The sequence below is a fragment of the Planktothrix pseudagardhii genome (assembly GCF_904830925.1).
GTDB classification, from domain to species: domain Bacteria; phylum Cyanobacteriota; class Cyanobacteriia; order Cyanobacteriales; family Microcoleaceae; genus Planktothrix; species Planktothrix tepida.
In genome coordinates this window covers 3,575,628-3,633,298 of the sequence record NZ_LR882967.1, presented here as the reverse complement: position 1 = coordinate 3,633,298, position 57,671 = coordinate 3,575,628, and the positions used below count along the sequence as shown (strand labels likewise).

Genomic DNA, 57,671 nt, shown 5'->3' with positions numbered 1-57,671 from the left:
TACAAATCTTTTTTTATCCGAGTACCTCAATCCTCCCATCACATTAACTCTTCCTTTCCTCCTGTCTCCTCTAATCTGTTTCCTCTTCCCTTTTTTACACCAATTCTTTCTTTTTATCACTCTTAAATTAAATCCACTTTCATCCCAAAACCATACCTGTAATTGTTCTGGACTTTCTTTTGCTATTTTCAAATATTCTTCTATTTTATCTTTAAATAATTTTCTTTTTTCTGGATCTCTTTTCTCTTCTAAGCTATACTTTGCCCACAAATAAACATACTTTTTTTCCTTTAATATCTTTCTCACTTGTGAACTACTTAATTTGATTCCTGTGATTTGTTCTAAATAAGTTGCCAATCTTTCTCCTGTCCATCTCCCAAATTCATATCCTAATTCTTCCGGTTCTTTTTCTACTGTTTCTAATAATATCTCTATATATTTGTCTGTGGCTTTTCTATAATTTCCTTTCATTCTTTCATCTTTTAGGCTTTCTAATTTGTCAGGGTCTCCATGTACACACCAATAACATACTTTGTTTAATGAGCAGCCCAAAAACTTGGCAATTTCACTTTGCTTTTTACCATCATTTAGCAATAATAAAATCAAGATTCTTTCTCGGATTTGTCCATTTTCTTCCTCTTTCAATCTTTTCTGTAGTTTCTCTACTTGCTTTTCATTTAAATGATTTTTAGCAGGCATCTTTTGATTGATTTTTCTAAACTTGGTTTTTCATTATACCCTATTTAGATGCTTAACAGCTTAATAAATTGTTGGTTGCTGTTCTCAACGCTATTTTATTAGCGAAGAAATGTAATGATAAGCTGGAAAGCGTTTATATTTCGATTTTTAAAGATATCATTATTGATATCAAATTAGGGCTGCCTCCTGCTATTTCCGTTCGGTTTCAATAGGGCTAATCCGTTAACTCTCCCTGAGATAACACTCACCATCTAGGTTTTAGGGAGAGTTAGTAATCCTGATCTTGTTTGTTGTCGCCAACAGTAAGATTGATACTCCAAAGGGAAGAGATACCCGATTAATTAAATGACGCTCAAACCCAAATAATAACGTTAATATTTTATTAATCAATAGGGGAGGTAAAGCTTGTTCATTCCCGCCTTTATTCAATAAATTTTGCAGCCGTCCGACTCCAGCAATTAAAGGAAATAAGATAAAATTAAAATAATTAACAGTATTAATTTTATATCCGGCAGAACTGACAATGAAACGTAAATTTTCTAACGTGTATCTGCGTTTATGATGAAGCAATTCATCTCGTTTAGTCCACAGCCAAGGAAAGGCTGGAACTGTAATTAATAAATAGCCAGAGGGTTTAAGTTTTGTCGATAAGGCTTGTAAAGAAGCTTGATCTTCTTGCAAATGTTCCAAAACATCTAACAACACGATGAGATCAAACTTTTGATCAGGAAAGGGAAGATGATTCGGTAAACAACCGGGTTCAATTTTTCCGATTTGAAGGGTACTGGCAAAAGTTCGGGCATCCTCATCTAATTCCATCCCATAAACTTGTCCATAACGACTGAGTAACGCTAAATTGCCGCCCGTCCCACACCCCGCTTCAAAAATTTCGGCATCTTTCGGTAAATTTAATCTTTTCAGCACTTGTTCAATAATAGAGCGACGGGCTACAAACCACCAATGTTTGTCTTCGACCTCCATCATTTCTTGATACATTTGAGATTCCATTTCTACATCCCCCATTGAGGTTAAAACTTGTACTTATTGTACTAATACTTGTTGCTCAACTTTGCTATTAGAATCTTCGGGTGTTTCTGGCAGAAAACCATTAGATTGTAAAGCATAGAGGACGCGATAATGGCTATTAGAATTAGCTAATAAAGTTTCTTGGCTTCCTTCCTCAATAATCTTACCCTGAGAAAAAACTAAAATACGGTCAACGGCTTGGATCGTAGAAAGTCTATGGGCAATAATAATTGTTGTGCGCCCCGCCATCAGATTATTAAGTGCTTTTTGAATCAGAATTTCGGAAACAGAATCTAAACTACTGGTGGCTTCATCCAGAATCAGAATAGGGGAATTGATCAAAATGGCGCGAGCGATCGCAATTCGTTGGCGCTCACCCCCGGAAAGTTTAGTTCCCCGCTCACCCACTTGGGTTTCATAACCCTCCGGTAGGCCCATAATAAAGTCATGAGCATAAGCTTGGCGGGCGGCTTGTTCAATTTCATCTTGTGTCGCATCCGGTTTACCATAACCAATATTTTCCGCAATCGAGCGATGGAATAGAATGGGCTCTTGGGGCACAACGGCGATCGCAGACCGTAAACTTTGCTTGGTTATATTTTGAATATTCTGACCATCAATGGTGATCTGACCATTTTCGATATCGTAGAGGCGCTGAAGTAATTTCATAAAGGTACTTTTGCCACTTCCTGAATGTCCCACCAAAGCCACTTTTTCACCCCCAGCAATGGTGACAGACAAATTTTCATAGATGGGTGTGGTTTGATTTTTATACCGAAATGTCACCTGATCAAACGCAATTGATCCGTCCTTAATTTCTAACGCAACGGCTTCTGGACTGTCTACAATTTGGGCATCGACTTCATCCAAATTGATCAATCCTTGAAGATCAATCATGGATTTTTGTAGCAAGCGAAGATCATTTCCAACGGTGGTCATTTGACCTTGCGCCATCTGAAAACTGGTGAGAATAGTAATCACATCCCCAGGGGTGCGAATGCCTTTAAACCATAACCAAATGGAAAGACCAATAATGACCACTTCCATCACCCAAAGTAAAAGATTTTGGGCTGAAAAAGCCGTTTCAATTCGCCACCACACTCGTTGACTTTTATCTCGCCAGGTTTCTGCTATTTCTTCAAATTTTTGGCTTTCATAATCTTCGGTAGCAAAAAACTTAACCACACTGTTACAGATAACAACATCCGATAAACTACCATTGAGATCCGTATCTATTTGATTAAATTCTTCAAAACCTTGAGCTAAATAATGAGTTGATAAATTATAAGTGACCAACAAGAATAATCCGAAACCTACAAATCCAGTTACTCCAATCCAAAAACCATTAATAAAAAAAATAACAATTAAAGAAACCATCATCAAGAGGCTGGGATAAACTGACATCGATAAGGTATTACTTAACTGGTCAAATCCCCAAATTCCTCGGTTAATATTTCTAATCACACTCCCAGAAAAATTATCAATATGCCATTCTGTACTGAAATGTTGGACTTTATCAAAAGATTCAGTGATAATTTTCTTCATCACTTGTGTCGCCGTATTACTTAGCACCGCAGCCGCACCAATTCGGCAAAGATAAGAAGTAAGTTTAGCTGCACCTAGATACGCACAAATAAAGACGGGTACTGTCCATGTCTCTATGGAATAACTAAAACTATTAACTAACTTCCCCGTCAAAACCGGAACTAACGCTTGTAAAATTGTCTGAACTGTCATCAAAAACAGCAACAATAAAATAGCATAGCGATATTCAGAACAGTAACGCCAAATAAACTTTAAAGTTAAGACAAAACTAGATTTTAAAGGTTGATTTTCCATTGGCTTTTCAAGATTGCTTACTGTTTTACAGTAACCTTAATATATCATATTATAGATGATAGCATCAAGATTAAACCAGACAAAATTCTCTCAGGATCAGTCAATATGGGAATATTAAGGTTGTATTTAGCGTTATGCGTTGTAGCTGCTCATGTATCATTGGATATTAATCCTAATGGTTTAGAAAATCAATCCCATCTTGTATTTCCGTGGGTTATGCTTGATGGTGCTGAAGCCGTAGAAATATTTTTTATGATTTCGGGTTTTTATATGGCAATGATTTTACCTAAATATTCTAATGTAGTCGAATTTTATTGGAGCAGATTTTTGCGGATTTTTATTCCCTATTGGTTAATTGGTAGCCTGATTATAACCGTTAGTTTAATATTCGGTATTGTGTGGGGAGAATGGTTAGAATTAGAGCCATTTGTCAATTTTTCCTTTTCAGACAATAGTATAGTTAATGTATTATTAATAAGTTTTGCAACTTTTTCTAATTTAATCATTTTATTTCAGAACTGGTTTATTGTTTTAAACTATGATTTACCTTCATCATTCGGTATTAGTCCTAATATTTTCGAGACTCAGTATCCTCTGGTTGAATATTTACTTGACCCTGTTGCCTGGTCAATGGCTATTGAATTAATATTTTATTTTTTAGCTCCACGCATCGTAAAATTCAGTAACAAAAAACTATTTCTATATTTGTTATTCTCTTTAACAATCCGTATTCTTTTCTATCAATACATGGGATTTAACAATTGGCTTCATCATTTTTTTCTGTTTGCATTTTCATTGTTTGCCCTAGGAATTTTTAGCTTTAGGTTGTATTCAAGCTGGTTAATTAAATTAAAAAATTTTCTACCTGAAAACTTACAAATTAGCAATCAATATTACATTCTATATTTTGGGTTCGTTTGGTTTATTCTTTGGCTGATAAACTTAGGGATCTTGCAAATCGGAAAACTGACTAATATGAATTATGCTTATTTGATTTCTCATTTAGGTTGGATGATAATCATTCCTCTATTATTTCATTTAACTCTTAACAATTCAATAGACAGATATATTGGAAATCTCTCCTATCCTATTTATTTGACCCATACAATATCAATTTATATTGGGCTAATAATAGTATCTCATTTTAAAATATCGATTCTTTGGTTAGGAACAATTAGTATATTACTGAGTCTTTTAGCTTCAGTTATTATCATTCATGTTTTAATTAATCCCTTAGAAAAGCACAGGTATACATTAGCGAATATCCTATCTCAGAAAAAGCAAAGCGTGAGCCTTTATTTATTGAGTCTTTTTACGGTTAAGTATTGAGTGGATATAGCAATCTTATTTAAGTTGTATCCAAAATTAGGATAAAATTTAGCAAAGTAGTTACAAATCCCACGGTTTTACCAATGTTCTTCCCGTTGAAGTTCCTTCCAAAAATAGATCGGTTTGATTTGATGTAAAATTGGTAAGGCTGTCCTTAAAGCTGCTAGTTTTTCACCGTGATCGTATAGACAGAAGGCAAAATAAAATAAAGCATAATTCCTAGCAATGCTTCGTTGTACAACAGCATCCTGTTGTAAATTCAGGTAGGGAGGAATATTATTTTTAGAAGAGATTGACGACTTAATTTGTGAGAGTTGAGCCGTTTTTTGATAGAGATCAAAATAAATTTTAGCTAAGTCTTTATAAGTATCTTTCCAAGTCCAATATTGGCGGATTTCTTGAAGTAAAGCTTGGGCTCTCTCTTGGGCAATATGAGGATTTTCCATATTATCCATGATCGCTTCTGCTATTTCTTGACTCTCGAATCCAGACAACAGTTTACCACAGCCCGGTTTGGTTAAAAGTTCTGGAGCAATACCGACGGGAGTAGAGATAACAGGAATTCCGCAAGCCCCCGCTTCCAGAAGGGTTAACGGCCCTCCTTCGATGCGTGAGGTGATCAAATAAAGATCGAGTTGATGATAGTATTTCGGCACATCTTCTCGCGGTACACTAACTTTATAGGTGACGGGACAACCCAGATCTCTTAACACGGGGACTAAATTTTTCCATCCATAACCCATAATTAAAAAACTGGGTTTGTATCCCGACTCAACCATAATTTTTGCCGCTTCTAACAAGAGTCTACTGCCTTTGCGATCGCTTCGACTATTCGGGCGTTGAGTTCCGAAAAAACCAATTACAAAATGATCACGCGGCTTTTGATTGAGAATCGGAAAAAATACGTTTGTATCTACTCCATTCAATAAAAGACTGGTGGTTGTTTTTCCTGATGTGATCTGTTGTACCTCTGATTCTAAAAATCTAGCGACATAAAATAAGTGGCTAACTAACTCTAAATGTTGGGGTATTTCTTTAAAGTTCCAATGGTGATAGCTACTAATAATGGGGCGAATATTAGCAGCTTTTTTAATCTGTTCATAGGAGAAGGATTGAACATCCAGAACAAAATGAACCAAGTCCACACATTCTAACATTTCAGGACAGGTATCCATCATTTCGATATATTGATTCATATAAACCCATAAAACTTCAATGCCTTGAGGTTCTACAACCTTAATGGCTTCTACTGCTAATATTTCCAAACTACTATAAGGCAAGTTAATCACGAAAAGGATTCTCATAAATCTGTCTTTATTCAATAAATTTAGGCAAAATTTATCTTAGCGGTTTTTTATCAAAAGTCAAGGTATGGGTCATTTTATAGAGAATCGAATTATATCCCAAAAGATGAAATACCTGCTCATTTTCTGGGATCCCTCTCAAATGATCAATAAGAGTTACAATACTTTGGTATAATTGACTGACCAATAACAGCAAGAAAAGCGTATTGAGAAACGGAGTGACGACAGTTTACGCCCGTTGATTTAGATTCTTGCATCCAGAGAAAAAGGATTTATGGGAATGGAATCAAAGTTGATTGTGGCTTCGGGAATGATGAGATCAGGAAGCACTTGGTTATATAACGCGACTCGCCTTGTGCTTTCTAGTTCGCCTACCATTAAAAATAATTTAACTTGTGGATGGTCAGGAGATTGGAAGTATAAAAAAATCCCAGAGAAAGAATATACACTGATCAAAATCCATGATTTTGTTCAATCCATTGCCGATCAAGCTACATTAATCGTATATTCCTATCGAGATATTCGAGATGCAATGGCGAGTAATTGGAGAGCATTTGGAGATTCCCCGACGGTTGAATTTGCGGATTATCTGATCCAAATGCACGAACAATGGATTAATGTGGCAGATTTAGTTGTCCCTTACCACAGAATTTTGACTGGCAAGAATAGTATTATTGAAGAATTAGCTCAACTTTGCGCGGTGGGTTCTGTGAATGCGTCGGCTATTGTTGATGAAATTGATAATTTATCTTACGAAAGTGAAGGAGATAGAGATGAGGTTCACCACAAAACTAACCTCTTTCATAGTAATCATATTACCGATGGCAGGAATGGTTATTGGGTGAATTATTTAGATCCAGATTTAGTTCAACAAATCGAGATGAAATATCGAGATTGGTTTGAAAAATACGGTTATGCTGCTTCAGAATAAAATTATCAATTACCTAGTCAAGATTCCTGTTGAGAATTTTGGTTAGGCAACCATCCCAATAAAGGCAGGGGAAGCAAAGTAGAAAGATTAGCAATAACGACCAAAATCCAGAGGTTTTCAAAATTTAGATTGCTAATTCCTAACCAGTGGGTGAGGAGTGCTCCCAACTCATAGGCAATCATTCCCGATAAGCCGAAGGCGGACAACAAAAAAGCAAACAGAGTAGCCTCAATTCCCGGCGGACAGAGACGAGCAGACATCACAAACACAGGCATAAAGGCAATCTGACCCATCACCGTTAGCACAGCACTATCGCCCAAACTAAACCAGTGATCATTAATGCCTATTGCTCGGTTAGCATGGGTGACCAGGATCAAAGTCGTCATCCCCAGTAGGGAGGAAAGCACAATACTCCAACCCAAGATTTTACGAAAGGAAACGGCTTTGAGATAGCGTTGATAAATGCCAATCCCAAGCAAGGTTGCAAGGCTGGTTACCAATCGCACACGCCCCAGAAATTCTGGGCTAAAGCCTAACTCATTGGTGGTGAAATAGAAAAAGGCAGATTCCGTGTTGGGCGTTGCTTGCCAGATACAAATAAACAGGGTAGGAAGCAAGATGTATTTTTGGCGCAGGGTATTCCAAAGCAAGGTTACTTTTTGGTGGATGTTGCTAGGGTCAGTTCGATGGGGTTTGAGGTCTGATACGGATTTTTCCGCAATCAAACCCGCAACCCCCGACACGATTAAGGGAAAGAAAGCCGTAATCCCAAAAACCGTCTGGCTGGTAAAATTCTCCAGCAACCAACCACTTAAATAGGGCTTGCTGAAAAAGTAACAGAAAAGCAAAAGAATGATTAACTAGCAAATGGAGTCAGAAGGATAAATAAGTTTTTTTTGAGATAAGGAGTTAACAGATAAATTCTGGTAATCAATAACTCGAAAAAAGTAATTGAACAAAAAAATTGACCTAAAAATCCGTCTAAGAATCACAGAGAGATTCATGACTAAAAAAGTAATAGCAATTGCTGTTTCGGAAGTATGAGCTAGTTTATTCATAATCCGATTCAGGCTAAATCTTCTTTTCCCTTGGCCAAATTTCCCCTCAATGGAATTCCGAATTTTTTCATCCTCTAACGCCTGTTTCTTAGTAGCTTTACTAAGATTTGCTGACGGTCTCCCTAATGGGAGGCCACTGATTCTAATTCCTCTGTCTTTACACCAAGCTCGGTTGTCTCTAGTCCGGTAAATTTTATCTACATGGACTGATTCAGGATAATGCCCCGTGTATTCTTTAAAAGCCTCTATTTGTGTTTTTAAATCACAGGATTCGTTAAAATTATCCCAACTAATCCGGTCAAGAAATACATATTCATCCAGACAACTCGCAGACAATTTAGCACCAAATTCTACTGACGTTCCGGCTTTACCTCGCACAATCGGACGAATATGAGGTTGGCTCAAACTGACGATTCTATCGGAAATGCTCTGTTTGTTATTCTCATACATCCATTGCTGTTGACGGTAAACTTCTGATATTACTAATAAACTCTTATATTGCTTGTTATTTAAGCAATCTAGCGTTGCTCCATTGTCGATGAGTTGGTCTATATGTCCTAAGTTTCGTTTAATATATTGCAGTTGTTTTTTAACTGCTTTTCGTCTTTTTTGTCGGGAAGGTCGGCGTTGTTTGGCTACTTCTAGGTAGTCTTTTCTGGCTGTTTTTCGATAAGTTCTTGGTTTCTTTTCTGATTTATCCTGACGACTTTTATGCAAACTATCAATGATTTTTTCTGTCTGTTCTCTGGCTTTATTTAAAATTTTTAAGTCTGTTGGATATGTGATATCCGCAGGTGCACAAGTCGCATCAGCTATTAATTTTCCTCGGTTTTTCCTCTCACTTCCCTCTTCAGCTTCTGATTGATTTTCTGAGGCTGGCTCGGAACTCGCCTCTCGCATTCTTTTGACCATTAACCGATTAACTTTATTCACTAAATTTACATTGATTCTCGTCCGAAAGTGCACTAACATTGAGGCATCAAATGGAGCTTCGTTCCTGTATTCTGACAACCCGATAAAATACTGCAAGTAGGGATTTTCTTTGATTTGTTCTACTGTTTCTCGGTCGCTTATCCCTAATTTTTCTTTAATGATTAAGGCTCCTAATGCCATTCTAAATGTTTTGGCGGGTGCTCCCATCACAGATGAGAATAATTCTGCATATTCCACTTCAAATTCTTCCCACGGTATCCATTGAGCCATGATTACCCAGCGATTCTCTTCTGAGAGTTTTCCCTCAAATGGCAGTTTGAACTCTTCGGGTGGTGTTTTCTGTTGTTCGTCTTTACGGTACATTTTCCCCAACTCCTGCCAGGTTTTTGCGCTATTTTACACCCATCCCTTGCACCTGATTCATTTTTTCTTGTCTTCTCCTCCCGCCTGTTCTGGCTTTTCGCCTTTTTTCAGCAAGCCCTAAATAGGCCGTCAATAATCCTCCGATTCCTGAAACCGTCCACATCAACGATTGCATAGAGCCCGACTGGATTAAGGATTCTTTGCGGGCACGTTCTACGACAATGGAATCGATAATCACATCACTCATGGCGACCGACACAGAGGTTAAGAGGATGGCTAGGGTGGCTGTCCAGGTATCATGAACAACGGTGGCTAAGGCAATCCAGGCGAAGGTTCCTAATAATCCTGATACGATCAAATAAGGACGACGATGATACCCGGCAATGGGAAGACCATCGGAGAGAAATCCAAACAATGGTTTAACAATCCAGGGGACAGCAGCAATTCCCATCAAAGCTGCCATTTGAGATGGACTCAGCCCCAAATTGTCTTTTAGAAAAAAGTTGACAGCTAACTGTGCTAATCCTAATATCCCCTGGATAAAATAGACGGTGAGAATGGCAAATAATTCTGGTGTCGGTTCATGGTTAAAGAGGAGATATTTCTTCAGCTTCGGTTTCTGGGAATTTAACCAAGACGCGGTTAGGGTCATGAATTAAGTTGTCTATAAATATCAACCTTGTTTATTTTTAAGTCAGGTGATTATTGCTTTTGATTGGCTGCTGCTGTTATCTGATTAATAATCTCTGAAAGGGGCCAATATCCCCAAGATTCTGTGATCTTTTGATTTTCAATTTTAAAAATTTCTAACGCTTCAAATTCGACTTTTGCACCACCCGGAGGCAGATTGGCAAACTCACCCAAGTGTGTCCCGCTAAAGCGACCTCGAAACACAACTTGATTATTTTCTTCTATCAAATCATTAATGATGACTTGAAGATCGGGAAAGCTTTTATGAGTCAGTTTTAAGATGCCGATCACCTGCTCTAAACTCTTGACTTGGGGTAATCCATGATCAACATAGTGGGGAGAAAAGTACCGATATACCGCTTCATAATCTTTATTATTATAGATTTCAAAAAAGCCAGCAATAATTTCCTTATTGGTCAGCGTATCCATAGAATTTTAGTTTAACCTGAATCAATCCTACACAAAGGTTAATACAGGATCAAGTTGTCGTCAAGCATTGATAAAAATCAAATTTTAGAGTATTTTATCTACTTAACTTTTAAGGTTAATTTAAGATTCCAGTGCAATATTCCTGATCACAGTTGACGTGTATCTAGCAGTCCGTGTAGGATTTATGAGCAACATGAGTGTTAACCACTGATGGATTATGGACTCAAGCTTAAAACAAACAAAATTCTTTCAAGATCGATTAATTATCTCTACGATTATCCTATCAGGATTATTTTGTCTTGTCCTTTTAGTCTATCATTTTCTGCTCGATAACTTTGCTGCACCCGGTCAATACCCATCATCAATTCCTGAGTGGAATGCAGATCGTTTAATGATGGCATTTTTTTGGAAATATAAATTCAATTTGTATTATCCAAAAGATCCTGTAGGGCCACTGATTAGTGATATGTATGGGCCATTACTGGCTTTAGCGTATTTACCCGCAAGCCTAGTTAATTCTCCTACAGTTGCTCTGGTTTTAGGTAAATTAATGTCTTTAGTTTATTTTTTTACCCCCGTAATTTGGGTATATGGCGGTGAAACTTGGAAAAACAAAAAAGGATTTTATTTATCGATACTGGCTTTAATTGCTTTTATCTTTTTTACAACTCAAATTAGAACCTTATCCTATGATGCGTTTAGAATTTGTGCTGATTGTCCCGCTTTAGGGTTTTCAGCCTTAGCTTGCGTCATCCTTTACAAAGAAAAAAACAAGCCTGAAATCCCCTTAAAAAAATTATTAATTAGTTCAATTCTAGCCGTTTTAGCGGTATTGACAAAACAAATTGCCGCCCCTATTTTGATTTCTTTACCTGTCTATCTATTTTTAGCCTATGATTTCAAGGTTTTCAAGCGGTATTTAGCTTGTTTAGCCCTGAGTGGAGTCGTTATTTCGGCTGTCTTGTTAATAGCATTTAATCCCCAAGCTTTATTGTTTAATCTGATTACAATTCCAGGGAATCAACCTTGGTTTGATGGAAATAATCAAACGATTACGCTGTTTTGGGATAAATTATTAATGCTGTTATCCGCAGCCCAGCAATTAGCCGGATATTGTCTTTTACAAGGGATGATAGTCGGGTTTTGGATTTTAGGGACTCTCCCCAATGACATTCAGAAAATAAAAACTTGGATTCAAGAAAATCCTTGGCTTTTATTTGTCATTGTTAGCTTATTTTTTATTCCTACATCCTTATTAGGAAGAGTCAAAGCTGGAGGAGATGCCAATGGAATGTATACCGTTTACTTTTTAACCTTGGTTGCTCATTTAGTGTTGTTAGAACAAGCCACAAATTTATCCCCCAAATCCGGTCAAGAACTTTTACAAAAAATCAGCCAAACCGGGTTATTATCTTTAGTAATAATCCTAACAATCTATAATATTAATCTGCCCATTCCTTATATTTATAAAACCTTCCCTAGTTTTTTCAATAATGTGCATCAAGTGGTCTATGAATATTCTAAAAAAAATCCGGGTCAAGTTTATTTTCCTTGGCATCCCTTTTCAGTTCTGATGGCAGAGCATCAATTATATCATATTGATTCTGGCCCTTTTGATCGCTATTTAGCTGGAGTTCCCATTAGTAAAGAGGAGTTTATGGCTTACCTCCCAGAGAATTTTACCCAAATTGCTATCCCCGCTTGGGCAGATTTAAGAGGGGAATTTGGCAAATTTTATCTTCATTATTTACCCGATTTTACTCGAAGAATTGAAGTACCAGAGTTATCCGGTTTTGTGGTTTATACGACAGAACAAAATTCTTAAACTATACGAGGAAAAAACGCCGATTAGTTCAATGCTCAGATTAACATTAAAATTTTGGAATCCTAATGGCAAAAAAATTTTTTAAATTTATAATTGGGGGAGGTTTAACAACCTGTTTTAATATCCTCTTAATTTTTCTGCTAATTGATAGGTGGGGCTGGAATACTCCTGTGCTTCATAATTTAGCCAATGTAATTTCTATTGAACTCTCGGTTTTATTTAGTTTTTTTCTGTATCGTCTTTGGATATGGACAGAGGGAAACTGGGAATTCAAAGAAATTTTCTTGAAGCAACTTCCTCTGTTTCATTTAGCAGCCGGAAGTGTGGTTATTGCTCGAATTGTGTTTTTATTTCCCCTCTTAGACTATGGTAGTATTGATCCTAAAATTAATACATTAGCTGGAGGTTTATTTGGTGCAGTCCTCAACTATATTATGAATGATTTTTGGGTATTTAAAGGGGACAAGAATAATCAACAAGCAGAATTATTTGATTCTGAAGAAAGGGGGATTTCCTGACACCTACAAGAGACTTTTAATCTTCAATAAAACCATCCTACAGAAATGTAGCATCTGATTACATTGCCTTTTTATGTTCGACATTGAGAGAGTTCAGGGTAAAACCATGAGAGTCTTGGACTAAATACAAAGGACGTTGTTTAACTTCCTCATAAACTCTTCCCAAATATTCCCCAATTATTCCTAATCCCATTAACTGAATACCGCCTAAAAATAGGACAACCACCATTAAGGAGATATAACCGGGTACTGTAATTCCCTGAATCATTGTCAAAACAATTAAATAGGCCGCATACAAGAACGCCACAAACGATAAAATAAACCCAATATAAGTCCAAATATTCAGGGGAATTACACTAAAAGAGGTAATACCATCTAAGGCAAAATTCCAGAGTTTCCAGTAATTCCATTTGGTTTGTCCTTGATAACGGGGTTGTCGGTCATAGAGAACAGAACAGTGTTTGAAACCCACCCAAGCAAATAAACCTTTCATAAAGCGAGTGCGTTCAGGCATCTTTTTTAAGGCTTCTACAACTCGGCGGTCTAATAAGCGAAAATCCCCTACATTCGCCGGAATATCCACCGGGCTTAACTGAGCAATGGTATAATAAAATCCTTTGGCTGTTAAGCGTTTTAGCCAGCTATCATCAATGCGAAATTGACGCTTGGCATCAACAATATCATAGCCTTCGCGCCACTTACTCACCAGTTGTTCAATCAGTTCTGGAGGGTCTTGAAGATCAGCATCAATGGGGATAATGGCTTTTCCTTGTGCGTGTTCAAGTCCTGCGGTTAAGGCAATTTCTTTGCCAAAATTCCGCGATAAACTCACAATTTTGATAGCTGGATTTCGGGAGCGATTATCGATTAAACATTTAAGGGTATGGTCACTACTGCCATCATCAATACAGATAATTTCGTAGGTCATGTTTAACTGATTCAAAACCGAAGAGAGCCGCTCAAATAAGTGATCAAGATTCGGTTCTTCATTGTGACAAGGAATAACAATAGACAATTCAAGATCATCTAACTGGGATTCCATTGAAGATTGAAGCAACTCTTCAGTTTCATGGGGTGATAGGATTGTTGGCTCCGCTATTAATTTTTCATCAACAGTAAGTACCATTTTATGATCTCCTGGAGAAATTTCAGAGGGAAGACTAAGGGTTACTTGAGATTCTTTTGTCACAGTAGCGATTACTTCAATCGTGATCATCACATTCGTTCAAAATTAGGTTACACTTTTTAGGTACTTTGATTTTATCAAGCATATCATAGGACTTACACATTGACAAAAAAACTCGAATCTGATAATGATTAACAATATTAAACATAAACACTTTAAAAATAATGGGTAATCTATCTAGGATTTTTAATAATCAAGGGTTAAAAACTTTTTTTATCCTAGCTATTATTACGTTTATAGCTCACTTTTGGAACTATAAAAATCTCGGTTTATATGAAGATGATTATTTTTTGATCGCTCAACCGATGTCCATGGATATCACCGAATTTGGTGATTTCATGAAATGGCATATCCTAAATTTTAATGTTACAGAAGGTCGTCCGCTTCTTTATTTAATCGAGTTTTCGGTTGGATTTTTGGGACAGTTAATCGGTGATTTTCAATTTCTTTATTTGATCAATTATTTAGTTATTTTAATTAATAATATTTTGTGCTATATCTTTCTAAAGTCTCTTTGGAATCAACCGATTTTTATCATCACTGGAACTCTAGCTTTTACTTTGTTTCCAGCCGATACAAATCATGCTTATTTAACCCATATTTCTCTTTATTCATCTTTAACCTTTTTATTACTAGCTTTTATCTGCTATTTTAACAACCAAAAAATATTATCCTATCTCCTGATTTTTTCCACTCTATTCTCTTATGAAACAGTGTTTCCACTTTTTCTGACTGCGCCATTGTTTAAAAATCAGTGGAATAAAAGTTTGCTCAAGGAAATTCTGAGAAATACATTAATTTTATCTACTATGTTAGTTCTAGTGTTTGTGGCGCGCAAGCTCACGGGTGAAGCTAGAATTAATCAGCTAGATTTTTTGACCTTAATTTTGACTCCCCTGTGTCAAATGGTGATTGGGCCTTTTGTAAGTTTGAGTCTGTTGATTTATCGTCCTGCTCAAACCTTGTTCAACATCAAAGACGAATTATTGATTTTTGTACCTTTATCATTTTTGGGCTTTATTTTACTATTATCAGGTTTAAATCAGGAACCGGATCAGGATACGTCTAATGATAATTCTATTTTGGTTTCACCTGTTAAAAACTTAACAATTTTGGGATTAACGCTGTTAATGTTATCCTATCCTTTATTTTTTACTCGTGCGGCGACTGAAATTAATGGACGAGGTTCGCGAGTTCACATGACAGCATCCATCGGTATTTCTATTCTGGTGGGTTTATTGTGTTATCTCATCCTTAATCGAGCCCAGAACCATAATTTTACCAAAACTCTAGCTAATGCAAGTTTAGCTGTATTTTTCTCTTTATTAGTCGGATTCGGTTTAACGGTACAGCAGGAAAATCGAATTAGTTGGGAATATCAACGAGCATTTTGGACAGACGTGATTCACCTTTGTCCTGATATTACCCCAGATACTATTATTTTAGTGGATGCTCCTCTGAATACAGGCAAACATTTACACTCCTTTATTCAGTGGGGTGTTCCGATGACCTTGAGACAAATTTATCAATTTCCTAAAAGTTGGGAACGTCTGGAGGAATTGCCAAAAACTGATGATCAACCCAGATGGTACTATTGGCGAAAATATACGTTGTATCCCAAAGTATATCGGTTAAATCCTAACTGGCAAGAGCAATTAGTTCATAACGGTAAATTGGATTTTAGTCCCACTAACAAAGCCTTTGAGTATTTCCTCCAATGGGAACCCCCCCGTCTGATTGATAGCCGTAATATTATTTTATTACAAGAACATAACCATCAATTGTTCCGTAGAAGTGAACCTTTAAGGATGGGTGATCAAGTGTTGGAATTTAAACCCGTTTCTCAACCTACCCTTCAATCCTTTGAACCCGGAGCGCTGTATTATGACTTAATTAAACCCGACAATCAGGTTTCAATCGATTATTTCCACTCTTAAGCCAACCTGAGTTTGACCGAGTGCAATTACCTTGGGAATTTTCTAAGCCGCTGGGTTCGGATAACGCCGATGAATGGCATCAATTTCTGTCAGAATAGTTTCATCTAATTCAACGGTAACACTAGCCAAGTTCTCTTGCAATTGTTCTATTTTTGTCGCTCCAACAATTGTACTGGTCACAAACCAGCGAGACCGAACATAAGCTAATGCAAGTTGTGCGGGTGTGATTCCGTTTTGTTGGGCTAAATCAGCATAACTTTGTGCTGCTGCGGCTATATTATTCTGATCATAACGGGAATACATTCCTCCAAATAAGTCCAAACGTGAATCTTTAGGAATTCCTGAAAGATATTTACCCGTTAAGAAACCAAACGCTAAGGGATTATACGCTAATAATCCCACCTGATTAAACCGACAAGCTTCCGCCAGATGAATGTGAAAAATCCGATTCATCAAGCTAAACCCGTTTTGAATCGAAACAATTTTCGGTAAATTCAATTGTCGAGCTATATGACAAAATTCACAAACCCCCCAAGGCGTTTCATTACTGACCCCTAAATAACGAATTTTACCCGCTTGAATTAAATCCGCAAATACTTCTAACTGTTCGGTGATCGGTATAGTTTCCCGTTCCCGTTTTGGATCATAATCCCCATCACCAAACAAAGGAACATAGCGATCAGGCCAATGAATTTGATATAAGTCAATATAGTCCGTTTGTAACCGTCTTAAGCTCGATTCTACGGCTTCTGTTACATTCGCAGAGTCAATCCGATTTTGACCGTTTCTAATCCAAGTTAGCGGTGTTACTCCCGCTACTTTAGTGGCAATGATTAACGAGTCACGGCGCTGATGGATTAACCATTCTCCAATATATTCCTCGGTTATTCCCAGTTTTTCGGCTTTATTGGGAAAAGGATACGTTTCGGAAGTGTCAATAAAATTAACTCCCTGAGAAACTGCATAATCTAAAAGTTTTTCAGCTTCTTCACGGGTATTTTGTTGCCCATAGGTCATCGTTCCCAGACAGATTTCAGAGACCTGTAGGTCACTATCTCCTAATTTGTTGTACTTCATTTTCGTTGATTCGAGTTTCTTGGATTATACTGTTATTTGAGAACTCGATAGGGTCGTTCGGCTGTCCAATGGCGATCAGAAGATTGATAAATTCTCATATTTTCTAAACCCGCAGACTCGCTCAAATTAATGATTTCATCTAAGGTATAAGCTGCTTGTAAGGAGTCTCGAAATAATTTTTTCTGATGGTCGTTACAATCTCCAGCATATTGTTCAACTAAGGTATTGAGTTCGGTTTCGCTACTCGGACGAGCTAAATCCCTCAGAAATATTCCCCCCTGGGGTTTTAATACACGCTGAAGTTCTTGAAAAAATAGCAGAGGTTCTGACAAATGGTGAACAATACTATTGGAAATGACCATATCAAATTGATCATCGGGATAAGGTAACTGTTTGGCATCGATTTGTTCTAATTTGATTTGTTCCTGTAACCCCGCTTCCTCAATATTTTGATTGCCAATAAACAGCATATTGGCTGATAAATCAATTCCGGTAATTTGCCATTGTGATGCGTTAGCCACGCCGCTGCGCGATCGCTGTTTTGCAATTATAATTGGAATCCGTGCTGTCCCCGTTCCTGCATCTAAAATTAATCCGGTTTCTGGCCCTAATTCGATGGCTAATTCGGCAAATTCTTGATTAACTTGGGTAAAATCCATGGCATCATATTCCCTGGCTTCTTCCCAAGTATCCATGACTTCTACTTCTGGGATACGTTCCATAACGGTAATTCCGATTAAGGTTAGTTCAGAAGTATTGTAGAAGTTCCGAACGCTAGAAAAGCAATGCACATTATTACTCTTTTGTCAATATCCCCAATTGTTCCCCCATCCGTTGTCTAAAAAACTCGTGCATCCCTACGGCTAAATTCTGTCAGGGTTTCACCACTTTTTACGAGATTATCGGGGTTTGAGTATAGGGTTTTGAGGTTAAGTTACAATTCCCCAGATTTTCATTTTTTGATTATAGCCCAAACCCCCTAATTCCGTCAACTAATTGCAACCTGTTTGCAATAACCTCTTGACAAAAATCCGGTTTTTTTCTCCAATTCTTTTGAAATTTAAAATCAACTCTCATAACCTATAGCTTTTCCTTATTAAAACTCGTTCTTGACACCAAACCTGGAGTAATACTTTAAAAAAGCTTATGATTAAAAAATGTTTGAGTAAACTATCAATGATTATGAAAGCAATTGAAACGACAGCGACTATTAATGAAAGTGGGCAACTAACACTTGATCAATCATTAGGAACCACTAAACCACAGCGTGTTCGGGTTATTGTTTTAATTCCTGAAGATGACGAAGTTGATCCCAATGAAACGCCGACTGAAATTCTGATAGAAGGGATTCGTCAAGGTTTATACGAAGCATTAACGGGACAGACTATTCCGCTCTCAGAAATGTGGGAAGGTATTGATGCTGAGTGAACCACCACCTATCCAAATCGCGCTTACTCCCCGCTTCAAAAGGGATCTTCGAGAACTGGCTAAACACTATCGTTCAATTCGTACCGATCTCCAACCCTTAATCGAACAACTTCAAGCAGGTGAAATTCCTGGTGATAGAATTGCAGGTATTAAATATACCGTTTTTAAAGTTCGTCTTAAAAATAGTAATATCCAAAAAGGAAAAAGTGGGGGCTATCGAGTTATTTATTATCTGAAAACAAATCAAGCCATCATTCTTGCTACAATTTATTCCAAATCTGACGACTCAGATATTAGTCATAAAATCATTGAAGAGGTGATCACTCAATATGAGAACGAAATTGGTTAATTCAATGGGAATCTGTGGCTCCCTCGCCATCTTAGGACAAAAACTGCTATAATTGATTTAAACGAAGTCGTTATGAGTTTGAAATAAGAAGAATGACAAACCCAACCGTTGAAAATCTTGTAATTATTGGTTCTGGGCCTGCTGGTTATACAGCAGCAATTTATGCTGGACGGGCGAACTTGAAACCCGTTGTCTTTGAAGGCTATCAACTGGGGGGAGTTCCGGGGGGTCAGTTAATGACCACCACAGAAGTTGAGAACTTTCCCGGTTTTCCCGAAGGCATTACCGGGCCGGAACTCATGGATAGGATGAAAGCCCAAGCCCAACGGTGGGGGGCGGAACTCTTTACCGAGGATGTGATTTCCGTTGATTTGAGTCAACGTCCCTTTACCGTTAAATCAGAGGAGAGGGAACTCAAAACCCATGCCATTGTGATTGCGACGGGGGCGACGGCGAAACGCTTACATCTTCCCCATGAAGACCAATTTTGGAATGCAGGAATTTCCGCCTGTGCGATTTGTGATGGGGCGAGTCCGATTTTCAAAGGAGTCGAATTAGCGGTTATCGGGGGAGGAGATACCGCCGCCGAGGAAGCCGTTTATTTAACCAAATACGCCACCCACGTTCATTTATTGGTTAGACGCCATGAACTGCGGGCGAGTAAAGCCATGCAGCAACGGGTTCTCACCCATCCTAAAATTACGATACATTGGAATACCGAAGCGGTGGATGTTTATGGCAATGATAAATTAGGTGGGATTAAAATTAAGAATAACCAAACCGGAGAACAACAGGATTTACCCGTACAGGGGTTATTTTATGCCATTGGTCATACTCCCAATACCCAAATTTTCCAAGGACAATTAGACCTAGATGAAGTGGGATATATTGTCACGAAACATGGCACTCCTGAAACCAGCGTTGAAGGGGTTTATGCCGTTGGGGATGTTCAAGATCATGAGTTTCGTCAAGCCATTACAGCCGCCGGAAGTGGGTGTATGGGAGCGATGTTAGCAGAACGGTGGTTATCCATTCATGGGTTAGCGCAGGAAGTTCAACAAACAGAAACTTCTGAACTGGAAGCGGAAACTCCAACTTCAACCCAACCTCAAATTACCACTTCTGAAAATTTCGATATCCAAAATACCCGCCATACGGGGGGTTATGCCTTGCGGAAACTTTACCATGATAGCGATCGCTTAATTATGGTAAAATATGCCTCACCCACCTGCGGGCCATGCCATGCCCTTAAACCCATTTTAGATAAAGTGGTTGGTGAATTTGAGGGTAAAATTCACTATGTCGAAATTGACATTGAAGAAGATCCAGAAATTGCCCAAAGTGCAGGGGTGGTTGGCACTCCAACGGTGCAGATGTTCAAAAATAAAGATTTAATTCAAGATCTCAAAGGCGTGAAACCCAAGAGCTTATATCGGGAATTAATTCAGAATAATTTGTAAGACTCAAAACCCGGTTTCTCAAGTAACATTCGTAGTAAGTCCTTTAGGACTCTTAACTCAACTGCGGAAAAGAAAGAAAGCCCTTCAGGGCTTACTACGTTTGGAGTTGGAATTAAAATGCCATTTGCTGCATACTGCCTAATAAAGCAATAATAATTTGAGAGCCAAATTGGAGAGCAAAAATAGCAATAATGGCTGAAAAATCAATTCCTCCTAAAGGTGGAATAAAGGAACGGAAAAGATTGAGATAGGGGTCAGTTAACTGACTTAAAATTGAGAAGGGGGGATCAAACCAGTTAATGGTCGGAAACCAGCTTAATAAAATCCTAATAAATAGGATTAACATATAAATGTTCAGGAACTGTGCCAGGGTGTTAGCGAGTAAGCTGAAAGGAAGTGCCATAAAATTTATTTGATGTTTAACTCAATTTGACAAAATTTGAGATAAAGTTATGACCCTTAGTGTATCACATTTAAGAAAAGGGGTGAAAATCAAACGGGATAGCCCCATCGATTAATCATAAGTTTCTGAGCTACTATTGCCATTGACATTGCCTAACTGTTGACGAACATCATCAATGGCTTGATTGAGTTGAGCAATTTTATCCTCCAAACTCAAACGGGCGGTTTCGATATTTTCTCCCGCCAATTTAGCAGACTTCCCCGACTTTCCCGGTATTTCTGGCAAGGGTTCACCGCTTTCGGAATTGGTGATGCGAGAAGCGAGTACCACCCCTAATACCCCGCCCACAAACCCTCCTAGGGTTGCACCGAGGAAGAAGCCACTACCAAAACCATCTCGATTACCCATAATTTAACCACTTTGTCACAATAGCTTGATTTTATAGTAGGGAACAGGCAACAGGGAACAGGCAACAGTCAGGAAAAAAGGGAGACACGCTTACTGTTGCGACAACAACCGCGATCTATTCGGTGGGGAGACGGTCGAATGTGCCAAACGTTCGATCTCCTGCATCTCCCAAACCGGGTACAATAAAGCCCTGTTCATTGACTTCAGGATCAATAATAGCGGTATAGATTTGCAAACTGGGATAAGCTTGACTTAATTTTTGTAACGCTGGGGGGGCGGCGACAATGGAAATAACCCGAATCAATGCGGGTTCAAGATGACGCTGGGTGAGTTCTTCCATCACGGCCATGATTGTTCCCCCCGTTGCTAACATCGGTTCACTAATAATCACCCGCGTTTGAGGATCAAATTGGGCGGGTAATTTATTTAAATAGCAACTGGCTTCTAAGGTGTCTTCGTTGCGTACCATGCCAATATGATAAACCGAAGATAAAGGCACAACGCTTTGAATTCCTTCCATTAACGCTAAACCAGCGCGTAAAATAGGAATCACAATCAGGGGAACTTCAGGATTAACAAAGGTGGCACTACATTCGGTTAAGGGGGTTTGTACCGTTGTTTCCAGGGTTGGTAACCAGTCTCTGGCGGCTTCGTAGGTCAACCAACGTCCTAACTCCGTCATCGCCGTGCGAAATAAAGCCGGAGGAGTCGCCTGATCACGAGCAACTCCTAACCAATGTTTAATTAGAGGATGGGGGGGGACATAAATACGCAGTTGATTAGCCATAACAAAATCGTTGAAAAGTCTCCACTATCATCCCATACCGTTGTCAGAGATGGGTTGACGGTTTTTAACCTTGAGCGATTAAAATATTAGTCTCTGTCTTCAGTGATCATTTATGAAAGCAATCATGATTGTGGGAACCACTTCCCATGCTGGAAAATCCATGATGGTCACGGCCATTTGTCGAATTTTACATCGTCGCGGCGTGCGGGTTGCTCCCTTTAAAGGGCAAAATATGGCTCTGAATTCCTATGTTTCTCCGGCCGGATCAGAAATGGGTTATGCTCAAGCGGTGCAAGCCTGGGCGGCGGGAGTGACTCCTTCTGTTTCTATGAATCCTATTTTATTAAAACCTCAAGGAAATATGACCTCTCAGGTAATTTTAAAAGGCAAACCTGTGGGAGTTGTACAAGCGAGTGATTATTATGAACAATATTTTGATCGAGGTTGGCAAACCATTACTGAATGTTTAGACTATTTAACCCAGGAATTTGATATTTTAGTTTGTGAAGGTGCCGGCAGTCCCGCCGAAATTAATCTCAAACATCGAGATTTAACCAATATGCGGGTGGCAAAATATTTGAATGCCAAAACGTTATTAGTGGTTGATATTGATCGCGGGGGGGCTTTTGCTCATGTTGTGGGAACTTTGCAATTGTTAGACTCCGATGAACGGGCATTAATTAAAGGAATTATTATTAATAAATTTAGAGGACAGCGATCGCTATTAGAATCGGGGATAAAATGGTTAGAGGAGTATACGGGAATTCCGGTTGTTGCGGTTATTCCTTGGATTGATCATCCCTTCCCCGCAGAAGATTCTTTAAGTTTATTAGATCGTCGTCCGAGTTCCGCCCAAGCCGAATTAACCATTGCCGTTATCCGATTTCCTCGCATTGCTAATTTTACAGATTTTGATCCCCTAGATGCCGAAACCAGCGTTAAAATTAAGTATGTGATGCCTTCTGACACTTTAGGACATCCCGATGCCGTCATTCTTCCAGGGTCTAAAACGACTATCTCTGACTTGCAAGTCTTAAAACAATCGGGAATGGCAAATCAAATTAAAAATTATGTTGAGGCGGGGGGTCAGGTCATGGGAATTTGTGGCGGTTATCAAATGTTAGGAAAAATTGTGTCAGATCCCTATGGTTTAGAAGGACAACAGGGGGATTATGAAGGTTTAGGATTATTACCGACTAAAACCGTTATGTCCACTCAAAAAACCTCCCGTCAACGGTTGGTTTCATCCCATTATCCCCAAGAAGGTTTACCTGTTGAAGGATATGAAATTCATCAAGGACGAACTCAATTGTTAGATTCTAACGATATTTCTCCTTTATTTAATGACCCGAATTTAGGATTTGTTAATCAGCAAAAATCGATTTGGGGTCATTATTTACATGGGGTTTTTGATAATGGCCCTTGGCGACGAACCTGGTTAAATCATCTACGAAAACCCAGAGGGTTAAATGCTTTACCCACTGGAATTGCTAATTATCGAGAACAGCGAGAATTGTTATTAGATTTATTAGCAGATACAGTAGATTCCTATTTAGATTTGAGATCGGTTTTATAGAAGTCAACCTCAACAACAGTCAACATGAAAATCCATTTCTTACCCGATAAAGTTACCGTTGAAGCCCAACCTGGAGAACCTTTATTAGCCGTCGCCGAACGCGCCGGAGTTGTAATTCCCACTGGATGTTTAATGGGGTCTTGTCATGCTTGTGAAGTGGAACTAGACGAAGATAATTTTATCTGTGCTTGCATTTCTTCCGTTCCCTCTGGAAAAGCGGAAATCACCATTAATATTTATAGTGATCCTACTTGGTAAATGTTATAGCGCTACTTGAAGAGGGAAAAGTAAGAAGTGAAAGGGTTTCAGGTTTCACTCAATACTCCCATGCGTAGCACTATATAGCCAGAAATTTTGATAACAGAACAACCCGATGAATAAAAATCAAGGGCTTGCGCCCTGGGATTTTCAGCCCAGCTTTTTAAAGCTGATTAATGGGCGGAGAGAGACTCGAACTCTCACGACCGAAGCCGCCGCATTTTGAGTGCGGTGCGTCTACCAATTCCGCCACCCGCCCTTGTTTGGGTTAGCTTCACTATTATAAACCATAAAGTTTCGTTTTAGCAAGTCCTGATAATTAGGACTACTCGACCAACGATCAATTTCTCTGGCTCGCAAGACCGGAAGGGGATGGGTTAACTGGGCAGTTTGAGCTTGCTGAAGGAGTTCTCCCAATTCTGTGCGACTAATTTGATCATACGTCCGGGCTTGGGCAACAAAGGCATCTAAATTCAGTTGCGAAGCTAAACTGGGAGAACCCCCCGACAGTTTCATCAACACCGACATTACGACTCTCGGATCTTGAGTTGCTAATAGGGCTGCGCGATCGCAAGTAAACTCAGCACAACGCAACCATTCCATTAACTGCGCTTGTAACCCCTGAGCCAAAATTGTTCCCCAAGGAGACAATTGATTCGCCGCTAAGACCACTAAATTCGCTAAGGTTAAATATACCCCATGTTCGCATTTTAAATGTCCTAACTCATGGGCAATTACCGCTTGAATTTCTTCCGAGGTTAATAACTCAATTAACGACGTATGAATGACAATAAACGGTTGTTTTCCCCGCATCGCAAAAGTATAAGCATTGGGAACCGGATGTTGGCGAATATAAAGTTGAGGCGGTTCTAAATCTAAAGTTTTGCAAGCCGCTAATAATAATTGATGAAGATCAGGTAATTGTTGATCACTAACTAAAATACTAGACGCAATATTTTCTAAATAAAAAAACTGTTCCCCGACACCGCCTAAAATTTGCCGGACTAATAAATCTAAACCGGGCAATTGTTTCAAAGCATTGGTCGCTTGTAAATCCAACGGATGACGGAAATGATCGGCTCGGAGTCCTATTAAAGGGGTCGTTGAAAACGTCATAGCTACATACAGATTAAAGTCAAACTATAACAAATCTAACGTCTGCCTGATCAAAATTGGGTGGGTTGTGAGTTGTAATTAACCCTAAAACGCACCCTAAACAACTCACAACAAACACTCCATTTTTGAGGTTAAGCGACTGTCTGCTAACAGATCAGTTGCTTATTCCTTTTCTATTAGCGCATGATCAATACGCTGGAGTTTGGCTCCTAATTGTCGGAGTTTAGCTTCCAATTGTTCATAACCCCGATCCAAATGTTTTAACTCCTGAATGGTGGTTTCTCCCTCCGCCGCTAAAGCCGCTAGGACTAAAGCCGCAGAAGCGCGTAAGTCGGTTGCTGTTACAGGTGCGCCCGATAAAAACGGAACTCCTCGAACTAAGGCAGTCGTTCCCTTAACCCGAATATCTGCACCCATGCGGCTCAGTTCAGGAACATGACCAAACCGATTTTCAAACACCGTTTCGCTGATCAAGCTATTGCCTTCACACAGCGTTAACAGAGCCATAAAGGGGGCTTGCATATCCGTAGGAAATCCCGGATAGGGTAGGGTTTCAATGTCCATTGCCGTTAAATTCTCCACCGGGAGAATGCGTAAATGGTTTGACCCTTCCATCTTAATTTTGACCCCAATGGCTTTGAGTTTAGCCAGTACCGGAGTCAAATGTTCTGGAATAATGGGAGATAAACTAATTTCAGAGCGGGTGATGGCTCCTGCTATTAAAAAAGTTCCGGCTTCTATTCGATCAGGAATAATCGAATAATCGGCTGAATGCAGACTAGGAACCCCAGAAATCACAATGGTTTTAGTTCCAGCCCCCTGAATTTTTGCTCCCATCGCACAACAGAAGTTGGCTAAATCGATGACTTCCGGTTCTTGGGCGGCATTTTCGAGAATGGTTTCTCCCTCGGCGAGGGTTGCTGCCATCATCAAAGTTTCCGTTGCTCCCACACTGGGATAATCCAGATAAATACGAGCACCTTTGAGTCGGGGGTTATATCCCTTAACATGAGCATGAACAATGCCATGATCAATATGAACTTCAGCCCCTAAAGCTTGCAGTCCCCGAACATGAAGATCTACAGGTCTAGCTCCAATGGCACAACCTCCTGGTAAGGGAACTCTGGCTACCCCTAAACGAGCGAGTATTGGCCCAATGGCAAAGAAACTAGCCCGGAGTTGGCTGACGAGTTCATAGGGAGCTTGTGACTCTGATAATTGACCCGCTTTAATATCGAGAACATCACCCTGACGGTCGATTTTAACCCCCAGCGCCGTGAGAATTTCACTCATGCGGTTGACATCAACCAAGGAGGGAACGTTACGAAGCCGACAATCTTCAGAACACAGCAATGCACCGGCCATTAAAACTAAAGCGGAATTTTTAGCCCCGCTAATCGAAACATGACCTTGTAGGGGTTGATTCCCCCAAATTTTTAGAATGGACTGGTTAGGATTGGACGCAGTAGCGAGATTTGATGAGCGTATAGCGAGTGTAATGGGCTTATCCTCCAAAAATGGGTTGTACGTTAACATTCGTTAATTTTTTGTTCTGATTCTACCGAAAAGATTCCAGATGTCTAGGGGTAAACAGTCATTAATTGGTAATCTATGACCCGGAATCACTCTGAGGGAGGGGTTTTATCGGAATATTAATCTTGGAATACCCAACTTAGAAATCATCAAGGATATTTAAAGATTGGGTTGTAAGTCCCCCCCTGAATTTTATACTCAGATTAGAAACTCCCAGCAAAATTTTCTGTATCAACTGATTGATCAGTTCCTCAACGATAGCCAAGCGGTTATATTACAAAACCCTTGATCCCCAGAGCGGAGTTCATGAGCATAACAGATCAAAAGCAATTTCTAATGTAGGGTGGGAAACATTCACTTTATGATCCTCTAAATTAGAATACAACGGTTGAAAGATAGCGCACGTCAGACGAAGGAGAAATAATTGATTATGCAAATTGGGATTCCGAAAGAAATTAAAGATCAGGAATTTCGGGTGGGATTGAGTCCCGGTAGTGTGCGAGTGTGCTGTGAACGAGGTCATCAAGTTTTTGTGGAAACGGGTGCAGGGAATGGCGCTGGGTTTACCGATGAGGATTATACACGAGCCGGAGCCATAATTGTTGAATCTCCGGCTGATGCTTGGTGTCGGGAACTGGTGGTGAAAGTCAAAGAACCCTTACCCCCGGAATATGAGTTAATCCAGAAAGAACAACTCTTATTTACTTATTTACATTTAGCCGCAGATCGGGAACTAACCGAACAGTTAATTCATAAGGGTGTCCATGCCATCGCCTATGAAACCGTAGAACTTCCTGATGGTCGCTTGCCTTTACTAACTCCAATGAGTATTATCGCGGGACGGTTATCGATTCAGTTTGGGGCTCGTTTTTTAGAACGACAACAGGGAGGACGGGGGGTTTTATTAGGGGGAATTCCTGGGGTAAAAGCTGCCACTGTTGTGATTTTAGGGGGAGGTGTGGTTGGCACAGAAGCGGCTAGAATTGCCCTAGGGATGGGGGCTAAAGTGCAAATTTTAGATGTGAATGTGGAGCGATTAGCTTATTTAGAAACGGTGTTTGGATCGAGTGTGGAATTACTCTACAGTCATTTATCCCAAATTGAAGAAAGTGTTCCCCAAGCAGATTTATTAATTGGTGCGGTTTTAATCTTAGGAAAACGCGCCCCTAAATTAGTTTCTCGTGAGTTAGTTGCTCAAATGCGCCCCGGTTCTGTCATTGTGGATGTGGCAGTAGATCAAGGAGGGTGTATTGAAACCTTACGGCCTACGTCCCATAGCCATCCGACTTATATTGAAGAAAAGGTGGTACATTATGGCGTTCCTAATATGCCCGGTGCTGTGCCTTGGACAGCGACCCAAGCCTTGAATAATAGTACCTTACCTTATGTTCTTCAGTTAGCGGATCGGGGACTCAAAGCATTAGAATTGAACCCGGTTTTAGCCAAAGGTTTAAATGTGGAAAATCACCATTTAGTCCATCCGGCTGTTCGGGAAGTTTTTCCTGATTTAGTTTAAAGGAACAGCTTAACTGGGAATAGGGAATAGGGAATAAAAATTTGGATTAACGGGAAATTCCGACTTGTTTTAAAACTGTTAGGGGGTGATAGGATTTCAGCCATTGTAGTTGTTGGGAATTTCTGACTAATAATCCTCCAGCAAACCCTAAAGAATTAATTGAAATACCCTCAAACTCTTCTTGAGATCGAGGAACAATCATCATCCAATTTCGGGTGGCTAATAAATTATAAGCTCCTGATTGAAAGGAATGATCATCAATTGATAAACCCACGGCTGATAATAATGCAAAATACAATTCTAGGGTAAAAATTGAGGCTTCTGATGGGGTATGAATCCAATTAGGATTAAAAGAGGCGATCGCATGAACAAATGGAAATTCGAGAATGATGCCAATAGAATTTTTAAATTGTACAGAAGTGATCGCGGGTTCAATGGGAAGATTTAAGCCATCGGGAACTAAGGGGAAAGGAACTAATTGTAAATGTTTATGCCGTTGACTTGCTCCCGCTAATTTACCCCCATTATAAAACATTAATCCATCAATTTCTGCTAAACCCATCCACATAGCTGCAAAATCGGCTTGAGTCAGCCAGGTTTCTTGTTCTTCAAATTCGCGGGTTACAATTAATAAATGATGCTCAACTACATTAAATTTATTCAGTAAACATAAATGAGTTTTCGATAAATCAGCAACAAATAAATCTTTTTCATAAGGAAGAAAAGGGTTAAACTCTTTCCCGGATTTCTCTATTTTTTTTTGCTGTTTCTTCGCTTGTTCCTTACGCGCTAAGTTAGCTAAAATTCTGACTAAAAAGCGAATATCCCCCTCTTCAATAAAATCATAATCTGTTGCAATTGATTGAAGAGCACCACAGTTGAGAGCATATTCAGTTTGAGTAATAATCCGTTGCCATAATGTACCTGTTGGCAAGACTGAGGTTGCTGCTGTCTCTGTTGTCATTTTAATCTAAATTGGAATTGAGGTCTTCTTCCTATCTTAAATTAATTCAGCACTTTATTATCAATAGGGAAAAGGGAACAGAGGGGATAGGAAAAAGTGATTAGCCACCCTAGCAAGTATTTGTAGTCAACATTGAAGGATGGAATCTCACCCCCTTCTTCCTATGAGTCGGGGGTTGAAGCAGAGATCAAACCCATCTAAAATTCCAATTTTGAGTTACCCACAAGAACGGGACACTTTAGTTTTTAATAACTCATCTAAACTGGGGTCTTGAATCTGAAGTGAGGAAGATTCCATCAGAGCATCTGACCATAACTGATGTTCCACAAAATATTGAATCCGAGCTAAAGTAATTGCTTCTGCGGTTGCTTTTTGTTGATGCAGTTGCGTTTCTAATTGTTCTAAATCCTGCTGAATTTTCTGGTGTTGATGGGTTTCTATGACTTTAAAAGTTAAAGAGTCACGGGGAAAATCACTGATATCAGGATTAGAGATATCATAAAGTGATAATTGATAGGTTTCTCCGGGTTGAAGTGGTTCTCCCGTATAGGAAATACTTTGCTTAGAATCCGAAATATTTTGACTCCAAATTAAAGTCTCATTGTCATCAGAATGCAGTTCTACATATTTAATATCCCCTCGCCAAATAAAGGTAGGTTTGTCACTCCAAATTTCACTATCAACCTGATGATTATTAGGTTGGGTTAGAGGAACAATTGTACAAATTTCATTTCCCCGTGAACCCCCAGGAGAATAGACAGGCGGTTCATGATTAGTCGTTGAAGAATCCTGATTAGCAAGCTGATACAATTCTTCCCAAGCAGGGGAAATCTTTTTAAATTCTGAAGGATGAAACGTGGGTTCACTCAAGGCGGGAGAGATAACCGAAAATCCCATTATGCTTACCAAGGTTGTGCACCTCCAAAGAGAACGCACAAAGTTGAACTTAGCCATAAAATTTCCTTTCCACAAATGTCAGAAAAATATACATCCAAAACATCAAGGCTGGTAACACCCAAGGAAGCAAAAGTTCGCCTGTAATATAAACCTGTACACTCACTAATCCATATATTCCTGTTAATCCCACAAACACCAGGATATACTTTATTTTTTGAGGACGAACTGTTGCTAAGGATAAGGTCGCTCCTTTTCCGAATAAAGCGGCAATTAAAATCAGCAAAAGGTCAGGAATGGGAATCACAAATCGTTGCTGAATAAAGTGATGAGTCATGTAAGCATGAACTTCACCTCCCGGTAAGACTTGGCGATAATTGCGTGGTGTTTCCTGAGAATACCAATAATTTAATGCCATAGGTAAAGGAAAATTATCTTGACCTTCTGTTGCAATTCCGGCTTCACCATATCCCCCTGGTGCAATTAGAACGACAAAGGGAGTAGAAAGTTTCAAGGTAGACTCTGGAGACTCAAATAATTGCCAAGCGGGAAGACTTTGATAAACTTGTTTTGGGGGAATTGAAAAATCAATCAGGGGATGAAACCACCATTGCTTTAATAAATATGCCCAATTTGTGATCGGTTGTAAACGTGCTTTTGATGAAAATAACCTTTGATAATCTGTTCCGGTATTATCAATTAAATAGGCTTTTAAATGGGATAGCCAATCAACGGATGAGTCCAGTTGAGGGGCAGGGGTAGATTCTCGTTCTTGAAAGTTTAATTGATACGCTAAAGCCAATAAATAAGCGAAGGGTAAAGGTTGTTGTCGAGAGTCAGGAAGAGGCAGTAAGGTGGTATAGAGGGGAGGATAACCTAATATTCTTAAATCGCCTTGTAAGCTCCAATTAGGACTCGCTAATTCGGGTAAGGTTTCAAACCATCCTCCGGTGGGATTTTTACTCGTTCCAAATATTAACCAAGTTTGATGATTTTGAACTGCATTTTGTAAAGATTGGGATAAGATGGGATCGTTTTGAGGTTGATGACGATCTAATAAATAATCAATGCCAATTACTTGCATATTGAGTTTAATTAAATGATTAATAATCTCAGCTAAATAACTTCGATCCATCGGTCTTGGATTAGAAATTTTAGCTTTTAGAATAGATTTTTCATCAATTAAAATTAGTAGAATTGGGGGAGAGGATTGAGTTGGAATTTGATGAGTTAAATTTCGATAAATTGCTTGAATCAAAATTCGTCGTTCTAATAAAAAATTTTGAATAGGCGTTTGCCAAGCGATAACGCATAAGGTTGTTAGGGCAAGGAGTTCTTTTTTTGTGGGGAACCATCGTTTTAATCGTTGTTTCCAACTGAAGGCTTGTAATTTAAACGGAGGAGCTTTGGGATGGCGGAATAAGGAAGGAATTAAATAGGCACTGGGATAAGTTAAATGTTTTTCTAATTTGAGGAATTGACAAGCGGATAATAAGGCATCATGGACATCATAATATTCCGTTAAGCTCCGAATAAACCGTAATAAAAATTCTTGAGCCACTTGATTATGGATAGGTTCTCGCATAATCGCCACTTGATTTAATCCTAAATCAATCAAGGTATTCGCTAAACTTAAACCATTACAAGAATTAAATAAGGCAAATTGTAAGCCTCGTTGTTTTGCAACAGTTAAGGGTTGAATCAGTTCGGATAAGGACAACGAAACTGAGGGCGCAATCCCTAATTCTCCTCCGGTTAATTCCGTTTCATTACTATGACCAGCAAATAGTAAAATATCCCAACCTTTTTGATCTTGAATGGCTTTAACCACTGCAAGTTTAACTTCCATTACAGTTTGTTGAGGTTGCCAACCGACAAACTGAATTTCTGCAATTGGAGCGAGCGCTCGCACCGCTTCTTGATCAGCTTGAAAATTTAACCCCGTTTCATCTCCTAAAATTACTAATACCCTAACTTTATTGCGGGTTGGTCGATGTTCGGGAGTCGTTGTAACCTGACGAATATTAATCGGTTGACGAACAATTCTAATTTTTCCAGTCGCCGCAAATTCTGTACCAATTTCCCACGCTTCCCAAGGAAGTCGAGCCACATCTATCGGGTCAGTGGTGAGAAACACATCAATATCTAATCCAACGCCACGCGGTAAAGTTTCTAAATTCTGCTTTGATGTCGCTTTAGCCAGAGTTGCTCGAATTTCATATAATTCTTCATGTCTTAACCAGCGATGAAATTCATATAATAATTTTGCTTCTGCTTGAACTAATTTAGCGTGCCAATCTGTTTGGCTTTGGGTAAGTTTTCCGGTCGCTTCCACTCGACCTCGCAGTGCTTTCTGATAAAAACTCAAATAAATATATTGCCACTCTTGATACAGTTGAGTTAATCGTTCAGGATAGGGAAGCGTGACTCCCAAATTTTGCCCTTCCCCCCAAGATAATTGAAATAAGCAAACCTGCTCAACTCGTTGAACTTTGAGATAAAAAGGGGAAACAATGGCATTCATATTTAGGTTTTGAATCTTAATTGAAACTAAATTCAAAAGGCGGTAATGTTTCTGTTATATCTTCCCTTAAACTCACCGTCACCACAAATTTTTCTTGACAGGTTCCGACCACACGAGTAAATAAATAAGAACACTGATCTTCGCGATTTGAATCTTGTTCAACTAAAATTCCGGTGGCGTCACTGACTCGTAATTTCACACCCACTGGTAAATCCGTTCCTGTAGTTAAACCTAATATTAATAATAGCGTCCATTCGGGTTCAATTTCCCATTCTAACGGCCAAGTTAAAGCATATAACCGCAGAGAACGTCCTCCTAAACCTAAATCTCGATAAGCACCTTTGGCTTGGGGAGAAATTTCGACCCCATTTTCTTGGAGTTGTTTGACTAAACTGGAAATTTCAGTTCCGTCACGCAAGGCGGTTTCTGGAGAAAAATCTGGAATAAAAACCCAGGATAAAGCTGTTGATATTATGTCTAATTCCTGGTTAAACCATCCCGCTAAATTTAGCGTCGGTTGTGTTAATAAATTGAATAAATCTGTTAAATAAGCAATAGGATTTTTATGGAATTGAGAAATCGGTTGTGCCGATAAAATGGCTTGGTTTTGTACTTCATAAATCCATCGCAGTAATTCAGGATAACTGAAAATAATCTTTCCCTGTTCCCAAGTTAAAATTTGCCACAATTCATGAAAACTACCAGGTTCTGAGGATTGCAGTTGAGAAAGTTTGCTAATTAATTCTTCTCGAATTTGAGATAATAGTATTGCAGGATTCTGAATTTCCGGTAAAGGAATTGCAGAAACTTCTAAACAGCGTACAAATAATAAAAATTGATCGGGTTCTGTGTTAAACCAAGATAAGGGGACAGAATATGTCCAATCTGCTTTGGGTTCTAAATCAATCTGTGTTTTATGGGCTTGAAAATCTGAATAGGAAATAAACCCATAAATTGAAGTTGTTTCTAATTCTTCTTGAACCTCAATTAAAATATAATAATGAGCCCTATATTCCGGTAATTCAAATATAGCCCTAGGTAAAATAATAGTATCCGTCCTAGAATTTCCCAAGGCGACTAAGCAGATTTTAAATTGATTGACGGCTAAGTTACAAACGGCTTCAATAAAATAAGCTAATTCAGGTTTTTCTAAAGAAGGATGATCTAAATTGAAGACAAGTTCTGATGAACGCTGTTCTAACCAATTTTGAAACCCAAAGAAAGCTAGAGAATTGAGATAGGTTTGCCATTGTTTTCGATCATCGAGAATAGAACGACAATAATCTAAGGATTGATTAATTTGTTCAGAAGATAAAGGTAAAGCTTCAGGATTAAGCGGTTCAAACTCAAACAAAACCTCTGATTCATCTAAGAAAGAAGTAAACATTATTAATAGCTCCGTCGGGAATTTTTAGATAATAAAGAAATCATGGAATGAATCAATTCTGGACTTTTTTCTCTTAAATCTAAATAGTAGCAAACGCCTTTAAAAAAGGGACTATTTAGGGGACGATTTTGAGCAATATAGGAATCAGATTCAGCTTGTTTAAACAAGGTTTCCAATTCTCCATCTAAGGCTAATTCAATTTGTTTTTCCCACTGTTCTAACTCTTGGGAAAGATGCTCAGGTTTGGCATACTCTAAAATGCGATCGCGTAACTGAAATAATAAGTGATGTCTGACATCAGCGCGAAAGGCTTTAAGCTTTAATAAACGAGTTACTTGATACTGAGCTTTTAATCCTAATGTAGCTGCAATTTCGCTCATAGATTGACCCTGACAATGAAACAGATAAAGGGCGGTTAAAAATTGTTCCGCTTTTTCTCCGTCTCGCTTTTGGCAAGTTGTTAACCAGGTTTCTAAAACTTGAGCAATACTGCTATGTAAACACATCAAAAACTGTTTTTCATACCAGTTTAAAAACTCCTGTTTTTTGATTTGTTCCTCATCGTTTTCTAGGGGTTCAGGGCTAGGAATTTGTTCAATGATGGAATCAGAATCATCAACAAAAATTAAGGATTGGTTGGGTAACTTTCCTCCTCGAATATAGGTGCGATATTGGCGTAATAGAGTCGCTAGATTTTGTAATTTCAGGGCGACGGCTTTAGGAGAAATCCTCTGTTGAATTAAGGTTTCTAACCGTTGAGCAATTTGTTGATATTGTTGAGCCGTTGGCGGTTGACAGCGTTTTCTAGCTCCGGCTTGACGTTGTTGTAAACGTTGGCTACGGTAAACGCTATGGTAGCAAGCTAAAAGCTGTAATCGTTGTTCAACTTCCAGGGACGTTAATTGATAAAACTGGGTTAAAATTTTTTCCAGTTGTTGAGGATGGGTATCATTTAAAATTGCCCAATCACTCACGAGATACACCCCATGCTCTAGTAAAAACTTATTGATTTCACTATTAAATTTAACTCGTCGGTTTGTCCAAGTTGCTAAACTACTTTGCTGGGGATCAAAGGTTTGTAAAATTTCCCGTGCAAAGGATTGATAAGAAGTTTTTGTTTGTCCTAAATGGCGCTGACGATTAATTCCTTCTTCATCCAAAACAAAGGGGAATAAGTCTTGGCTTCTAAAACCATGATAGGTTCCAAATTGTTGAGCTAACTGAAGACAAACCTGTTCAATTTCCCAAGAAATAAAGCATAAAAGACAACATTCTGCATTTTGGCTATTGATATTATTCCCTTGAGAATTGCCATCACGAAGCCATTGTACTAATTGCTTCTGAATGGGTACATCGGGAACATCCGCCTCTGCGAGGAATTCTGGAAAAGCCCTCTCAAAAAAGGCTTTGGCTGCTGCTATTTCCGACCGTTTTTGTCGGCCAGAACTTTCGAGTTTAACCAGTGTCCAATACTTTGATGCTTTACTCATGGATTAGGAACAGAGGAAGTCGGTGTCTTGTTGAATTCGGCTTATAAATCCCAAGCCACCAACAACTCCAACGAGTGATTTAGGACAGAGGGGCAAGGTGATCTCACCCCTCAAGTTTACCTATCTCTGAAGTGATTCAACTTATGCAAGCTCAAACAGAATTAGAGCCCCAAAGAATTTGATATTTTAGGCGTTGGGGTGATTTTAGCTTTGGGTTTCCAATCATATTCCATGTATTGAGCCGTTTTTAAAGCTTTGTCATCCCCTAAAAGTTTAGCAATAACATAAAGAGACACATCAATTCCCGCCGAAATTCCGGCCGCTGTGATAATTTTGCCATTATCAACATATCGTTGATTGTCTACAATAGTAGTCTGGGGAGCAAGCGCTCTTAATTGCTCTAAGGCTAGATGATGAGTAGTCGCAACTAACCCATCTAATAAACCAACTTTAGCTAACAGTAAAGCCCCCGTACAGACCGATACAATTAAATCAGCATAATGTCCTTTAGATTGAATCCAAGCTAAAATTTGAAGTTGATTCATCGCAGCCTTTGTGCCAATTCCACCCGGTATAAAAATTACATCAGGGACGGGACTATCTAATAAGGTGAAATCAGGATTAATACTTAAGCCATTATGGGATTGAAGAGAATTTAAGGTTTCTGCCACTAGATAAACATTAAAGGGTTTATCTTCGTTAATTTCTGAGGCAATAGAAAATACCTCATAGGGGCCAGCAAAATCCAGAATTTCAACGTCATTAAACATTAAAATAGCAATATTTTTTTGAGTCATTAGTTCAGTAATCCTAAACAAAAAGGATAAGGGGTTAAAATATGGTAAAAAAGCGTTTTGGGTTCCAGAATCTTATTCTGGCTATTACAATCATTTTAGGGGTTACGCTGGGTTGGAATAGTTTGACCTTAGCACAAGGTTCAGCCACTCAGCTTGAATATCGCATGAGTCGATTAGAAGCACAAGTGTCTCAACTGGCAGGACAGATTAATAGTTTGCGATATCAAAGCTCAGGAACAACAGTAATTCAGGTTGAACCAGATGCAACCAGTCCTCCGCCTCAACCGGAAAATCGTTTCCTTTCGGGTGATCCGATGTTTGATCGGTTAGCCACCTTAGTCATAGAAACAAAACAAGATGTGCAACAACTTCAAAAACAAATCGCGGATTTAAAAGCGCGAATAGACACCCAATAATTAACGGTTAAACGGGTCGAGGAGATGTGACTGTAGCGGAATGTCAAATATCCTGAAATCATAGTGCTGCTCGATGATCTGAGAAGTTAAAATTTATTCTCCTCATCTTAGAAGATTGATCAAGAGCAGCACAATCTTTAAAAGTGGATGATGTTAAAACTATACAATGATGCCGAAATAGTAAGCGGCAACTAAAAAGTTAATCCCTAACAGAAGCAGTGCCCAAAACACACGAAAGGTATAAGGGCCACCGGATTTTTGAGTTTTGCTAGTCATAGGTTTGGTTCCTAAAATACGTTGATTTTATTAAATCACAGAAGCAGACGGTTTCAACGAATCAAAGATCGGGCGTCGAAAAGCAGGAATTAATACTCAAACCTCAGTCCCGATTGTGATCTATTCACTAACTTATTTCGTTTTACATGATCCCCGCTTCTATTAAAAGTTATAACAGGAGTCTGGAGACAGAGGTGAACCATTAATCATCCCCCCATCTCCCTTTCCCCTCATCCCCCCGTCCCCTTGTCCCCTCATCCCCCCGTCCCCTTGTCCCCTCATCCCCCCGTCCCCTTGTCCCCTTGTCCCCTTGTCCCCTTGTCCCCTTGTCCCCTCATCTCCCCGTCCCCCCGTCCCCTCATCTCCCCGTCCCCTTCCCCTACTCCCCTGCATGATAAGAACTACGAACTAACGGCCCAGAACGAACTTGAGCAAAACCCATCTCCGTTGCGATCGCTCCTAAATGCTCAAATTCTTCCGGTGTCCAATATTTTTGGACGGGGAGATGCTCTAAAGACGGACGCATATATTGACCGAGGGTAATGCGATCGCATCCCGCCCCGCGTAAATCTGTTAAAGTTTCAATAATTTCTGCTTCCGTTTCCCCGTGCCCTAACATTAAACCGGATTTTGTAGGAATTCGAGGATCAAGCTGTTTCACAATTCTTAATACATCAAGCGATCGCTCATATTTTGCGCCCCGTCTGACGGGTGCTTGTAACCGTTGGACAGTTTCGACATTATGGTTATAACAGGCAGGTTGAGCTTTAACTACAGTGGCAATGCGTTGATATTGAAGGGCTTGGGGATTCCCCCCACCTTGCCCGCCCCAAAAGTCAGCCGTTAGAACTTCAATCTGAGTCTCTGGGGTGAGATGTCGGATGGCATCCATGGTCGCGACAAACCAGCCTGACCCCGCATCGGCTAAATCATCTCGCGCCACAGAGGTTAAAACCACATACCGTAACCCTAAAATTTGTACCGCTTCCGCTACCTTTTGGGGTTCTTCTGGATCAAGGGACATGGGTGCATGACCCTTATCCACCTGACAAAAAGCGCAGGAACGGGTACAAGTTGGCCCCATTAACAAAAATGTTGCGGTTTTCTGAGCATAACATTCCCCTCGATTTGGACAACGACCTTCTTCACAAATGGTGTGAATTTGACGCTGTTTGATAATTCGTTGTACCGCAGAGAGTTCACTCGCTTTACCCAGGGGACGGCGTAACCAATAAGGGAGCGGTTCAACAAAATTTTGAGACCGATTACGATAAGATTGTTCAGCAGAGGAATGGGGAGATGGGGACATACTTTTACAGATGAGGATAAAACATTTAACTCAAAAGTTTCCCGGCAAGAGTCAGGCTTTAGGCCGAATCTCTTCAGACTACTGGGGTCAAACCAGACCAAAGCCAGGTTATTTTACCCAGAAATGGGCTTGAAAGCCCGGTGCTTCTAGGACGGCTTTTTGAGGATTTATGATAAAATTGAAAAGTCTCAACAACAGCACCCTACCTAACATTTTTGGAGTTAGACTCTATGCTAACAGTATAAAAAAGAAGCGTACATTAAAGACGCTGAGGGTGGGTTGAAAAAAATGGGCAGCGATTCCCAAGGGACAAAAGCCAAAAAACTAAAGAAGTAGCTAAACCTGAAAAGTTAAAGCTTTTCCAATTAAGGCAACTCAAAACGTAACTTGGGTGTAAGATAACGCCCTGGTTCAATATTCGAGTAAGTCTCTGGAGATATAGCCTTGGGAATATCAACTAAGTTAGGCTTGTTCTGATGTTCTGTAGAACAATGAAACGGTTTAAGTAGTGCTCGTGAGAGCCTAGTTGATTGTAAGGTTTGTCTGGGAAAGAGAAACCCTGAACAGCAATATTTTAGAATCTCCGTCTTGAAGTGCGGAGAAAACCTTAAGCATCATTATGGGAGTCAGTCGTGGCAGGCCGGAAAATACTGGTAATTGACGATAGCAAAGTCATTCGGGTGCGAGTTCGAGAAATGTTACCCCCTGGTAACTTTGAGGTATTAGAAGCCAAAGATGGCAAAGAAGGTCTCGAATTTGTTCAGAGAGAACATCCTAATCTGATTATGTTGGATTTCCTCCTGCCTAAGTTAAGTGGCTGGGATGTTTTTAGGCAGATTCAAGCCGATGAAACCTTACGGCGAATTCCGCTTGTGCTGATGTCAGGGCGGAAGGAAGAAGTAACTGAAAAAATTTCAGAACCGTTTCAATATTTTGAGTTTATTGAAAAGCCGTTTGAAAAGAAACAACTGCTTGATGCCATTAAATCCGCGTTTCAGAAAGCGAATTTACCCCGTCAACCGTTACCTAAGTCTGGGCCTGAGACTTCTCCCGTTCCTGACTCTGTTCCTACACCTGCTTCTGCTGCAAGTGGAGACGCAGCAGACATGGCAGCGATGAAGGCGGAAATGGCGAAGATGAAGGCAGAAATAGAGGCTCTGAAAAAACAAGTGTTACAAATCAAAACCTTTATTCAGAAGAAACTGAAATAGGCTGTTGACTGTTGACTGTTGACTGTTGGCTTGTTAATAGACAATAGACAACGGACAACGGACAACGGATAACAGATAACGGATAACGAACATGATATTGGATGCTTCATTTTTAGCAGAGTTAAATGCCTCGATGGATTCGTTATGTGAACGAATGGATCGATTTTCTCAGGTGAAGGTTCTGGTGGTGGGGGATTTAACGTTAGATGAATTTCTCACAGGTCAGGTAGAACGGTTATCGCGGGAAGCTCCGGTGTTAATTTTGCGTCATGAAAATACTCGCCAAATTCCTGGGGGAGGGGCAAATGCTGTTTACAATTTGGCAAAATTAGGAGCATCGGTAAAAGTTGCCGGGTTTGTGGGAAAAGATGATCAAGGCATCGCTTTGTGTCGAATTTTTGAGCAGGCAGGAATTGATATTAGGGGAATTTTAATTGATCCTGACCGTCCAACGGTAACAAAAACTCGCATTTCCGGTCATGCCCGTCAATCCGTTACGCAACAAATTGTTAGGGTAGATCGTAAATCTGATGAGTTACCCGATTTAGAATTACAGTTAAAATTAGCAGAATATATTCGGGAAAATATTGATACCGTTGATGCGGTGGTTTGTTCAGATTATGGGGATGGAGTTTTAACCCAAACGATCATTGAAGCGGCATTAAAAGCTCCTCTCACTATTGTAGATACTCAAAAAGATTTACATCGGTTTGCCGGGGCAACGTTATTTACTCCTAATCTTCCTGAAGCGGAAAAAGCCGTCGGATATTCTATTATAAATTCACAAACGTTACAACAAGCAGGACAAGATTTATTAACGTTAACTCAAGCCCAGGCGATGTTAATTACGCGGGGGGAAGAAGGCATGAGTTTATTTGAAAAAGGGCAACTTTTGCAGATTCCAGCCTTTAATCGCACCGATGTTTTTGATGTGACGGGTGCAGGGGATACGGTTGTTGCTGCATTAACGTTAGGTTTATGTACAGGTTCGTCCTTGTGGGAAGCTTCGGTTTTAGGAAATTTAGCCGCTAGTTTAGTCGTGCGTCAATTTGGTACGGCAACAACAACTATTGAGGAAATGAAAGAAGCTTTGCGATCGCTTTTAAACTTAGAATAAGAGGGAACAGGGAATAGGGGGACAAGGGGACAAGGGGATGAGGGGATGAGGGGATGAGGGGATGAGGGGATGAGGGGATGAGGGGATGAGGGGATGAGGGGATGAGGGGATGAGGGGATGAGGGGATGAGGGGATGAGGGGATGAGGGGAAGGGGAGATGGGGGAATGTTTAATGGTAGTTAAATTGTTAATACAGTATTGGATGGGAGAGGTAAATACTGGTTATTACCTATTTTTTATTAACACCCATAAAATTACTATTTATTATTGCCTATTGCCTATTGCCTATTACCTATTGCCTCTCTAATTATTAATACCTAATCAGTCTCTTTTCGGGGATTAGACTTGACAAATATTTATTTTAAGATAAAATCCTGATGAACCTCTATTTTTATGAACGCGAATGTTAACCCAGGATAAGCCTTTAACAGAAACAGCATTTCTGGCTAAACTCAACGAAATTATTGAAACCCATCACTTACTCAAGCATCCCTTTTATCAAATGTGGAATGAAGGGAAATTGACATTAACGATGCTACAAGAGTATGCCCAAGAATATTATCTGCACGTTCATAACTTCCCCACCTATGTTAGTGCAACTCATGCAGCTTGTGATGATATCAACATTCGCAAAATGTTGTTAGAAAATTTAATTGAAGAAGAACGGGGTTCTGCCCATCACCCGGAATTGTGGTTACGGTTTGCAGAAGGATTAGGAGTTGAACGCAGTGAAGTTCTCAACCGGAAAACTTTAAGTAAAACCCAAGAATCTGTTCAGATTCTTAAAGAATTATCTCGCAGTGAAGAACCCGAAAAAGGGTTAGCTGCTTTGTACGCTTACGAATCTCAATTCCCTCAAGTTTCGACTACTAAAATTGCGGGACTAGAGGAATTTTATGGGATTAATGAAGAATCGGCTTTATCCTTCTTTAAAGTTCATGAAAAAGCAGATGAAATCCACAGCCAAATGACTCGCAAAGCCTTGTTACAACTGTGTCAAACCGCAGAACAACAACAAGCAGCATTAGACGCGGCACAAACTGCTGTTGATGCGTTTAACTTGCTCTTAGATGGAGTGTATGAAGAGTATTGCCAAAATTAGAATGTAGGCGAAATCCCGGTTGATTTTTCTTAAAAATTCAGTAGAGGCGTTCACAATAACGTCTCTACTGTGAGCTAATCAAGAGAACTTAAATCGCCTCAACGATTCCATTAGTGCCAATACTAATACTTTTATGGCCTGCACCGCCAGAGTAAATATTGACGGTGAGTTCATTTTTTTCGGCATCATAACTGCCTTTAAAGCCCAGAGGAGTCCCATCCTGGGTATAAATTAAAATGTTGACTCCCCCCGTTTTTACCTGTGAGAATGGCATAGCCGTTGATTGTCCACTGGCTAAAACTTTCGAGGAATTTTGGCTTAAACCATACTGAATTGGTTTTCCCGCTTCATTGATGAGTCGAACGGTAAACTTTTGATCCGTTTTAACTCGAAATCCTGTATAAACTTGGGCAAAACTGGGACTAGGGAAAAGTATTGTTGGAGTAGCGAAACCTACTGTCGCAACTAAAGCAACCGTTGTTAGAATTTTGAGTTTCATAGGTTTTATGGAATTAAAGTAGAATCAGTGTGTCAATCATTCTAATCTATATTTTTGAGGTTCACACTTTAATTTTTTACCTGAGAAACAAATAACTTTTCTGGCTGATGTCAAATCAAAATTTTAGATTTTCTCAACATTTAATGATTGACTTTTTTACTGTTAGTTTTATAAAATTTTAGATTGATTAAAACGGTTGACTGTTAGCTGTTGACTGCTCATGTAGCACTATTCTTCCCCTCATCTCCCCATCTTCCCATCTTCCCATCTTCCCATCTCCCCTTGTCCCCCCATCCCCCTGTCCCCCTGTCCCCTACTCCCCACACCCCACTATCCCTTGTCCCCCAGTGGCGCAGACTTGTTCTGCCATTCCCAGGGCGACGGCATCAAATACAGGTGCGGCCCATTGTCGTCCCGCTTCAATAGACCCGGCTCGTTGAATAATTTCTGCGGCTTGAGCGACTTCAATAATGGCAATTTTAGGATTATATTCGGCGGCTCGTTCAATCATGGGATGCCATGCTAAGGAATGACCCTCACGGTTATTTTGACCTCCCCGCACTCTTGGCCCAATATTGACTAAACGTTGTTGTTGATAAAAGGGTGCTAAACGGTTTTGAATGCGATATTCCCACCACAAATCACGGGGATGAAGTCCCGTTACTAACATTTGCGCTCCTGGATGAGGGTTAGCTGCATTAGGAATATTAGCATCGGCACTTAAAACCACCGTTTGTACAGAAGAATTTCCCTTATGAACTCCCGCAATAAAATGTTCTAAAGCTTGAAATCCATCAATCGTTTCTCCATACATAGAAATGGTCGGAGTTAATACATAAAACTCTAACGCTTCTAAGCGTCGTTTCATTTCTTCAACGGTGATAGAATTCCACACTCGACCGACAGAAACACCATTCACACTTGCCCCAGATTGTAGTCCATTCCGGGTATATTGCATCGGTAAAATAGCAATGGGTTTATTGGTATTAATCCGAATCGGAGCAACATCGGCATGAGTCCAATTTTCCCCCGTATAATTGTAGCGAACTCGATAAATCCCTTGTCCGGCTTCATATTGATATGACCGACCATCTTCTAAAATAGCAACGGTTTCTGTGGGGTTGGAATTTCGACATTGAACAATAGAAGTTGGGGAGTTTGTTGGACAGGAGTTTAGAGTTTGGGCTGTAACCGGGTAGGAAAAACCTAATATTAGGGAGGTTAGACTGAGTGCAATCTGGGTTTTCATGGAGAATTGACACGTTAATTGAGAAAGCTGTTAAAGCTTCAACAAAGAACTGTAGCATAAATCAGGAAAACTGAACAAACCCCAAAATTTTTTTTGGCAAAGTGTCAAACCTCAACAACTTGTTTAATGAAAGTTTTGAAGCTTAAAGTCAGTAAATAAGCGAAACCTGCGACTAAAATAATGGTTGCACCCGATGTTAAGTTAAAAAAGTAAGAAATTCCTAAACCGAGGGTGGTGAAAATCATTCCTAAACTACTGGATAATACCATCATTTGTTTTAAATCCTTCACAAATTGTCCTGAAATCGCAGCCGGAATAGTTAACAGGGCAATCACCAAAATTAAACCGACCACTTTCATCACCATGACAACGGTTAAGGCAATGGCAACAATTAACATTAAATACAGTTGATCAACGGGTACATTTCGAGTTTCGGCAAAAACAGGGTCAAAGGAAATGGCAACTAACTCTTTATAAAAGAGGATGACCATAACTCCAATTAGAATATCTAATCCCAGCATTAGAATTAAATCGGATTGAGGAACAGTAAGAATACTGCCAAATAAATAACTCATCAAATCAACTTTATAACCGGGCGTTAAATCAATTAAAATAATGCCAATTGCCATTCCAATCGCCCACATCACCCCAATAATGGTATCGGCTCTTTGTTGAGTTTTTCGATAGACTAACCCCATTCCTAATGCAGAAAAAACAGAAAATGCGATCGCTCCAAAAACAGGATTAAATTGAAAAAAATAACCCATGCCAATACCCCCGTATGCTGCGTGAGCAATTCCGCCACTGATAAATACAATTCGATTGACAACAATAAATGTTCCCATCATGCCACAAGCGATACTCACTAAGAGTCCGGCTATTAAGGCATTTCGCATAAATTCAAATTGAAATAATTTAATTAATTCTGTTATCATTTTTTGTTCTTGATCAGAATTCAATCGTTTTATTCTATAATTTTTTAGGGTGTTTTTTATTTTCTATTTCTAATTTTCTATTTTTTATCTCCTCTTTTAATCACTAATTTACCATAATCAGTCCTGAATCCAAGGGGGTCTACAGATACCTGAAAAGCAGGATTTTTCAAAAAAGAGGGTGTTATATGAAGCCAGATTAGCCTTGTGTAAAGATTAGGTAAAAGTGCTTGCATCAGGCAATTAGATGAAATAATCTAAACACTAAGGATTTGCATTAATTGACACCCTAATGTTGCTGCTATGTTCAGATTACCAGACTCTAACCTTAACTCCCGTTTAGCCTTTTTCCCGGTCGGATCTGCTGAAACAACATCCTCAGAGATTGCTTTTTTTGCTGCCGATGTTCCCAATTTACCTATCCTCCTCAATGGTTTAATGCCGGGGGTTGAAGCGATTATTCTTGAGGCAAATGGCACAGAATTGCAACAAATCGCTGATATCCTGAAAACAAAGCAATATCGCGCAGTCCATATTTTTTCTCACGGTAAAGCGGGAGAAATGGGATTAGGGAAAACAACCCTCACCCAAGATAACATCTATAATGATGCCTCAATTATTCGAGAATGGAAACAAGGTCTAACTCCCCGGTCTGAGATTTTATTGTATGGATCTAATATTGCCAAGTCTTCTAATGTTTTGATTACGATACTATCGGAACTTACAGAAGCTAATATTACCGTCTCAAACAATTTTAATACAAATTCGTCTTTAGAGGGAGATTTGGGCTTAAAAGTCCATACTGAAAGCATCAAACCCCCCCTGGCAATCCAACTGTTTGCGTTTCAATCCCCCCTTTTACCATTATCAATTGCCTAAAAAAACAGGCTACTGATAAAATTGTGGCTAAATTTATTAAAATAAAGCCCCAATAGAACGCCCCATATTTTCCAGTTTCATCGCTTCTATTGCTGCGGTTGGTTCATAACCACAGTGAACCATACAATCTGCACATTTGGGATTTCCACTCGATTTTCCGTATTTTGTCCAGTCGGTTTTTTCCAATAATTCTTGATAACTGGAATAATACCCTTCATTTAATAAATAACAGGGTTTTTGCCATCCTAAAACACTGTAACTTGGGCTTCCCCAAGGGGTACAATCATAATCTTCTTCTCCGATCAGAAAATCGAGGAATAAGGGATTATGATTAAAATTCCATTTCTTTTTCCCTAATTTATAGGGAGATAAAATTTCACGAAATAAGGCTTTGGTTTGTTCTCGTTTGAGGAAATGGTCTTGATCCGGTGCCCATTCATAACTATAACCGGGAGAAATCATCATTCCATCCACACCCAAAGTTTCCAGAAAATCAAAGAATTTCTGCATTTCCTGGGGGTTAGTTCCTTCAAATACCGTTGTATTGGTTGTGACTCTAAATCCTTTTGATTTTGCGGTTTTAATCGCTTGAACTGCAATATCAAACACGCCTTCTCGGTCTACACATTGATCATGATGTTCTTTTAATCCATCTAAATGCACACTAAAGGTTAAATAGGGAGAGGGTTTAAATTTATCTAAACTTTTTTCCAATAAAATTCCATTGGTACACAAATAAATAAATTTTTTGCGGGCGACTAACCCAGCTACAATTTCATCAATTTGCGGATGTAATAAAGGTTCACCCCCAGGGATAGAGACCACAGGAGCACCACATTCTTCAACGGCTTTAAAACAATCTTCCGGCGTTAAATTTTGCTTGAGAATTTCTTTCGGATGTTGAATCTTTCCGCACCCAGAACAAGCTAAATTACACCGAAATAACGGTTCTAACATTAACACCAGGGGAAATTTTTTCCGCCCCATTAACCGTTGCATGAATAAATATTTACCAACGGCGATCGCTTGTTCAATTTGAATAGCCATTTTTCTCCTCTCACCTGAAACTTATTGTGATAACATAAACCAATTAACGGCATCTTTCAAGGCAGTTTTAATCGAAGATTGAGGTAAACCCAATTCTTGAACCGCTTTTGAGGCATTATAATACATCGATTGTCGGGACATTCTCACGCCATCTAAGGGGATAGAAGGGGTTTTCCCTAGCCGTGATAAAATCATTTCATCGACCCAGGCAACGCTTAAGGGAAGCCAAATCGGGATAGTTTTTTGAGGGGCGGGTAAACCTGTAATTTCTGATAATAAGTCTAAAAATTCTTTTAAGGTTAAATTTTGATGACCTAAAATATAACGTTCTCCCGTTTTTCCTTTTTCTAAAGCGAGAAAATGACCTTGGGCGACATCTCGGACATCAATAAAATTTAATCCGGTATTCACATAGGCGGGCATTTTTCGGTTCAGGAAGCGTAATATTAACTCCCCTGTGGGTGTAGGTTTAATATCCCAAGGCCCAATAGGGGTACTGGGATTAACAATCACAATATCTTGACCTAATTTTACCGCATGATGGGCTTCTTGTTCTGCCCAATATTTAGATTTTTTATAATATCCGACTAAATTCTCAACGGGACTTTGATAGGTTTCATCCACCACAACGCCGGGTTTTACCCCAATAGCAGCAACGGAACTGGTATAAATCGTGCGTTCAATTCCCACTTGTCTGGCGGCGGCTAAAATATTACGAGTTCCGAAAATATTATAGCGTTCTAATAAGGATTTATCCTTCTGCCATAAAGAATAATGGGCAGCACAATGGAATAAAACTTGACAGCCTTTTAAAGATTGAGATAAATTAGAATTTGTTAAATTTCCTTCAACAATTTCAACATCTAAATTCTTTAAGTTTTCTAAATTACTATTAGGACGAACTAACGCTCGAACCGCATAGTTATTGTTTAATAATAGTCGAACTAAATTCGCTCCAATAAATCCCGTCCCACCGGTTACAAAAGCTTTGATCATGAGGGTTGCTTTGAGAAAAAAAGAAGGAGGCGTGAACGCCTCACAACGATTTTAACGACGTCTTCTAGCCCCAGAGGAAGAACGACTGCGGGAACCACTGCCAAAACTAGGTTTGCGTTGTTGGGTTGAGCCTTTATTGGGGGACTGACGTAAATCTGTTGCGCCAACACCCGAACCCGTTGAACGGCTGGAATTGGGGGAAGTCCGACGATTTACGGAGGAATTCGGACTGGAGTTGCGGATATTTCCGGTGGTGCGTAAGGTTGTACGATTTTTCACCGCCGCTGGGGGACTATTATAACGAGTCCGATAGTCGTTCACCGCTTGGTTATAGCTAGAACCATACCCTCCATATCCGATTAAAGGGCCTCCCGATACATACACCGGAGGGACATAATAACGGGGGGCAAATAATGTATTGGCGATGGCACTTCCAGCAAAAGAGGCGGCAAAAGGTGTCCAGAAACTCGATTCTTGGCGGACAACAATGGTTTGGGGTTGACCTGTGGCGGGGTCAGGCTGGGTTTCAGTGACGTTATGAACGTATTCAATCCGAAAATCGGGCGTTAAATAAAAAACGGGTTGACCGTTATTAATATCTAAGTTGCTTTTTTCTCCGGCTTTGATTTGTTCATCCGTTAACTGTGCCATCTGTAAATTGGAGGTTTGATAGGTGGCAGATTTACCCGCAGGAGTATTCAATAACATCAGGGTATAGGTTCCATCCACATCATTATATTGAGCTTGTTGAACGGGATATTTACCCTCTTTAACTTGATTGGTTGGAGCCGATACAACCGGAGTTGATTGTTGAACCCTAGATGAAGTTGTTGAAGACCCACAGGCAACTGTTGTCCAACAAAAGGTGAGTGAAATGAACAGAATTAAAAGCTTTTTCCACATAAACCAATTAACTTTTGTGAACATTGACTTGCTCCAACATTAAACCAAAAATCGGTCGAGTTAGATAAATTTGTTGAAAGAAAGAAAACCGATGCTATTCCTTAAAGCGGAATCAGTTCCGGGAAATTCTGCAATAATTGATCATTGGTTAACTCATCTCCTAAACGAGCCGGAGAAAAATGAATTTGAATTCCTCTGAGTCTGCCTTGATAGTGAAGATTAATTAATGCTTTTAACCCTCGATTCATCGCCTCCATACTCGCTAAATCTGTTTCTAAATCGGGAACTTCTCCTTCACTAACTATTGTAATCATTACCACTAAATTGTGGGTGATGGGTAAGGACAGAGGTTGATTTTCATACATCGGTTGAGATAAGTCAGGTTCGCTCAAATACCGTTGGCCAGAGTCGGTGAACAGTTCGTTAAAGTAATCTGCGGCTTCTCCTTCGTTCCAAACTACATCCCCTTCATTCGATCCTGACTGCCAATAGGTATCATATTGAAGGAGACTTTGGCAAACTTGCACTAATGCTTCTCCGGTCACCTCCAAGTCTCCGTCTGCGTCAATGACGTTTCTGGCGGCTTGGTTGAGTACCCCTAATAGTGGCGCCACCTCATCACCGCCTAAATGCAGAAACAAACGACTGACCACAAACCGGGTTTTTCCTATCATGCGATTAAAGCGATCGCCTAAAGGAGCCATAATTGGATCACTCCCAAATCATTATTACTATTTAATTAGCATATCGTTTTAGGCTATCCTGTTGTCAGCCATCCGTTCTTGATTTTAGGGTGGTAATGTTCTCTGATATTAATTCTTATGAACTCAACGCCTTCTGCAACGGTTTCTCCTCCAGAAAAGCTCAGTTTATCTACAAAATTAGCCTTTGGTGCGGGAGATTTAGGCCCTGCAATTACGGCAAATATTTCTGTATTTTTTGTTTTGGTTTTTCTGACTAATGTTGCGGGTTTACCTGCGGGATTAGCTGGAAGTGTGTTAATGGTAGGAAAAATTTGGGATGCTATTAATGATCCCATTGTAGGGGTTTTAAGCGATCGCACGGTTCATCCTTGGGGAAGACGTTATCCTTGGATGGTTTTTGGTGCAATTCCCTTTGGAATTTTATTTTTTTTACAGTGGATCGTTCCTAGTAATAATAACTCGGTTTTGTTTTGGTATTATGTGATTATTGGGATTTTATTTAATACGGCTTATACTGCTGTTAATTTACCTTATACCGCTTTAACCCCTGAATTAACCAAGGACTATAACGAACGAACCAGTTTAAATAGTTTTCGCTTCGCGTTTTCGATTGGGGGTAGTATTTTTTCTTTAATTTTAGCACAAATTATTTTTGGCTTTTTTCCCAATGCCCCTTATCAACGCTATTTAATTTTAGGAGCGGTTTGTGGTTTTTTATCTGTTCTCCCACTTTTTTGGTGTTTTTTAGGAACCCGTAAACAAGTTTTCTCTCGACAAGTTGGAGAAACGATTGAGGATAATTCCGAAAGTCTTCCTATTGCTGAACAAATTAAAGTTGCTCTCAGTAATCGACCTTTTTTATTAGTGATTGGGATTTATCTCTGTTCCTGGTTAGGCGTTCAATTGACGGCTTCTATTTTGCCTTATTTTGTCGTCAATTGGATGAAACTTCCTGAAACCACTTTTCCCCAGGTTGCCATTGCTGTTCAAGGAACGGCTTTAGTAATGTTATTTGTTTGGAATTTAGTGAGTCAACGCTATGGAAAAAAAGCCGTTTATTTTATGGGGATGGGATTATGGATTGTTACTCAAGCAGGTTTATTTTTCCTGCAACCGGGACAAACTACGTTAATGTATATTCTAGCAATTTTAGCCGGATGTGGTGTGGCAACAGCCTATTTAGTTCCTTGGTCAATGATTCCTGATGTGATTGATTTAGATGAATTAAATACCGGACAAAGACGAGAAGGGGTTTTTTATTCGTTTATGGTGTTATTGCAAAAAATTGGATTAGCCATTGGGTTATTTTTAGTCGGACAAGCCTTAGATTTTGCCGGATTTATTTCCAGTATTCCGGGTCAAATTCCCCCCATTCAACCAGACTCTGCTCTGTTAGCCATTCGCTTTGCTATTGGCCCGTTACCGACAATTATCTTAATTATTGGGATGATTTTTACTTTTTTATATCCGATTACAAAAGAAGTTCACGCCGATATTTTACTCCAACTCAGCGAAAGAAAACGCAACGAAACTCTGGATTAAAATTGCGTAGGAATATGTACTTAAAATCTCTATCTCATCCCTGAGATTGAAAGGAGATTTTTGTTTTCCATTTATTGGATAATGTGGTAATATAGTAAACAAATAATATTAATACCGCCATTGAGTTCCCACAATGACAAATTCCACTTTAAAATCCATGCAACCGACTTCAAGCTGCGACTATTTACAATTATCTCCCGCCGCCTTAGCGTTGATGGCAGACTTTTTTAAAGTGTTATCGGAAGTCAGTCGTTTACAAATTGTTTGTTGTTTAAAATCCGGGGCTAAAAATGTGACCCAAATTATTGAAGCAACGGGATTAGGACAGGCGAATGTTTCTAAACATTTAAAAGTTTTAGCTCAAGCTGGAATTGTTACCCGGACTCAACAAGGCGTGAGCGTTTATTATGAAATTACCAATCCCTTTTTATTTGAAGTGTGCGATTTAGTCTGTGAATCTTTAGTGGCTCAAATGCATCAGCAAAATCAACAGTTAGAACAACTACGGGCTTTGAAAACTGCTGTTTAGTTGTTCTTTTATCCCTCATGGTACTTGATATTATTATGAATGTCGATGAATTTCTCCGAAGATATGCAGCGGCGGAACGTAATTTTCCTGAGATTGACTTATCTTCTGTTGATTTACAAGAAGCCAATTTAGTGAACTTAAACCTCACCAGAGCTAACTTAAGTTATTCGGATTTACGAGAAGCGAGATTAGGAAAAGCTAACCTGTCTAAAGCCAATCTTGTCCAGGCTAACTTAAGTGAAACTATTCTCTGGGGGGCTGATTTAACTGAAGCCAATTTATATCAAGCTCAGTTACGAGAAGCCGATTTAACTGGGGCGAAACTTTTTAAGGCATCCTTAAAACAAGCCCAACTCATGAAAGCGTGTTTATCGGGATGTGATTTAAGAAATGTCAATCTTTTCCAAGCAATTCTTTTTGAAGCTAATTTTCGCCCCAATCATAATCAACAAACGGATTTAAGTTATGCGATTTTAGCGGAAGCCGATTTAAGTTATGCCAATTTTAGTGGGGCGATTTTACATCAAGCTAACTTGGAAAAAGCCAAGCTCTGTCACTCTATTTTTGGGGTTTCGGGTTTAGGGCTTTTAAGCTCTGAACAAAGTTATCATACCAACCTCAGCGAAGTCAATTTAAAAGGGGCTGATTTAAGTTATGCGGATTTAAGTGGGGCTAATCTATGCAATGCTGATTTGCGAGGTGCTGATTTAACTCGCACCATTTTAACGGATGCTAATCTCAATGGGGTGATTATGCCAGATGGTAGTATTCATGATTAAGGATTCTGTAGAAACGGGGCTTTGAACAAGATAAAATTGATGAAAAAACCCAGTTTCTCTCGGAATTAATATTTAGTTTAGGAGTGTAGTTCCATAGGATTATCCTTAATCTTCTACACCCCAAACCTGCTCTAAATCCCAGGTTTTGAGAATCGCAACTTAATGCACTTCTCCCCGTAATGCTTCAGCATCAATGGGTTTGGTAATATAAATTCTGAATAAATTCCATAACGTTGAACAGTTAGAGGGTAATTTTAATAAGAATTTAACCCATTTCGGTTTGTTGCTGGCATCAATTTTTTGGTTGTTGGCATTGTTCTCGGAACATTTTTCGAGGCGGCGGAAAAAGTCGGGATGTTCTGTATCTAAAACCTCTGGAAATGCTCTTAACGAAGTTTCATTGGTTTTGCGAACAACATGACGATTATATTCCTTTGCATCTAATCCCAAGGTATCATAAAAGTCTGCCCGTTCATCAACCGTTAAGGTATGGGTAGCAAAGACCGTTAACAGGAAAAATCTAGCCCATAATCTTCCTTGCCAACTTTGCCACATTTGCGGTTGAGAACGCAATAAAACCTTAAAGAAATCTCCATGTCGGTTTTCATCCTGACACCAACTTTCAAAATAACGGAATAAGGGATAATATTGATGTTCGGGATGGGCTTCTAAATGGCGGAACACTGTAATATAACGCCAATATCCAATTTTTTCCGATAAATAAACCGCGTAAATAATCCACTCCGGTTTAAAGAAGGTATAAGTCCGGTGTTTGGTTAAATACCCTAAATCCAAAGATAAATTAAAATCCGACATGGCTTTATTAATAAATCCCGCATGACGCGCTTCATCTCTAGCCAATAAAGTAAAGGCTTCAGATAACAAGGGATTTCGAGTTTTGAGTTGACGAGATAACTCTTTAAATAATAAAAATCCAGAAAATTCCGAAGTACAAGACCGTTCTAAAAAGTCCACAAACGCCAAGCGTGTTCTCTCATCAATTTGTTCCCAACTTTGTTCAAATTCTTCATCCCGAACAAAATGATGACGGTTATAGTCCGACCGTAACTCCTCTAAAACTGCTGAAAATTCCTCCTCATAGGCCGATAAGTCTAGGTTCGCCATCGCGTCAAAGTCTGTGGTGTAGAAGCGAGGCGTCAGCAATGTCTCTTGAACCGGATTTTTAATACCGGGGCGCAGTTCTTGAGTTCCGGGGTTTTGGACAGTATTCACCATCGCTGCGAGTCCTTAAATATTACTGATTAGTTATTAAACTATATGACTCCGGTTTTGTCTAGTACCCGTTGTCATTTTTTTTGCCTGTAAAGAATTGTAAAGAATATATAACCAATCAGTGATATAGTGATATGCTCATTCGAGTGGTGAAGACAAAACCTTGTTTTCCTCTGTTGGGAATGGGTTAAGTCTTCAGAGAAGTTTCATCTTAAATTCATTGATAAAACCATGACAAACTTAGCTGAAAAACTCAAACTCGGAACCCAACAATCTCATAGCAATGCGGAACATACCGGATTTATGAAAAACTTTTTATCAGGGGGTGTCAGTCGAGATTCTTTTTGCCAACTGTTAAGTAATTTATACTTTGTTTATAGTCAATTAGAATCGGAATTGCAATGCCATCAAACCCATCCGATTATTAGCAAAATTTATTGTCCAGAACTGAATCGCAAAGCCAATTTAGAAAAAGACTTAACCTTTTATTATGGAGAACATTGGCCGGATAATATCACCCCTTCTCCAGCCGCACAAGCTTATGTTTCCCGACTGCGTGAACTTTCTGCCACCGAACCCGTTTTATTAATTGCTCATGCTTATACTCGCTACATGGGTGATTTATCTGGGGGGCAAAGCTTAAAGAAAATTGCCCAATCCATCTTTCATTTAGAAGAACATCAAGGTATTTGTTTCTATGAATTTGATGAAATTCCTGATGTGAATGAATTTAAAAATCAATATCGTCAAAAATTAAATGAATTAATCCTGAGTGAAGACCTGCAAGATGAAATTGTTGCAGAAGCCAATAATGCCTTTACCCTCAATATTGCCATGTTGAAAGATTTAGGAGAAACCCAAACTCCAGTCACCGTTTAATTCAATTTTTCTATTATCTGCAATTACAACTGATTTAGGAGATTCTATCAATGGTTTTTTCGGTAGCGAATGTGGCGTTTGATTTTGATTTAATTCAAAAATATGATAATGCGGTTCCTCGTTATACCAGCTATCCCCCAGCAACGGAATTAAAAGATGGATTTACTTCCTTAGATTGGGAATTTGCCATTACTGAATCCAATCAACGTCAATCGCCCTTATCGCTCTATTTTCATATTCCCTTCTGCCAAAGTGCCTGTTATTTCTGCGGCTGTAATGTGATTGTTTCTAATAATAAAGATGCAGCTAGAAGCTATATCGATTATTTATCCAGAGAAATTGATTTTACCTCCCAGTTTATTGATACTCGTCGCCCGGTCACACAACTACACTGGGGCGGAGGTACACCCAATTACTTATCCTTAGAACAGGTTGATTCCTTATGGGCAACCATTAATAAACAGTTCACTTTTGCAGATAAAGCCGAAATCTCAATTGAAATTAATCCTCGATATGTGGATAGAAATTATATCTTTTTCTTGAAAGAAATGGGGTTTAATCGGATTAGTTTTGGGATTCAAGATTTTAATCCTGAAGTTCAAGAAGCCGTCAATCGAGTTCAACCCGAAGCTCTGCTCTTTAATGTTATGGACTGGATTAAAGAAGCCGGGTTTGAAAGTGTGAATGTAGACTTAATTTATGGTTTACCTTATCAAACAGTACATACCTTCAAAGAAACGATTCAAAAAACCCTTGCTCTCGATCCAGATCGCATTGCAATTTTTAACTTTGCTTATGTTCCCTGGATGAAACCTGTACAGAAAAATATTCCCCAAGCGGCCTTACCCCAACCCCATGAAAAGTTAGAAATTTGGCAAATGTCTATCCAAGAATTAACCGATAAAGGCTATGTTTTTATTGGCATGGATCACTTTGCTAAACCCAATGATGAATTAGCGATCGCTCAACAAAATTCAGCCTTAAAACGGAATTTCCAAGGCTATACAACTCAACCAGAAGCCGAACTCTATGGATTTGGGTTAACTTCCATTAGTATGTTAGAAGATACCTATGCTCAAAACCATAAGCGATTAAAAGAGTATTATCAAGCCATTGATCAAGGAATTTTACCCGTTAGCAAAGGGTTTAAATTAAGCCGAGATGACGTTCTGAGACGAGATGTAATTATGCAAATTATGTCTAATTTCTACTTAGATAAATCTCAAATCGAATCTAAATATCACCTCGATTTTGATACCTACTTTGCCGAAGAATTAATCGAGATGCGCCCCTTAATTGCGGATGGGTTAGTTCAATCCAATTATGATTCAATTGTGGTGACAAACTTAGGCAGACTCTTGGTCAGAAATATTGCCTTTTTATTTGATACCCATACTCCCGCCCAACAGCAACAAAGATTATCCAGGGCGATTTAATTGCCAGATTGTCCAGAATCCGGTAAGGTGGGTTATGCCCACCTTTATTTTTAGGTTGTCATTGGATCTATGACTTATTTTTGGTTTAAATCCTTTCATATCATCGGAATGGTTGTCTGGTTTGCGGGTTTATTTTACCTGGTGAGATTATTTGTTTATCATGCTGAAGCGGAAGAAAAACCGGAGCCCGCCCGCAGCATTTTAAAAGAACAATATGAATTGATGGAAAAACGCCTTTATGGGATTATTACAACCCCTGGAATGGTGGTGACAGTGGTAATGGCGATCGCTCTTTTAATCACAGAGCCCAGCCTTTTAAAAGATATGTGGTTGCATCTGAAGTTAGGATTAGTAGCCGTTTTAATCGCTTATCATTTTTATTGTGGTCGGATCATGCGGCAATTAGCCACTCATAAAATTATGTTCACCAGTCAACAATTCCGCAGTTTAAATGAAGTTCCAACGGTACTTTTATTAGTGATTGTGTTGTTAGCTGTATTCAAAAATAGTTTACCCCTTAACACCGCAGTTGCTGTCACTGGCAGTTTTATTTTGGGGATGATTATTTTCTTTCAACTCTATGCTATACATCGGCAAAAAAACACTCAGCAAGCTATCAGTCAGTAAGGGAATAGGGAACAGGGAATTACGAATTACGAATTACGAATAGGGAATAGGGAATAGGGAATAGGGAATAGGGAATAGGGAATAGGGAATAGGGAATAGGGAATAGGGAATAGGGAATAGCCACCCTAGAAATTGTTTGTAGCTAACATTTAAAGATTTCATATAACACTATAATAGGAAATTCAATTTTAACCTCATCAAAAAAAAGCTGGGCTTTACCCAGCTAAAATCTGTTAAATCTGTTTAAGTTTAATGTCTCTAAATGCCTAATCCAAACTCCTTAGCTTCCGTCAATATCGGGTTAATATCATACCAAAAATGTTGAGCATGATTATATTCAAAAACCCATAAACTTCTGATTAGGGTTTGATATTCAATTTGACCACTCAACTTTTTAGTCGCTGCTACTTGGCGTAACATTTGCCATTCTTCAGCTTCAATGGCTAAGGTTAATTGATGACGACGTTGTAGAATTACCTCTTCTAAGGATTCTCTTGTTAAAGGGGGATCTTCTTTTTGTAAACAGCTATATAACAAAATTAATAAACTCCGAACATGACCGCCACTAATGGTACAAAGACGATCTAAGGTTTCAGGACTATCAAAAATTGTATCAATTAAAGCTGGATAATCTTTCGCAGCCAGACCTGGAAATGCTCTTGCCATTACCATTTGTCTTAACAATTCAATTCCCTCTTGACAAGGTGCGCCATCTTCAAATTTTACCGTCACCATCGGTAAGGTTTTTGGGTCATTCCCAAAACGATTCATCAGTTGTCCTAAATCATTAGAAAAAATCAAACCTAAAGGAATGGTATAAACTACATGACAATTGAGTTTATTGAGTTGTTCACCGCGATCAATAAATAAATATTCGGGTTGAAATCTTCCCGTACTATTGGGGCTATAACTAATCCGATCTAAATTATCAATAATCACCACTAAACCTTGTTTTCCCATCTGTTTTAATTGTTGGATGGAAGGTTCCAATAATTCTTTATTGATAGCCTCTAAAATATTATTGGTTCGGGGTTCTAAATATTGACGTAATAAAGACCGTAAATCTCGACTATCTTTCGTCTTAGCCGTAATATTTCCAATCCCTGTAGAGAGGGAAAATTCTCCTTCTGTGTTAGCAGCCAATGTTCCCAGACCGGGGACGTTAATATCTGCTTTTAAGTCAATTTCTGTATTTAAAACATTAATGACTCCACTTAATAAACTTTTAAATCCTTTCGGTTGTAATTTAATTTTCAAGCTTTCAATACTTTCACTCACTTGACGAGCGATCGCTAATAAAATATCGGTAATATCCACATCCCCCATATCTAAATCTTTACTCGATTCAAAATAAACGACATGGAATCCTTCTTTTTGGAGTTGAGCTTTCAACCTCAATAATTCCGTTGATTTCCCTGAACCTACTGGCCCGGTAAACAGTTGGCAGGTGGGGCGATCAGGGGATAACCGCGTAATTGTTCGTGCAATTTGTTCCATGCACTTACCGCCTCGTGCTGGAGAAAAATCAATATAATATTTTTGATCTTCTGGACGTTCAACATCGAGGGTTTCAGCCGGATTAGAAGCTTTAAAAAAGCGAGATAAATCAAGTTCCATTGTTTTCCCTGAGTGATACAGTTAACAGACAATTTTAAATTCCCGATCATCCTTCTTCAAGGAGGGGACTTTTCTCTTTCTTTCGGAAGATATCCTCCCAATTCCGTACTAAGATTCACTTGAGTTAGTGGGCTAACCACCAGCCAAAACTCAAGCCCAGACCGGAGGTAATCGCTAAAATTAAAAAGGTGTAAAATCCATTGTAGGACGCAAGTAATTTTTCTCCGGCAACCATTTGCGCCACCGTCCCTGCAACCACAGCGATCGCACCCCAAGCCGCAATAATCACCTCTGGCTGCATTCGTTGGATCACCCGCATCATCGCTTGTTTCCCGGCGCCGATCCAAGCTCCGAT

54 protein-coding genes, 1 tRNA gene and 2 pseudogenes (2 of these 57 cut by a window edge) are annotated in these 57,671 nt (G+C 39.3%); 22 read left to right on the top strand and 35 right to left on the bottom strand.

Features of this window, described 5'->3' with window-relative positions:
• The 3 genes from NMK36_RS15360 to NMK36_RS15350 all read right to left on the bottom strand — a co-directional run.
• A protein-coding gene (locus tag NMK36_RS15360; RefSeq protein WP_254172743.1) for an IS630 family transposase crosses the window boundary here: on the bottom strand, positions 1-699 show its 5' portion. It extends 414 nt beyond the left edge of the window; only the first 699 of its 1,113 coding nucleotides appear in the window; it begins with the start codon at positions 697-699; the stop codon falls past the left edge of the window.
• A 258-nt stretch (positions 700-957) separates the two neighbouring features.
• Entirely contained in the window at positions 958-1,707 is a 750-nt protein-coding gene (locus NMK36_RS15355; RefSeq protein WP_072719363.1) for a class I SAM-dependent methyltransferase, read from the bottom strand.
• 33 nt (positions 1,708-1,740) lie between these two features.
• Complete coding sequence (locus NMK36_RS15350) at positions 1,741-3,564, bottom strand: ABC transporter ATP-binding protein (RefSeq protein WP_254174103.1); 1,824 nt, start codon at positions 3,562-3,564, stop codon at positions 1,741-1,743.
• A 105-nt stretch (positions 3,565-3,669) separates the two neighbouring features.
• Between NMK36_RS15350 and NMK36_RS15345 the strand changes: the two genes are divergently transcribed.
• Positions 3,670-4,893 carry an acyltransferase family protein gene (locus tag NMK36_RS15345; protein WP_139295053.1) on the top strand — a complete coding sequence of 408 codons (1,224 nt, stop codon included), beginning with the start codon at positions 3,670-3,672 and terminating at the stop codon, positions 4,891-4,893.
• A 77-nt stretch (positions 4,894-4,970) separates the two neighbouring features.
• Here the strand turns inward: NMK36_RS15345 and NMK36_RS15340 are convergent, their stop codons facing one another.
• The gene (locus NMK36_RS15340; protein WP_254174102.1) at positions 4,971-6,182 is read right to left on the bottom strand and encodes a glycosyltransferase family 4 protein; all 1,212 of its coding nucleotides are present in this window, start codon (positions 6,180-6,182) and stop codon (positions 4,971-4,973) included.
• Between the two features lie 295 nt (positions 6,183-6,477).
• Here NMK36_RS15340 and NMK36_RS15335 point away from each other — a divergent pair, with 295 nt between their 5' ends.
• Positions 6,478-7,128 (top strand): sulfotransferase domain-containing protein, encoded by a 651-nt coding sequence (locus NMK36_RS15335; RefSeq protein ID WP_139295054.1) that lies wholly within the window; start codon positions 6,478-6,480, stop codon positions 7,126-7,128.
• A gap of 17 nt (positions 7,129-7,145) precedes the next feature.
• Here the strand turns inward: NMK36_RS15335 and NMK36_RS15330 are convergent.
• From NMK36_RS15330 to NMK36_RS15315, 4 genes and pseudogenes are all read right to left on the bottom strand, one after another.
• Positions 7,146-7,946 (bottom strand): annotated as a pseudogene (locus NMK36_RS15330) (folate/biopterin family MFS transporter); the annotation flags it as partial.
• A gap of 42 nt (positions 7,947-7,988) precedes the next feature.
• Positions 7,989-9,482 carry an IS5 family transposase gene (locus NMK36_RS15325; protein WP_254173932.1) on the bottom strand — a complete coding sequence of 498 codons (1,494 nt, stop codon included), beginning with the start codon at positions 9,480-9,482 and terminating at the stop codon, positions 7,989-7,991.
• A gap of 118 nt (positions 9,483-9,600) precedes the next feature.
• Positions 9,601-10,134 (bottom strand): annotated as a pseudogene (locus NMK36_RS15320) (MFS transporter); the annotation flags it as partial.
• 50 nt (positions 10,135-10,184) lie between these two features.
• A complete protein-coding gene (locus NMK36_RS15315) occupies positions 10,185-10,601 on the bottom strand; it encodes an ester cyclase (RefSeq protein WP_083580013.1) in 417 nt (138 codons plus the stop codon).
• Between the two features lie 217 nt (positions 10,602-10,818).
• Between NMK36_RS15315 and NMK36_RS15310 the strand changes: the two genes are divergently transcribed.
• Together NMK36_RS15310 and NMK36_RS15305 are read left to right on the top strand one after the other, a co-directional pair.
• The gene (locus NMK36_RS15310) at positions 10,819-12,426 is read left to right on the top strand and encodes a hypothetical protein (RefSeq protein WP_254174101.1); all 1,608 of its coding nucleotides are present in this window, start codon (positions 10,819-10,821) and stop codon (positions 12,424-12,426) included.
• 65 nt (positions 12,427-12,491) lie between these two features.
• Positions 12,492-12,944 carry a GtrA family protein gene (locus tag NMK36_RS15305; RefSeq protein WP_072719370.1) on the top strand — a complete coding sequence of 151 codons (453 nt, stop codon included), beginning with the start codon at positions 12,492-12,494 and terminating at the stop codon, positions 12,942-12,944.
• A gap of 58 nt (positions 12,945-13,002) precedes the next feature.
• On the opposite strand, the gene NMK36_RS15300 is transcribed toward NMK36_RS15305, so the two are convergent.
• Positions 13,003-14,160 (bottom strand): glycosyltransferase family 2 protein, encoded by a 1,158-nt coding sequence (locus tag NMK36_RS15300; protein ID WP_438822823.1) that lies wholly within the window; start codon positions 14,158-14,160, stop codon positions 13,003-13,005.
• 134 nt (positions 14,161-14,294) lie between these two features.
• On the opposite strand from NMK36_RS15300, the gene NMK36_RS15295 reads away from it, so the two are divergent.
• Positions 14,295-16,067 (top strand): hypothetical protein, encoded by a 1,773-nt coding sequence (locus NMK36_RS15295; RefSeq protein WP_254174100.1) that lies wholly within the window; start codon positions 14,295-14,297, stop codon positions 16,065-16,067.
• Between the two features lie 42 nt (positions 16,068-16,109).
• On the opposite strand, the gene NMK36_RS15290 is transcribed toward NMK36_RS15295, so the two are convergent.
• Together NMK36_RS15290 and NMK36_RS15285 are read right to left on the bottom strand one after the other, a co-directional pair.
• Complete coding sequence (locus NMK36_RS15290; protein WP_072719372.1) at positions 16,110-17,144, bottom strand: aldo/keto reductase; 1,035 nt, start codon at positions 17,142-17,144, stop codon at positions 16,110-16,112.
• Positions 17,145-17,176: 32 nt separating this feature from the next.
• A complete protein-coding gene (locus NMK36_RS15285) occupies positions 17,177-17,866 on the bottom strand; it encodes a class I SAM-dependent methyltransferase (RefSeq protein WP_254174099.1) in 690 nt (229 codons plus the stop codon).
• Positions 17,867-18,326: 460 nt separating this feature from the next.
• Here NMK36_RS15285 and NMK36_RS15280 point away from each other — a divergent pair, with 460 nt between their 5' ends.
• The 3 genes from NMK36_RS15280 to trxB all read left to right on the top strand — a co-directional run bounded on the left by NMK36_RS15280 (position 18,327) and on the right by trxB (position 20,381).
• Complete coding sequence (locus NMK36_RS15280; RefSeq protein WP_072719471.1) at positions 18,327-18,572, top strand: type II toxin-antitoxin system RelN family antitoxin; 246 nt, start codon at positions 18,327-18,329, stop codon at positions 18,570-18,572.
• A complete protein-coding gene (locus NMK36_RS15275; RefSeq protein ID WP_254174098.1) occupies positions 18,562-18,921 on the top strand; it encodes a type II toxin-antitoxin system RelE family toxin in 360 nt (119 codons plus the stop codon). The genes NMK36_RS15280 and NMK36_RS15275 overlap by 11 nt, the downstream gene beginning before the upstream one ends.
• A 92-nt stretch (positions 18,922-19,013) precedes the next feature.
• The gene (trxB, locus tag NMK36_RS15270; RefSeq protein ID WP_072719375.1) at positions 19,014-20,381 is read left to right on the top strand and encodes a thioredoxin-disulfide reductase; all 1,368 of its coding nucleotides are present in this window, start codon (positions 19,014-19,016) and stop codon (positions 20,379-20,381) included.
• A gap of 112 nt (positions 20,382-20,493) precedes the next feature.
• Here trxB and NMK36_RS15265 read toward each other — a convergent pair whose 3' ends face one another.
• The 3 genes from NMK36_RS15265 to upp all read right to left on the bottom strand — a co-directional run bounded on the left by NMK36_RS15265 (position 20,494) and on the right by upp (position 21,979).
• Positions 20,494-20,784, bottom strand: a complete 291-nt coding sequence (locus NMK36_RS15265) for a YggT family protein (protein WP_072719376.1) — start codon at positions 20,782-20,784, stop codon at positions 20,494-20,496.
• A gap of 111 nt (positions 20,785-20,895) precedes the next feature.
• Positions 20,896-21,192 carry a hypothetical protein gene (locus NMK36_RS15260; protein WP_072719377.1) on the bottom strand — a complete coding sequence of 99 codons (297 nt, stop codon included), beginning with the start codon at positions 21,190-21,192 and terminating at the stop codon, positions 20,896-20,898.
• A gap of 115 nt (positions 21,193-21,307) precedes the next feature.
• Positions 21,308-21,979 carry a uracil phosphoribosyltransferase gene (gene upp / locus NMK36_RS15255; RefSeq protein WP_072719378.1) on the bottom strand — a complete coding sequence of 224 codons (672 nt, stop codon included), beginning with the start codon at positions 21,977-21,979 and terminating at the stop codon, positions 21,308-21,310.
• A 112-nt stretch (positions 21,980-22,091) separates the two neighbouring features.
• On the opposite strand from upp, the gene cobQ reads away from it, so the two are divergent.
• On the top strand, positions 22,092-23,555 hold the full coding sequence (gene cobQ / locus NMK36_RS15250) for a cobyric acid synthase CobQ (protein WP_254174097.1): 1,464 nt from the start codon (positions 22,092-22,094) through the stop codon (positions 23,553-23,555).
• 24 nt (positions 23,556-23,579) lie between these two features.
• Positions 23,580-23,813, top strand: a complete 234-nt coding sequence (locus tag NMK36_RS15245) for a 2Fe-2S iron-sulfur cluster-binding protein (protein ID WP_072719380.1) — start codon at positions 23,580-23,582, stop codon at positions 23,811-23,813.
• Positions 23,814-23,990: 177 nt separating this feature from the next.
• Here the strand turns inward: NMK36_RS15245 and NMK36_RS15240 are convergent.
• From NMK36_RS15240 to murA, 3 genes are all read right to left on the bottom strand, one after another.
• Positions 23,991-24,072: transfer RNA gene (locus tag NMK36_RS15240), tRNA-Leu, on the bottom strand.
• A complete protein-coding gene (locus NMK36_RS15235) occupies positions 24,051-24,929 on the bottom strand; it encodes a M48 family metallopeptidase (RefSeq protein WP_254174096.1) in 879 nt (292 codons plus the stop codon). The genes NMK36_RS15240 and NMK36_RS15235 overlap by 22 nt, the downstream gene beginning before the upstream one ends.
• A 162-nt stretch (positions 24,930-25,091) precedes the next feature.
• On the bottom strand, positions 25,092-26,465 hold the full coding sequence (gene murA, locus NMK36_RS15230) for a UDP-N-acetylglucosamine 1-carboxyvinyltransferase (protein WP_254174095.1): 1,374 nt from the start codon (positions 26,463-26,465) through the stop codon (positions 25,092-25,094).
• Positions 26,466-26,892: 427 nt separating this feature from the next.
• On the opposite strand from murA, the gene ald reads away from it, so the two are divergent.
• On the top strand, positions 26,893-27,978 hold the full coding sequence (ald, locus tag NMK36_RS15225; RefSeq protein ID WP_254174094.1) for an alanine dehydrogenase: 1,086 nt from the start codon (positions 26,893-26,895) through the stop codon (positions 27,976-27,978).
• 46 nt (positions 27,979-28,024) lie between these two features.
• Here the strand turns inward: ald and NMK36_RS15220 are convergent, their stop codons facing one another.
• The 6 genes from NMK36_RS15220 to NMK36_RS15195 all read right to left on the bottom strand — a co-directional run bounded on the left by NMK36_RS15220 (position 28,025) and on the right by NMK36_RS15195 (position 36,034).
• Positions 28,025-28,942 (bottom strand): ATP adenylyltransferase family protein, encoded by a 918-nt coding sequence (locus tag NMK36_RS15220; protein WP_254174093.1) that lies wholly within the window; start codon positions 28,940-28,942, stop codon positions 28,025-28,027.
• 216 nt (positions 28,943-29,158) lie between these two features.
• Positions 29,159-29,839 carry a DUF928 domain-containing protein gene (locus tag NMK36_RS15215; RefSeq protein ID WP_254174092.1) on the bottom strand — a complete coding sequence of 227 codons (681 nt, stop codon included), beginning with the start codon at positions 29,837-29,839 and terminating at the stop codon, positions 29,159-29,161.
• Between the two features lie 49 nt (positions 29,840-29,888).
• On the bottom strand, positions 29,889-32,360 hold the full coding sequence (locus NMK36_RS15210; protein WP_254174091.1) for a CHASE2 domain-containing protein: 2,472 nt from the start codon (positions 32,358-32,360) through the stop codon (positions 29,889-29,891).
• A 16-nt stretch (positions 32,361-32,376) separates the two neighbouring features.
• Positions 32,377-33,747 (bottom strand): DUF1822 family protein, encoded by a 1,371-nt coding sequence (locus NMK36_RS15205; protein WP_072719386.1) that lies wholly within the window; start codon positions 33,745-33,747, stop codon positions 32,377-32,379.
• Between the two features lie 2 nt (positions 33,748-33,749).
• A complete protein-coding gene (locus NMK36_RS15200; protein WP_072719387.1) occupies positions 33,750-35,237 on the bottom strand; it encodes a hypothetical protein in 1,488 nt (495 codons plus the stop codon).
• A gap of 161 nt (positions 35,238-35,398) precedes the next feature.
• Positions 35,399-36,034, bottom strand: a complete 636-nt coding sequence (locus NMK36_RS15195) for a DJ-1/PfpI family protein (RefSeq protein WP_072719388.1) — start codon at positions 36,032-36,034, stop codon at positions 35,399-35,401.
• Between the two features lie 41 nt (positions 36,035-36,075).
• Between NMK36_RS15195 and NMK36_RS15190 the strand changes: the two genes are divergently transcribed.
• A complete protein-coding gene (locus NMK36_RS15190; RefSeq protein ID WP_072719389.1) occupies positions 36,076-36,450 on the top strand; it encodes a hypothetical protein in 375 nt (124 codons plus the stop codon).
• 159 nt (positions 36,451-36,609) lie between these two features.
• Here NMK36_RS15190 and psaX read toward each other — a convergent pair whose 3' ends face one another.
• On the bottom strand, positions 36,610-36,726 hold the full coding sequence (gene psaX, locus NMK36_RS15185) for a photosystem I protein PsaX (protein WP_072719390.1): 117 nt from the start codon (positions 36,724-36,726) through the stop codon (positions 36,610-36,612).
• Positions 36,727-37,105: 379 nt separating this feature from the next.
• Positions 37,106-38,035, bottom strand: a complete 930-nt coding sequence (lipA, locus tag NMK36_RS15180) for a lipoyl synthase (RefSeq protein WP_254174090.1) — start codon at positions 38,033-38,035, stop codon at positions 37,106-37,108.
• A 632-nt stretch (positions 38,036-38,667) separates the two neighbouring features.
• Between lipA and NMK36_RS15175 the strand changes: the two genes are divergently transcribed.
• The 3 genes from NMK36_RS15175 (at position 38,668) to NMK36_RS15165 (ending at position 41,465) form a co-directional block, all read left to right on the top strand.
• Entirely contained in the window at positions 38,668-39,246 is a 579-nt protein-coding gene (locus NMK36_RS15175) for a response regulator (RefSeq protein WP_072719391.1), read from the top strand.
• A 91-nt stretch (positions 39,247-39,337) separates the two neighbouring features.
• A complete protein-coding gene (locus NMK36_RS15170; protein WP_072719392.1) occupies positions 39,338-40,363 on the top strand; it encodes a bifunctional heptose 7-phosphate kinase/heptose 1-phosphate adenyltransferase in 1,026 nt (341 codons plus the stop codon).
• Between the two features lie 403 nt (positions 40,364-40,766).
• On the top strand, positions 40,767-41,465 hold the full coding sequence (locus NMK36_RS15165) for a CADD family putative folate metabolism protein (protein WP_072722825.1): 699 nt from the start codon (positions 40,767-40,769) through the stop codon (positions 41,463-41,465).
• 88 nt (positions 41,466-41,553) lie between these two features.
• Here the strand turns inward: NMK36_RS15165 and NMK36_RS15160 are convergent, their stop codons facing one another.
• The 3 genes from NMK36_RS15160 to NMK36_RS15150 all read right to left on the bottom strand — a co-directional run bounded on the left by NMK36_RS15160 (position 41,554) and on the right by NMK36_RS15150 (position 44,148).
• The gene (locus NMK36_RS15160; protein WP_072722824.1) at positions 41,554-41,964 is read right to left on the bottom strand and encodes a hypothetical protein; all 411 of its coding nucleotides are present in this window, start codon (positions 41,962-41,964) and stop codon (positions 41,554-41,556) included.
• Between the two features lie 313 nt (positions 41,965-42,277).
• Complete coding sequence (locus NMK36_RS15155) at positions 42,278-43,213, bottom strand: hypothetical protein (protein WP_072719393.1); 936 nt, start codon at positions 43,211-43,213, stop codon at positions 42,278-42,280.
• Between the two features lie 104 nt (positions 43,214-43,317).
• Positions 43,318-44,148 (bottom strand): metal ABC transporter permease, encoded by an 831-nt coding sequence (locus NMK36_RS15150; RefSeq protein WP_072719473.1) that lies wholly within the window; start codon positions 44,146-44,148, stop codon positions 43,318-43,320.
• Positions 44,149-44,448: 300 nt separating this feature from the next.
• Between NMK36_RS15150 and NMK36_RS15145 the strand changes: the two genes are divergently transcribed.
• Positions 44,449-45,024, top strand: coding sequence for a DUF4347 domain-containing protein (locus NMK36_RS15145; protein WP_072719394.1), 576 nt, complete (start codon positions 44,449-44,451; stop codon positions 45,022-45,024).
• A 36-nt stretch (positions 45,025-45,060) separates the two neighbouring features.
• Here the strand turns inward: NMK36_RS15145 and hpnH are convergent, their stop codons facing one another.
• The 4 genes from hpnH to NMK36_RS15125 all read right to left on the bottom strand — a co-directional run bounded on the left by hpnH (position 45,061) and on the right by NMK36_RS15125 (position 48,674).
• Positions 45,061-46,071 carry an adenosyl-hopene transferase HpnH gene (gene hpnH / locus NMK36_RS15140; RefSeq protein WP_072719395.1) on the bottom strand — a complete coding sequence of 337 codons (1,011 nt, stop codon included), beginning with the start codon at positions 46,069-46,071 and terminating at the stop codon, positions 45,061-45,063.
• Between the two features lie 21 nt (positions 46,072-46,092).
• Positions 46,093-47,067, bottom strand: coding sequence for a hopanoid-associated sugar epimerase (gene hpnA, locus NMK36_RS15135; RefSeq protein ID WP_186440362.1), 975 nt, complete (start codon positions 47,065-47,067; stop codon positions 46,093-46,095).
• Positions 47,068-47,118: 51 nt separating this feature from the next.
• Positions 47,119-47,994 carry a hypothetical protein gene (locus NMK36_RS15130; protein ID WP_245824246.1) on the bottom strand — a complete coding sequence of 292 codons (876 nt, stop codon included), beginning with the start codon at positions 47,992-47,994 and terminating at the stop codon, positions 47,119-47,121.
• Positions 47,995-48,071: 77 nt separating this feature from the next.
• Positions 48,072-48,674 (bottom strand): DUF1517 domain-containing protein, encoded by a 603-nt coding sequence (locus NMK36_RS15125; RefSeq protein WP_254174089.1) that lies wholly within the window; start codon positions 48,672-48,674, stop codon positions 48,072-48,074.
• Positions 48,675-48,791: 117 nt separating this feature from the next.
• Between NMK36_RS15125 and NMK36_RS15120 the strand changes: the two genes are divergently transcribed.
• The 3 genes from NMK36_RS15120 (at position 48,792) to hetL (ending at position 51,524) form a co-directional block, all read left to right on the top strand.
• Positions 48,792-50,216: an MFS transporter gene (locus NMK36_RS15120; protein WP_072719397.1), complete on the top strand. Its 1,425-nt coding sequence runs from the start codon at positions 48,792-48,794 to the stop codon at positions 50,214-50,216.
• Positions 50,217-50,349: 133 nt separating this feature from the next.
• On the top strand, positions 50,350-50,745 hold the full coding sequence (locus tag NMK36_RS15115; RefSeq protein WP_186440363.1) for an ArsR/SmtB family transcription factor: 396 nt from the start codon (positions 50,350-50,352) through the stop codon (positions 50,743-50,745).
• Between the two features lie 17 nt (positions 50,746-50,762).
• Positions 50,763-51,524 carry a heterocyst differentiation pentapeptide repeat protein HetL gene (hetL, locus tag NMK36_RS15110; protein ID WP_245824247.1) on the top strand — a complete coding sequence of 254 codons (762 nt, stop codon included), beginning with the start codon at positions 50,763-50,765 and terminating at the stop codon, positions 51,522-51,524.
• Between the two features lie 159 nt (positions 51,525-51,683).
• Here hetL and acsF read toward each other — a convergent pair whose 3' ends face one another.
• Complete coding sequence (gene acsF / locus NMK36_RS15105) at positions 51,684-52,760, bottom strand: magnesium-protoporphyrin IX monomethyl ester (oxidative) cyclase (protein WP_072719399.1); 1,077 nt, start codon at positions 52,758-52,760, stop codon at positions 51,684-51,686.
• Between the two features lie 228 nt (positions 52,761-52,988).
• Between acsF and NMK36_RS15100 the strand changes: the two genes are divergently transcribed.
• The 3 genes from NMK36_RS15100 to hemJ all read left to right on the top strand — a co-directional run bounded on the left by NMK36_RS15100 (position 52,989) and on the right by hemJ (position 55,699).
• Positions 52,989-53,636: a heme oxygenase (biliverdin-producing) gene (locus NMK36_RS15100; RefSeq protein ID WP_072719400.1), complete on the top strand. Its 648-nt coding sequence runs from the start codon at positions 52,989-52,991 to the stop codon at positions 53,634-53,636.
• A gap of 50 nt (positions 53,637-53,686) precedes the next feature.
• The gene (gene hemN, locus NMK36_RS15095) at positions 53,687-55,072 is read left to right on the top strand and encodes an oxygen-independent coproporphyrinogen III oxidase (RefSeq protein ID WP_072719401.1); all 1,386 of its coding nucleotides are present in this window, start codon (positions 53,687-53,689) and stop codon (positions 55,070-55,072) included.
• A gap of 69 nt (positions 55,073-55,141) precedes the next feature.
• Positions 55,142-55,699, top strand: a complete 558-nt coding sequence (hemJ, locus tag NMK36_RS15090; RefSeq protein WP_254174088.1) for a protoporphyrinogen oxidase HemJ — start codon at positions 55,142-55,144, stop codon at positions 55,697-55,699.
• Between the two features lie 258 nt (positions 55,700-55,957).
• Here the strand turns inward: hemJ and NMK36_RS15085 are convergent, their stop codons facing one another.
• Both NMK36_RS15085 and NMK36_RS15080 read right to left on the bottom strand, forming a co-directional pair.
• A complete protein-coding gene (locus NMK36_RS15085) occupies positions 55,958-57,316 on the bottom strand; it encodes a P-loop NTPase fold protein (protein WP_072719403.1) in 1,359 nt (452 codons plus the stop codon).
• Positions 57,317-57,440: 124 nt separating this feature from the next.
• Positions 57,441-57,671, bottom strand: partial view of a J domain-containing protein gene (locus NMK36_RS15080; RefSeq protein WP_254174087.1) — the final stretch only. Its footprint extends 819 nt past the window's final position; only the last 231 of its 1,050 coding nucleotides appear in the window; its start codon lies off the right edge, out of view; the stop codon is at positions 57,441-57,443.

What these genes read in the sequence shown, in the direction of transcription:
- NMK36_RS15335 (WP_139295054.1), top strand. Translation starts at nt 6,478, where the DNA reads ATGGAATCAAAGTTGATTGTGGCTTCGGGAATGATGAGATCAGGAAGC.
- NMK36_RS15245 (WP_072719380.1), top strand. Translation starts at nt 23,580, where the DNA reads ATGAAAATCCATTTCTTACCCGATAAAGTTACCGTTGAAGCCCAACCT.
- NMK36_RS15150 (WP_072719473.1), bottom strand. Translation starts at nt 44,148, where the DNA reads ATGATAACAGAATTAATTAAATTATTTCAATTTGAATTTATGCGAAAT.
- NMK36_RS15155 (WP_072719393.1), bottom strand. Translation starts at nt 43,213, where the DNA reads ATGAAAACCCAGATTGCACTCAGTCTAACCTCCCTAATATTAGGTTTT.
- NMK36_RS15315 (WP_083580013.1), bottom strand. Translation starts at nt 10,601, where the DNA reads ATGGATACGCTGACCAATAAGGAAATTATTGCTGGCTTTTTTGAAATC.
- NMK36_RS15260 (WP_072719377.1), bottom strand. Translation starts at nt 21,192, where the DNA reads ATGGGTAATCGAGATGGTTTTGGTAGTGGCTTCTTCCTCGGTGCAACC.
- NMK36_RS15195 (WP_072719388.1), bottom strand. Translation starts at nt 36,034, where the DNA reads ATGACTCAAAAAAATATTGCTATTTTAATGTTTAATGACGTTGAAATT.
- murA (WP_254174095.1), bottom strand. Translation starts at nt 26,465, where the DNA reads ATGTTAACGTACAACCCATTTTTGGAGGATAAGCCCATTACACTCGCT.
- NMK36_RS15130 (WP_245824246.1), bottom strand. Translation starts at nt 47,994, where the DNA reads ATGTTCACAAAAGTTAATTGGTTTATGTGGAAAAAGCTTTTAATTCTG.
- hpnH (WP_072719395.1), bottom strand. Translation starts at nt 46,071, where the DNA reads ATGGCTATTCAAATTGAACAAGCGATCGCCGTTGGTAAATATTTATTC.
- NMK36_RS15275 (WP_254174098.1), top strand. Translation starts at nt 18,562, where the DNA reads ATGCTGAGTGAACCACCACCTATCCAAATCGCGCTTACTCCCCGCTTC.
- NMK36_RS15160 (WP_072722824.1), bottom strand. Translation starts at nt 41,964, where the DNA reads ATGAAACTCAAAATTCTAACAACGGTTGCTTTAGTTGCGACAGTAGGT.
- NMK36_RS15115 (WP_186440363.1), top strand. Translation starts at nt 50,350, where the DNA reads ATGACAAATTCCACTTTAAAATCCATGCAACCGACTTCAAGCTGCGAC.
- NMK36_RS15210 (WP_254174091.1), bottom strand. Translation starts at nt 32,360, where the DNA reads ATGAATGCCATTGTTTCCCCTTTTTATCTCAAAGTTCAACGAGTTGAG.
- NMK36_RS15190 (WP_072719389.1), top strand. Translation starts at nt 36,076, where the DNA reads ATGGTAAAAAAGCGTTTTGGGTTCCAGAATCTTATTCTGGCTATTACA.
- NMK36_RS15145 (WP_072719394.1), top strand. Translation starts at nt 44,449, where the DNA reads ATGTTCAGATTACCAGACTCTAACCTTAACTCCCGTTTAGCCTTTTTC.
- cobQ (WP_254174097.1), top strand. Translation starts at nt 22,092, where the DNA reads ATGAAAGCAATCATGATTGTGGGAACCACTTCCCATGCTGGAAAATCC.
- NMK36_RS15310 (WP_254174101.1), top strand. Translation starts at nt 10,819, where the DNA reads ATGGACTCAAGCTTAAAACAAACAAAATTCTTTCAAGATCGATTAATT.
- NMK36_RS15290 (WP_072719372.1), bottom strand. Translation starts at nt 17,144, where the DNA reads ATGAAGTACAACAAATTAGGAGATAGTGACCTACAGGTCTCTGAAATC.
- upp (WP_072719378.1), bottom strand. Translation starts at nt 21,979, where the DNA reads ATGGCTAATCAACTGCGTATTTATGTCCCCCCCCATCCTCTAATTAAA.
- psaX (WP_072719390.1), bottom strand. Translation starts at nt 36,726, where the DNA reads ATGACTAGCAAAACTCAAAAATCCGGTGGCCCTTATACCTTTCGTGTG.
- NMK36_RS15265 (WP_072719376.1), bottom strand. Translation starts at nt 20,784, where the DNA reads ATGGCACTTCCTTTCAGCTTACTCGCTAACACCCTGGCACAGTTCCTG.
- NMK36_RS15355 (WP_072719363.1), bottom strand. Translation starts at nt 1,707, where the DNA reads ATGGAATCTCAAATGTATCAAGAAATGATGGAGGTCGAAGACAAACAT.
- NMK36_RS15085 (WP_072719403.1), bottom strand. Translation starts at nt 57,316, where the DNA reads ATGGAACTTGATTTATCTCGCTTTTTTAAAGCTTCTAATCCGGCTGAA.
- hetL (WP_245824247.1), top strand. Translation starts at nt 50,763, where the DNA reads ATGGTACTTGATATTATTATGAATGTCGATGAATTTCTCCGAAGATAT.
- NMK36_RS15215 (WP_254174092.1), bottom strand. Translation starts at nt 29,839, where the DNA reads ATGGGATTTTCGGTTATCTCTCCCGCCTTGAGTGAACCCACGTTTCAT.
- acsF (WP_072719399.1), bottom strand. Translation starts at nt 52,760, where the DNA reads ATGGTGAATACTGTCCAAAACCCCGGAACTCAAGAACTGCGCCCCGGT.
- NMK36_RS15350 (WP_254174103.1), bottom strand. Translation starts at nt 3,564, where the DNA reads ATGGAAAATCAACCTTTAAAATCTAGTTTTGTCTTAACTTTAAAGTTT.
- hemJ (WP_254174088.1), top strand. Translation starts at nt 55,142, where the DNA reads ATGACTTATTTTTGGTTTAAATCCTTTCATATCATCGGAATGGTTGTC.
- NMK36_RS15285 (WP_254174099.1), bottom strand. Translation starts at nt 17,866, where the DNA reads ATGGAACGTATCCCAGAAGTAGAAGTCATGGATACTTGGGAAGAAGCC.
- ald (WP_254174094.1), top strand. Translation starts at nt 26,893, where the DNA reads ATGCAAATTGGGATTCCGAAAGAAATTAAAGATCAGGAATTTCGGGTG.
- NMK36_RS15205 (WP_072719386.1), bottom strand. Translation starts at nt 33,747, where the DNA reads ATGTTTACTTCTTTCTTAGATGAATCAGAGGTTTTGTTTGAGTTTGAA.
- NMK36_RS15170 (WP_072719392.1), top strand. Translation starts at nt 39,338, where the DNA reads ATGATATTGGATGCTTCATTTTTAGCAGAGTTAAATGCCTCGATGGAT.
- NMK36_RS15165 (WP_072722825.1), top strand. Translation starts at nt 40,767, where the DNA reads ATGTTAACCCAGGATAAGCCTTTAACAGAAACAGCATTTCTGGCTAAA.
- NMK36_RS15235 (WP_254174096.1), bottom strand. Translation starts at nt 24,929, where the DNA reads ATGACGTTTTCAACGACCCCTTTAATAGGACTCCGAGCCGATCATTTC.
- trxB (WP_072719375.1), top strand. Translation starts at nt 19,014, where the DNA reads ATGACAAACCCAACCGTTGAAAATCTTGTAATTATTGGTTCTGGGCCT.
- NMK36_RS15305 (WP_072719370.1), top strand. Translation starts at nt 12,492, where the DNA reads ATGGCAAAAAAATTTTTTAAATTTATAATTGGGGGAGGTTTAACAACC.
- NMK36_RS15295 (WP_254174100.1), top strand. Translation starts at nt 14,295, where the DNA reads ATGGGTAATCTATCTAGGATTTTTAATAATCAAGGGTTAAAAACTTTT.
- hpnA (WP_186440362.1), bottom strand. Translation starts at nt 47,067, where the DNA reads ATGATCAAAGCTTTTGTAACCGGTGGGACGGGATTTATTGGAGCGAAT.
- lipA (WP_254174090.1), bottom strand. Translation starts at nt 38,035, where the DNA reads ATGTCCCCATCTCCCCATTCCTCTGCTGAACAATCTTATCGTAATCGG.
- NMK36_RS15120 (WP_072719397.1), top strand. Translation starts at nt 48,792, where the DNA reads ATGAACTCAACGCCTTCTGCAACGGTTTCTCCTCCAGAAAAGCTCAGT.
- NMK36_RS15200 (WP_072719387.1), bottom strand. Translation starts at nt 35,237, where the DNA reads ATGAGTAAAGCATCAAAGTATTGGACACTGGTTAAACTCGAAAGTTCT.
- NMK36_RS15280 (WP_072719471.1), top strand. Translation starts at nt 18,327, where the DNA reads ATGAAAGCAATTGAAACGACAGCGACTATTAATGAAAGTGGGCAACTA.
- NMK36_RS15220 (WP_254174093.1), bottom strand. Translation starts at nt 28,942, where the DNA reads ATGACAACAGAGACAGCAGCAACCTCAGTCTTGCCAACAGGTACATTA.
- NMK36_RS15345 (WP_139295053.1), top strand. Translation starts at nt 3,670, where the DNA reads ATGGGAATATTAAGGTTGTATTTAGCGTTATGCGTTGTAGCTGCTCAT.
- NMK36_RS15100 (WP_072719400.1), top strand. Translation starts at nt 52,989, where the DNA reads ATGACAAACTTAGCTGAAAAACTCAAACTCGGAACCCAACAATCTCAT.
- hemN (WP_072719401.1), top strand. Translation starts at nt 53,687, where the DNA reads ATGGTTTTTTCGGTAGCGAATGTGGCGTTTGATTTTGATTTAATTCAA.
- NMK36_RS15300 (WP_438822823.1), bottom strand. Translation starts at nt 14,160, where the DNA reads ATGATCACGATTGAAGTAATCGCTACTGTGACAAAAGAATCTCAAGTA.
- NMK36_RS15325 (WP_254173932.1), bottom strand. Translation starts at nt 9,482, where the DNA reads ATGTACCGTAAAGACGAACAACAGAAAACACCACCCGAAGAGTTCAAA.
- NMK36_RS15125 (WP_254174089.1), bottom strand. Translation starts at nt 48,674, where the DNA reads ATGGCTCCTTTAGGCGATCGCTTTAATCGCATGATAGGAAAAACCCGG.